52 protein-coding genes, 2 pseudogenes and 1 riboswitch are annotated in these 45,518 nt (G+C 71.7%); of the genes and pseudogenes, 19 read left to right on the forward strand and 35 right to left on the reverse strand.

The genetic code is table 11. The features are described 5' to 3' along the window. Window positions 1–98: 98 nt before the first annotated feature. Entirely contained in the window at window positions 99–692 is a 594-nt protein-coding gene (locus TR50_RS15625) for a TetR/AcrR family transcriptional regulator (RefSeq protein WP_042420989.1), read from the reverse strand. A gap of 97 nt (window positions 693–789) precedes the next feature. Here TR50_RS15625 and TR50_RS15630 point away from each other — a divergent pair, with 97 nt between their 5' ends. Together TR50_RS15630 and TR50_RS15635 are read left to right on the forward strand one after the other, a co-directional pair. Next, window positions 790–1,767, forward strand: a complete 978-nt coding sequence (locus tag TR50_RS15630; protein ID WP_042420991.1) for an aldo/keto reductase — start codon at window positions 790–792, stop codon at window positions 1,765–1,767. A 164-nt stretch (window positions 1,768–1,931) separates the two neighbouring features. Then, window positions 1,932–2,411 carry a hypothetical protein gene (locus tag TR50_RS15635; protein WP_042420993.1) on the forward strand — a complete coding sequence of 160 codons (480 nt, stop codon included), beginning with the start codon at window positions 1,932–1,934 and terminating at the stop codon, window positions 2,409–2,411. Between the two features lie 177 nt (window positions 2,412–2,588). On the opposite strand, the gene TR50_RS15640 is transcribed toward TR50_RS15635, so the two are convergent. Next, a complete protein-coding gene (locus TR50_RS15640; protein WP_042420995.1) occupies window positions 2,589–3,137 on the reverse strand; it encodes a DUF4262 domain-containing protein in 549 nt (182 codons plus the stop codon). Window positions 3,138–3,368: 231 nt separating this feature from the next. On the opposite strand from TR50_RS15640, the gene TR50_RS15645 reads away from it, so the two are divergent. Next, window positions 3,369–4,208 carry an MBL fold metallo-hydrolase gene (locus TR50_RS15645; protein WP_042421304.1) on the forward strand — a complete coding sequence of 280 codons (840 nt, stop codon included), beginning with the start codon at window positions 3,369–3,371 and terminating at the stop codon, window positions 4,206–4,208. Window positions 4,209–4,247: 39 nt separating this feature from the next. On the opposite strand, the gene TR50_RS15650 is transcribed toward TR50_RS15645, so the two are convergent. The 3 genes and pseudogenes from TR50_RS15650 to TR50_RS15660 all read right to left on the reverse strand — a co-directional run bounded on the left by TR50_RS15650 (window position 4,248) and on the right by TR50_RS15660 (window position 7,817). After that, complete coding sequence (locus TR50_RS15650) at window positions 4,248–5,099, reverse strand: LysR family transcriptional regulator (protein WP_042421001.1); 852 nt, start codon at window positions 5,097–5,099, stop codon at window positions 4,248–4,250. Between the two features lie 25 nt (window positions 5,100–5,124). Next, the gene (locus TR50_RS15655; protein ID WP_042421306.1) at window positions 5,125–6,402 is read right to left on the reverse strand and encodes an MFS transporter; all 1,278 of its coding nucleotides are present in this window, start codon (window positions 6,400–6,402) and stop codon (window positions 5,125–5,127) included. Beyond that, window positions 6,399–7,817, reverse strand: a pseudogene (locus TR50_RS15660) (FAD-dependent oxidoreductase). The gene TR50_RS15655 and the pseudogene TR50_RS15660 overlap by 4 nt, the downstream one beginning before the upstream one ends. 191 nt (window positions 7,818–8,008) lie before the next feature. On the opposite strand from TR50_RS15660, the gene TR50_RS15665 reads away from it, so the two are divergent. Together TR50_RS15665 and TR50_RS15670 are read left to right on the forward strand one after the other, a co-directional pair. After that, entirely contained in the window at window positions 8,009–8,374 is a 366-nt protein-coding gene (locus TR50_RS15665) for an ArsR/SmtB family transcription factor (RefSeq protein WP_042421004.1), read from the forward strand. A gap of 56 nt (window positions 8,375–8,430) precedes the next feature. Continuing rightward, entirely contained in the window at window positions 8,431–8,829 is a 399-nt protein-coding gene (locus TR50_RS15670; protein WP_042421006.1) for a TOBE domain-containing protein, read from the forward strand. Window positions 8,830–8,876: 47 nt separating this feature from the next. Here the strand turns inward: TR50_RS15670 and TR50_RS15675 are convergent, their stop codons facing one another. Both TR50_RS15675 and TR50_RS15680 read right to left on the reverse strand, forming a co-directional pair. After that, window positions 8,877–9,617 (reverse strand): aquaporin, encoded by a 741-nt coding sequence (locus tag TR50_RS15675; RefSeq protein WP_084700400.1) that lies wholly within the window; start codon window positions 9,615–9,617, stop codon window positions 8,877–8,879. Window positions 9,618–9,679: 62 nt separating this feature from the next. Beyond that, the gene (locus TR50_RS15680) at window positions 9,680–9,994 is read right to left on the reverse strand and encodes an ArsR/SmtB family transcription factor (protein ID WP_042421009.1); all 315 of its coding nucleotides are present in this window, start codon (window positions 9,992–9,994) and stop codon (window positions 9,680–9,682) included. A gap of 90 nt (window positions 9,995–10,084) precedes the next feature. On the opposite strand from TR50_RS15680, the gene TR50_RS15685 reads away from it, so the two are divergent. Next, window positions 10,085–10,510 (forward strand): arsenate reductase ArsC, encoded by a 426-nt coding sequence (locus TR50_RS15685; protein WP_042421309.1) that lies wholly within the window; start codon window positions 10,085–10,087, stop codon window positions 10,508–10,510. A 57-nt stretch (window positions 10,511–10,567) separates the two neighbouring features. Here TR50_RS15685 and rpmG read toward each other — a convergent pair whose 3' ends face one another. Both rpmG and TR50_RS15695 read right to left on the reverse strand, forming a co-directional pair. Then, window positions 10,568–10,762 carry a 50S ribosomal protein L33 gene (rpmG, locus tag TR50_RS15690; protein WP_042421313.1) on the reverse strand — a complete coding sequence of 65 codons (195 nt, stop codon included), beginning with the start codon at window positions 10,760–10,762 and terminating at the stop codon, window positions 10,568–10,570. Between the two features lie 253 nt (window positions 10,763–11,015). After that, window positions 11,016–12,152 carry a YVTN family beta-propeller repeat protein gene (locus tag TR50_RS15695; protein WP_236654435.1) on the reverse strand — a complete coding sequence of 379 codons (1,137 nt, stop codon included), beginning with the start codon at window positions 12,150–12,152 and terminating at the stop codon, window positions 11,016–11,018. 426 nt (window positions 12,153–12,578) lie between these two features. Here TR50_RS15695 and TR50_RS15700 point away from each other — a divergent pair, with 426 nt between their 5' ends. Together TR50_RS15700 and TR50_RS15705 are read left to right on the forward strand one after the other, a co-directional pair. Beyond that, window positions 12,579–13,127 (forward strand): adenosylcobinamide amidohydrolase, encoded by a 549-nt coding sequence (locus TR50_RS15700; protein ID WP_084700368.1) that lies wholly within the window; start codon window positions 12,579–12,581, stop codon window positions 13,125–13,127. A 36-nt stretch (window positions 13,128–13,163) separates the two neighbouring features. Next, window positions 13,164–13,808, forward strand: a pseudogene (locus TR50_RS15705) (adenosylcobinamide amidohydrolase); the annotation flags it as partial. 84 nt (window positions 13,809–13,892) lie between these two features. On the opposite strand, the gene TR50_RS48775 reads toward TR50_RS15705, so the two are convergent. The 6 genes from TR50_RS48775 to TR50_RS15735 form a co-directional block, all read right to left on the reverse strand. Then, window positions 13,893–14,285, reverse strand: a complete 393-nt coding sequence (locus TR50_RS48775; RefSeq protein ID WP_084700402.1) for an ArsR/SmtB family transcription factor — start codon at window positions 14,283–14,285, stop codon at window positions 13,893–13,895. A 148-nt stretch (window positions 14,286–14,433) separates the two neighbouring features. After that, window positions 14,434–15,579: a Nickel transporter NicT gene (gene nicT, locus TR50_RS15715; protein ID WP_042421013.1), complete on the reverse strand. Its 1,146-nt coding sequence runs from the start codon at window positions 15,577–15,579 to the stop codon at window positions 14,434–14,436. A gap of 65 nt (window positions 15,580–15,644) precedes the next feature. Further along, window positions 15,645–15,790, reverse strand: a riboswitch (adenosylcobalamin (AdoCbl) riboswitch). A gap of 103 nt (window positions 15,791–15,893) precedes the next feature. Then, window positions 15,894–16,667, reverse strand: coding sequence for a (2Fe-2S)-binding protein (locus TR50_RS15720; RefSeq protein WP_052441025.1), 774 nt, complete (start codon window positions 16,665–16,667; stop codon window positions 15,894–15,896). After that, window positions 16,664–17,527 carry a CbtA family protein gene (locus TR50_RS15725; RefSeq protein WP_042421015.1) on the reverse strand — a complete coding sequence of 288 codons (864 nt, stop codon included), beginning with the start codon at window positions 17,525–17,527 and terminating at the stop codon, window positions 16,664–16,666. The genes TR50_RS15720 and TR50_RS15725 overlap by 4 nt, the downstream gene beginning before the upstream one ends. Window positions 17,528–17,551: 24 nt before the next feature. Beyond that, window positions 17,552–17,776: a CbtB domain-containing protein gene (locus tag TR50_RS15730; protein WP_042421018.1), complete on the reverse strand. Its 225-nt coding sequence runs from the start codon at window positions 17,774–17,776 to the stop codon at window positions 17,552–17,554. Window positions 17,777–18,066: 290 nt separating this feature from the next. Then, window positions 18,067–19,170: an acyl-CoA thioesterase/bile acid-CoA:amino acid N-acyltransferase family protein gene (locus TR50_RS15735; protein WP_084700372.1), complete on the reverse strand. Its 1,104-nt coding sequence runs from the start codon at window positions 19,168–19,170 to the stop codon at window positions 18,067–18,069. Between the two features lie 267 nt (window positions 19,171–19,437). Between TR50_RS15735 and TR50_RS15740 the strand changes: the two genes are divergently transcribed. Then, the gene (locus TR50_RS15740; protein ID WP_042421021.1) at window positions 19,438–19,623 is read left to right on the forward strand and encodes a hypothetical protein; all 186 of its coding nucleotides are present in this window, start codon (window positions 19,438–19,440) and stop codon (window positions 19,621–19,623) included. 3 nt (window positions 19,624–19,626) lie between these two features. On the opposite strand, the gene TR50_RS15745 is transcribed toward TR50_RS15740, so the two are convergent. Continuing rightward, window positions 19,627–20,226: a TetR/AcrR family transcriptional regulator gene (locus TR50_RS15745; RefSeq protein ID WP_042421024.1), complete on the reverse strand. Its 600-nt coding sequence runs from the start codon at window positions 20,224–20,226 to the stop codon at window positions 19,627–19,629. An 89-nt stretch (window positions 20,227–20,315) separates the two neighbouring features. Here TR50_RS15745 and TR50_RS15750 point away from each other — a divergent pair, with 89 nt between their 5' ends. Further along, on the forward strand, window positions 20,316–21,560 hold the full coding sequence (locus tag TR50_RS15750) for an NADH:flavin oxidoreductase/NADH oxidase family protein (RefSeq protein ID WP_042421027.1): 1,245 nt from the start codon (window positions 20,316–20,318) through the stop codon (window positions 21,558–21,560). 97 nt (window positions 21,561–21,657) lie between these two features. Here TR50_RS15750 and nadE read toward each other — a convergent pair whose 3' ends face one another. The 4 genes from nadE to TR50_RS15770 all read right to left on the reverse strand — a co-directional run bounded on the left by nadE (window position 21,658) and on the right by TR50_RS15770 (window position 25,245). Continuing rightward, window positions 21,658–22,500, reverse strand: coding sequence for an NAD(+) synthase (gene nadE / locus TR50_RS15755; protein ID WP_042421030.1), 843 nt, complete (start codon window positions 22,498–22,500; stop codon window positions 21,658–21,660). A gap of 61 nt (window positions 22,501–22,561) precedes the next feature. Next, window positions 22,562–23,158 (reverse strand): molybdopterin-dependent oxidoreductase, encoded by a 597-nt coding sequence (locus tag TR50_RS15760; protein WP_042421032.1) that lies wholly within the window; start codon window positions 23,156–23,158, stop codon window positions 22,562–22,564. Between the two features lie 11 nt (window positions 23,159–23,169). Then, complete coding sequence (locus TR50_RS15765) at window positions 23,170–24,144, reverse strand: alpha/beta hydrolase (RefSeq protein WP_042421036.1); 975 nt, start codon at window positions 24,142–24,144, stop codon at window positions 23,170–23,172. 360 nt (window positions 24,145–24,504) lie between these two features. Continuing rightward, window positions 24,505–25,245, reverse strand: coding sequence for an SDR family NAD(P)-dependent oxidoreductase (locus TR50_RS15770; RefSeq protein ID WP_084700374.1), 741 nt, complete (start codon window positions 25,243–25,245; stop codon window positions 24,505–24,507). Between the two features lie 122 nt (window positions 25,246–25,367). On the opposite strand from TR50_RS15770, the gene TR50_RS15775 reads away from it, so the two are divergent. Further along, on the forward strand, window positions 25,368–26,012 hold the full coding sequence (locus TR50_RS15775) for a TetR/AcrR family transcriptional regulator (RefSeq protein ID WP_042421039.1): 645 nt from the start codon (window positions 25,368–25,370) through the stop codon (window positions 26,010–26,012). A 71-nt stretch (window positions 26,013–26,083) separates the two neighbouring features. Here the strand turns inward: TR50_RS15775 and TR50_RS15780 are convergent, their stop codons facing one another. Next, window positions 26,084–26,599, reverse strand: a complete 516-nt coding sequence (locus TR50_RS15780) for a CGNR zinc finger domain-containing protein (RefSeq protein ID WP_042421042.1) — start codon at window positions 26,597–26,599, stop codon at window positions 26,084–26,086. Window positions 26,600–26,871: 272 nt separating this feature from the next. Between TR50_RS15780 and TR50_RS15785 the strand changes: the two genes are divergently transcribed. The 3 genes from TR50_RS15785 (at window position 26,872) to TR50_RS15795 (ending at window position 29,459) form a co-directional block, all read left to right on the forward strand. Beyond that, window positions 26,872–27,738 carry an alpha/beta fold hydrolase gene (locus tag TR50_RS15785; protein ID WP_042421046.1) on the forward strand — a complete coding sequence of 289 codons (867 nt, stop codon included), beginning with the start codon at window positions 26,872–26,874 and terminating at the stop codon, window positions 27,736–27,738. A 141-nt stretch (window positions 27,739–27,879) separates the two neighbouring features. Next, complete coding sequence (locus TR50_RS15790) at window positions 27,880–28,575, forward strand: alpha/beta fold hydrolase (RefSeq protein WP_042421049.1); 696 nt, start codon at window positions 27,880–27,882, stop codon at window positions 28,573–28,575. Window positions 28,576–28,679: 104 nt separating this feature from the next. Then, window positions 28,680–29,459 carry an SDR family NAD(P)-dependent oxidoreductase gene (locus tag TR50_RS15795; RefSeq protein ID WP_042421332.1) on the forward strand — a complete coding sequence of 260 codons (780 nt, stop codon included), beginning with the start codon at window positions 28,680–28,682 and terminating at the stop codon, window positions 29,457–29,459. A gap of 70 nt (window positions 29,460–29,529) precedes the next feature. Here the strand turns inward: TR50_RS15795 and TR50_RS15800 are convergent, their stop codons facing one another. The 3 genes from TR50_RS15800 to TR50_RS15810 form a co-directional block, all read right to left on the reverse strand. Further along, window positions 29,530–30,543, reverse strand: a complete 1,014-nt coding sequence (locus TR50_RS15800; RefSeq protein WP_236654436.1) for a zinc-binding dehydrogenase — start codon at window positions 30,541–30,543, stop codon at window positions 29,530–29,532. A gap of 60 nt (window positions 30,544–30,603) precedes the next feature. Then, window positions 30,604–31,188 (reverse strand): TetR/AcrR family transcriptional regulator, encoded by a 585-nt coding sequence (locus TR50_RS15805; RefSeq protein WP_042421056.1) that lies wholly within the window; start codon window positions 31,186–31,188, stop codon window positions 30,604–30,606. Window positions 31,189–31,273: 85 nt separating this feature from the next. Further along, a complete protein-coding gene (locus TR50_RS15810; RefSeq protein WP_042421059.1) occupies window positions 31,274–32,530 on the reverse strand; it encodes a preprotein translocase subunit SecY in 1,257 nt (418 codons plus the stop codon). A gap of 151 nt (window positions 32,531–32,681) precedes the next feature. Between TR50_RS15810 and TR50_RS15815 the strand changes: the two genes are divergently transcribed. Next, window positions 32,682–33,059 carry a hypothetical protein gene (locus TR50_RS15815; RefSeq protein ID WP_042421061.1) on the forward strand — a complete coding sequence of 126 codons (378 nt, stop codon included), beginning with the start codon at window positions 32,682–32,684 and terminating at the stop codon, window positions 33,057–33,059. 287 nt (window positions 33,060–33,346) lie between these two features. On the opposite strand, the gene TR50_RS15825 is transcribed toward TR50_RS15815, so the two are convergent. Together TR50_RS15825 and TR50_RS48785 are read right to left on the reverse strand one after the other, a co-directional pair. Continuing rightward, window positions 33,347–34,096: a GntR family transcriptional regulator gene (locus TR50_RS15825; RefSeq protein WP_042421064.1), complete on the reverse strand. Its 750-nt coding sequence runs from the start codon at window positions 34,094–34,096 to the stop codon at window positions 33,347–33,349. Between the two features lie 53 nt (window positions 34,097–34,149). Continuing rightward, window positions 34,150–35,160, reverse strand: coding sequence for a helix-turn-helix domain-containing protein (locus TR50_RS48785; protein WP_042421065.1), 1,011 nt, complete (start codon window positions 35,158–35,160; stop codon window positions 34,150–34,152). A gap of 134 nt (window positions 35,161–35,294) precedes the next feature. Between TR50_RS48785 and TR50_RS15835 the strand changes: the two genes are divergently transcribed. Continuing rightward, window positions 35,295–36,128: an SDR family NAD(P)-dependent oxidoreductase gene (locus tag TR50_RS15835; RefSeq protein WP_042421068.1), complete on the forward strand. Its 834-nt coding sequence runs from the start codon at window positions 35,295–35,297 to the stop codon at window positions 36,126–36,128. A 127-nt stretch (window positions 36,129–36,255) separates the two neighbouring features. Here TR50_RS15835 and TR50_RS15840 read toward each other — a convergent pair whose 3' ends face one another. The 4 genes from TR50_RS15840 to TR50_RS15855 form a co-directional block, all read right to left on the reverse strand. After that, window positions 36,256–36,684, reverse strand: coding sequence for an organic hydroperoxide resistance protein (locus TR50_RS15840; protein WP_042421070.1), 429 nt, complete (start codon window positions 36,682–36,684; stop codon window positions 36,256–36,258). 274 nt (window positions 36,685–36,958) lie between these two features. Next, window positions 36,959–37,885, reverse strand: a complete 927-nt coding sequence (locus TR50_RS15845) for a helix-turn-helix domain-containing protein (protein ID WP_042421073.1) — start codon at window positions 37,883–37,885, stop codon at window positions 36,959–36,961. 165 nt (window positions 37,886–38,050) lie between these two features. Continuing rightward, on the reverse strand, window positions 38,051–38,323 hold the full coding sequence (locus tag TR50_RS15850; RefSeq protein ID WP_042421077.1) for a hypothetical protein: 273 nt from the start codon (window positions 38,321–38,323) through the stop codon (window positions 38,051–38,053). Window positions 38,324–38,370: 47 nt separating this feature from the next. Continuing rightward, the gene (locus TR50_RS15855) at window positions 38,371–39,294 is read right to left on the reverse strand and encodes an alpha/beta hydrolase (protein WP_042421080.1); all 924 of its coding nucleotides are present in this window, start codon (window positions 39,292–39,294) and stop codon (window positions 38,371–38,373) included. Window positions 39,295–39,337: 43 nt separating this feature from the next. Between TR50_RS15855 and TR50_RS15860 the strand changes: the two genes are divergently transcribed. Next, window positions 39,338–39,814, forward strand: coding sequence for a MarR family winged helix-turn-helix transcriptional regulator (locus TR50_RS15860; protein WP_042421083.1), 477 nt, complete (start codon window positions 39,338–39,340; stop codon window positions 39,812–39,814). Window positions 39,815–39,879: 65 nt separating this feature from the next. After that, complete coding sequence (locus tag TR50_RS15865) at window positions 39,880–40,110, forward strand: anti-sigma factor family protein (RefSeq protein ID WP_042421086.1); 231 nt, start codon at window positions 39,880–39,882, stop codon at window positions 40,108–40,110. Window positions 40,111–40,120: 10 nt separating this feature from the next. On the opposite strand, the gene TR50_RS15870 is transcribed toward TR50_RS15865, so the two are convergent. The 5 genes from TR50_RS15870 to TR50_RS15890 form a co-directional block, all read right to left on the reverse strand. After that, entirely contained in the window at window positions 40,121–40,357 is a 237-nt protein-coding gene (locus TR50_RS15870) for an anti-sigma factor family protein (RefSeq protein ID WP_042421089.1), read from the reverse strand. Then, window positions 40,354–41,073 (reverse strand): RNA polymerase sigma factor, encoded by a 720-nt coding sequence (locus TR50_RS15875; RefSeq protein ID WP_236654437.1) that lies wholly within the window; start codon window positions 41,071–41,073, stop codon window positions 40,354–40,356. Before TR50_RS15875 ends, TR50_RS15870 begins: the two co-directional genes overlap by 4 nt. Window positions 41,074–41,276: 203 nt before the next feature. Further along, on the reverse strand, window positions 41,277–42,386 hold the full coding sequence (locus tag TR50_RS15880) for a lactonase family protein (protein WP_042421092.1): 1,110 nt from the start codon (window positions 42,384–42,386) through the stop codon (window positions 41,277–41,279). A gap of 387 nt (window positions 42,387–42,773) precedes the next feature. Further along, the gene (locus TR50_RS15885; RefSeq protein WP_042421095.1) at window positions 42,774–43,742 is read right to left on the reverse strand and encodes an alpha/beta fold hydrolase; all 969 of its coding nucleotides are present in this window, start codon (window positions 43,740–43,742) and stop codon (window positions 42,774–42,776) included. 42 nt (window positions 43,743–43,784) lie between these two features. After that, a complete protein-coding gene (locus TR50_RS15890) occupies window positions 43,785–44,654 on the reverse strand; it encodes an SDR family oxidoreductase (protein WP_042421097.1) in 870 nt (289 codons plus the stop codon). Between the two features lie 214 nt (window positions 44,655–44,868). On the opposite strand from TR50_RS15890, the gene TR50_RS15895 reads away from it, so the two are divergent. After that, on the forward strand, window positions 44,869–45,518 hold a 650-nt coding region (locus TR50_RS15895; protein WP_042421338.1), incomplete at its 3' end, for a LysR family transcriptional regulator.

Raw genomic sequence — 45,518 nt, forward strand, 5'->3', positions numbered from 1 at the left:
TGTCTCACGACAGCACTTGTTCATGAGTTTGGGAGGCGCTCCCGCGGCGGTCGTTCGATTCTCGCCGGGTCGCCCGGACGGCAGCGGATCGATTGGAGTCAGGCGGTGTGTGCCGGGAAGAGGCGGCCGACGGCGGAGACAACCGCTGCTCGGCGCGCTGCGAGGAACCCGGCCTGCTCGTCGTGATCAGGCGGCAGCAGGTCGGACTGGGATGCCCAGGCCATAGCGATCTGGTTGACGAAGACGAGGATGTCAATCGGCTCCCACGCGGTGTCCAGCTGGCCCACCGCCTGGGCTCTGCGCAGTTGCTCGACCTTGCCAGCGACGGACTGCCGGACGGCGTCGTCGCCTCCGTCACCGTTGGCGTCCAGCTCCAGCTGGCCCCAGCGCAGGAGCCGGAAGTGCTCGGGGTGGTCCAGGAAGTAGTCGTGGATACGGCCGGCGTAGGCGGGCAGGTCTGCGGGGTCCAGCCGGGTCGCTTCCGCCACGGCTGCCAGCTCCTGGGCCGAGACGTGCCGGTACAACTCCTCCTTGGAGCCGAAGTAGGCGTAGAAGCGTTCCTTGCTGGTCCTGGCCGCCTTGGCGATGCGGTCAACCCGCGCTCCGGCGATCCCGTGCCGGGAGAACTCAGCCAGGGCCGCCGCGAGGATGCGCTCACGGGCCGAATCGGCGCTGCTCCTGGTAGGGGTCATACCTTCCACGCTACCCGACCAAACCGTTTGGTTTGGATCTGGGCAGTCAGCGGCGTAAGGTCAAACCGAACAGTTTGGTTTGACATCGGGAGATTCCATGCAGCAGCGGACACTGGGCGCCCAGGGCCTGACCGTCTCGGCCCTCGGCTACGGTGCGATGGGCCTGACCATGGCCTACGGACCCGGCGACGAGCAGGCCGGCATCGCCGCCCTTCAGCGCGCGTACGAGCTGGGCGTGACCTTCTTCGACACCGCCGAGCTCTACGGCTGGGGCACCGGCAACAACGAGGCCTTGGTCGGCAAGGCCGTCCAGGGCTTCCGCGACCAGGTGGTGCTGGCCACCAAGTTCGGCTTCGCCCGCACCGAGCAGGGCCTGGGCCTGGACAGCCGCCCGGAGAACATCCGCAAGGTCGCCGACAACAGCCTGCGCCACCTGGGCGTCGACCAGATCGACGTCTTCTACCAGCACCGCGTGGACCCCGCCGTCCCCATCGAGGACGTCGCCGGCACCGTCAAGGAGCTCATCGACGCCGGCAAGGTGAAGTACTTCGGCCTCAGCGAGGCTGGCCCGCAGACGATCCGCCGCGCCCACGCAGTGCAGCCGGTCTCCGTGCTGCAGACCGAGTACTCCCTGTTCGAGCGCGACGCCGAACAGCTCTTCCCGACTCTGGCCGAGCTTGGCATCGGCTTCGTCGCCTACTCCCCGCTGGGCCGCGGCCTCATCACCGGCACCGCCAAGCCCGCCGGCCAGTACGACGCCACCGACATGCGCAACAACGACCCCCGCTGGCAGCCCGGCAACTACGAGAAGAACCTCGACGCCGTCGACCGGCTCGCCGCCTTGGCCGCCACCAAGGGCGCCACCGTCGCCCAGCTCGCCCTGGCCTGGCTTCTCGCCCAGGGCGAGCACATCGTCCCCATCCCCGGCACCCGCAGCACCGCCCGCATCGAAGAGAACGCCGGAGCAGCCGAACTCGCCCTCACCCAGGACGACCTCACCGCGATCAGTGACATCCTGCCCACCGGCGGATACGGCGCCCGCTACGCCGAAGGCCACCTCCCCACCTGGAACTGACCAGGAGCCAGCGTCGATCCAGCACAAATGCTGCTCGTTCTCATGAACAAAGCCACTCCCGCGTCCTCGAAGGTGAGCCTCTGTGACCACAGCCCGAGGGCAACAGGGAAAGGCTCCAAGAACTCCCGCGTCGTGAACGACGGTGTCCTGGCAAGCTGGGGGGCATGACGCCTCCCGACGACCAAGAGCTGAGTGCGGCGGTTCGCGACGCCGACTCGCCGGACTGGGCCGTTCGCGCGGCGTCCGGGAGGCGGCTCGCTGCAGCGGACAGGATGGACGAGGTTGCGGCTGTGCTGCACCGGCTTCTCCTGGACGCCCAGGACACCGCGGTGACCCAGGAGACGGCCGAGGCGCTGCTCGCGCGCATGGACACCGCCGGGCTTCGCTGCGTGCTGTTGGCCAGGAGTTGGGCGAGCGAGACCTGGACTGCGGATGAGATCCAAGCGGCCCTGGACTGTGATCCTGACTGGCTGACAACCGAAGGCGCGGACCGCCTGATCGCGCAGTTGCGTGAGCTGACGGGGGACACAGACGCCGGAGTCCGCGACGAGGCCCAACGGATTCTGGCGCGGTTGCGGCCGCGCGAGGAATGGGCACGGGACGGGTCGTCGGCCCGGCCACCCACCAGCAGTGGGACACCTTGAGCTCCGCTGAGAAGGCAGCAGCCGTCAGTCACATCCTGAGCATCCTGCATCGCTGAGCGCAGACCGACCCGTGTTCACACGACATCAGAAGGGTTTGCTCTGCGCCAGCAGCGCCGAGGTGATCGAGCAACTCCTGCAGGCCGGCCCCGCCTGCGCGCGCAAGTGCCATGATCGGGGTCAGAGCTCGGCGGTCCAGACTCCGACCGGGTGTTCACTGGGCGGCAGCCACAGCTGAGGCTGCGAGTTTCGATGCGCGGGCTCACTGCGGTCCTCCCAGTGAAAGCGCCCGTTCGTGTCGGGCCAGGCCACCTGCAGAACCGGGAGGGGCGGACGGCGGTAGAACCCGATGGCCCGTCCGAAGAAGGTCCGGTACCAGCGAGGATCAGCCTGTCTGAGCGTCACCGGCAGGCCGCGTGCGACGCCGTCATGCTCCTGGCCGTCCGCCAGTGCCGCGCCGGCCGCGACCTTCTCGCCGAGGGTGTCGAGCATGCGGTGCATGAGGTGGACATCGAGTCCGAACATCGCAAGCTCAGGCGTGCCGTGCGTATGAGCCAGGCCGATCGTGTAGGCGAACCCCGGGCCGATCTCGTCCTCGTAAACCATCGTGACGTGCCATCCGTGCTCCTGCACATGGCCGATGATCGTCCGATCGACATGGTCGGCGTCGTCCCGGTCGCCGTAGTCGTGGCACAGGACGCAGCGGCACTGGAATGGATCACCGGTCATGCGTTTGAGGGTACGAGGTGAGCGCTGGAGCGGGGTCGGCGGGCCCGGCACTCGATTCGCCCAGGGGCCTGTCCGGCGGCTCCTGCCAGACAGGTATCCGCGCCGCAAAAGTCGCTCACACGAATGCGACATCGCCCGATGACTGCTGCTCACGGTCCCGATACCTCAAAGGTATCGGGATCACGGAACAGGTATTGGACGCCCGAGCGGGTCGGTCACACCATGGCTGTCATGTCACCTCTCCCCATGCCCGTCGCTTGGTCCGAGCCTCTCCCCGAGGCGGCGCCGCCACCTGGCATGGCTCTCTTCCAACTGCCGACGGGGACCTACGAAACAAGGGCAGCGTTCGCATTCAAGGGCGGTTCGTTCCGCGACAAGCGCCGTTTCGCGGCGACCGCGGTCCTGGTGCGACATCCGAGCGGCGACCTGCTGATCGATGCCGGATTCGGCTCCCAGGTCGGGGCGCATATCCAGTCGCTGCCGCGGTACGAGCGCGCCCCGTACGAGCTGATCCGCAGTGCGAGCGCACAGTTGAAGGCGAGCGGCTACGACCTCGGCCATCTGCGCGGCGTACTGGTGACGCACGCGCACTGGGACCACGTGAGCGGCCTCGCGGATCTCCAGGTGCCGATCCTGATGAACGCCGGAGAGCTGGAATACTCGGGCGGAAACCGCGGCGGCCGAGTGTTCCGCAGCGTCTCCGCAGAGCACAGGATCGACCGGTACCAGTTCAACGGACCTCCCTATCTCGGCTTTCCGGCGAGCTTCGACGTGTACGGCGACGGCTCGGTGGTCGTCGTCCCCGCCCCCGGGCACACGACCGGCTCCGTGGTCGTCTTCGTCACCCTGCCGACCGGTCAGCGGTACGCCTTCATCGGCGACCTCACGTGGCAGCTCGACGGCATCCGCCGGCGTGCTGAGCGGCCACTCGTGCTGCGGATGCTCGCCGACAGCGACCCCAGGATGCTCCGTGAGGATCTGCTGCGCGTGATAGCGCTCGCGGGCGCCATGCACATTGTCCCCGCCCACGACGTATCGGCGTACGACGGGATCCCGCTCCTCGGCGACTGACCAGCTCGTCATGACTTCGACGACCGGGATGAGCCCGGTTCAGGCGCGGTAGGCCGACGTCGCAGTCTGGACGAAGGACTGGATGAGCGGGCTCGTGTCGCCCCGCCGCCAGGCCGTGACCACGCGGCTGGGTGCCATGTCCGTCAGCGGCACGACCGTCAACTCCGCGGACGGCAGGTGTCCGAGCGGGGCGATGCCGACCGTGCCGTTCCACAGCACCGCCTGCACGCACTCCTGGACGGCGCGGACGACAGGACCCTCGCGGGGCTCCCCGCCGTTCCAGTACGCCTGCCAGATCGGATCGGTGCCCGCCGGGAACTGGAACCACCGTCGGCCGGACAGGTCCGCCAGCGTCAGATCGGCACGCTCGGCGAGGGGGTCGTCGCGACGCAGGAGCGCGCCGACCGGGTCGGCGCGCAGTTCGCGGACCGTCAGGCCGGTCTCGTTGAAGGGACCGCGGGTCAAGGCGATGTCGACCGAGCCGGCCGGCAGACCGCAGGTCGGGTCCGTCAGGTCGGCCTCCCGGAGGCGGACCTCCACGCCCGGGTACCGCCTGCGGTAGGCGGCGGCCAGCCGGGTCGCGCCCGGGTCGGCGCTGTCGCTCAGGATGCCGACGGTGATGGTCGCGGTACCGGCCGCCGTGGCCACACGCACACGGGCGCGCTCGACCTGGTCGATCACGTTCCGCGCCTCCTCCAGCAGCACCACCCCGGCCGGGGTGAGAGCCACGCCGGTCGCGGAGCGGTGCAGCAGGGTGGCGCCGACGTCGGCCTCCAACCCCTTGATCGCCCGGCTCAGCGGCGGCTGGCTCATGTGCAGACGGGCCGCGGCCCTGCCGAAGTGGAGTTCCTCGGCGACGGCCACGAAGTACCGCAGCGTGCGTAGCTCCATACTCAGCAACGATACCCAGGCGGTATCAGGGTGCGGGCGGGCGTGCGGCAGCCGTGCCATCCGGCGTGACGACCGGGGCTGCCCGCAGGCCCGGCCACCTCTCCGTGGCCGCTGCCAGTGCGGCGGCAAGGCCGGAGACGGCGACGAGTGCGGCGAACAAGGCGGGGTAGCCGCCGACGCCGGATGCGATCGCCGAGGTGGCCCAAGGGGCGAGGGCTGCCGCGACGGTGGCAGGGGCGGCGAGCAGGGCGCTGAGGTGTCCGTAGGCGGTGGTGCCCCAGCGGTCGGTGACGGCGGTGGCCTGGAGGAGGGTGAGGTTGCCGCGGACGGTTCCGGCAAGGACGGCGATGGCGACGAGCACCGGGATCGGGCCGGGGACGGCGGCGAGGAGAGCGGTGGTGGCCCCGCCTGCCGTGATGAGGATGACGGTCCGTCCGGTGACGCCGGTGCGTCGGGCGAGGGAGGCGTAGAGGGTGCGGCCGAGGGTCTGGCCCAGGCCGCCGAGGCCGAGCGCCCAGGCGGCGAGGGCGGGGCTGGCGCCGCGGTGGGTGAGCAGCGGGATGAGATTGAAGACGACCCCGTACATGGCGAAGGCGGACAGCGCCAACGCGCCCGCGAGCAGCACGAACTGTCGAGTTCGGCCGGGCGTGCTCCTGCGGCCGGTGAAGCGCTCGCTGACTCGGTGGGCGGCAGGCGGCCAGGGATACCGCTGTGCCAGACCGTGCAGCGGGATCGTGACGAGGGCGAGGACGGCGGCCAGGACCAGGTAGGTGTCGCGCCAGCCGAGTTGGGTGGCAAGGGCGGCAGTGATGGGCGCGAAGGCGGTGGAGGCGAGCCCTCCGGCGAGGGTGACGGTGGTCAACGCCCTTACCGGGGAGGGTTGGTGCCAGCCGGTGAGGGCGGCGAAGGCGGGCTGGTAGAACGTGGCCGCCATCGCGGTACCGGCAGCCGACCAAGCGACGAAGAAGACAGTCAGGTTGGGGGCCATTGCCACGCCGGTCAGGGCCAGACAACCGACGACGGAGCCGGTGGTCATGACCGTGCGCGGGCCGTGACGGTCGATGATGCGGCCGACGGGTATGCCTGCGAGGGCCGAGACGAGCAGGGCTGTGGTGAACGCGGCCGTCGTAGCGGGCGGGCTCCACCCTGTTGCGTGCGTGATGTGCGCGGTCAACACGGGGAAGGCGTAGTAGAGGATGCCCCATCCTGTGATCTGTGTGATGCAGAGGGCAGGCAGGGCGGTGCGGGGCCGCGACCGGTCGCTGGTTCCGGTCGCGGCCCCATCGGACTGCGGGGTGGTCACGAGCCGCAACAGCCGCCGGAGGGCTCCGCCTTGATGGGAGCGCCGACGCTGAGCTGGACGAGCTACGGGGTCGGGGTGCAGCATCCGTTGCCGCTCGCCTGGGCGGTGTCGGGGGTCTCGAACAGTCCGGAGCCGCCGCAGACGCCGGTCTCGGGCAGGGTGAGCTCGACGCGGTCGGCGGCGTCGAGGTCGCCGGCGAGGGCGGCGGCGACGGAGCGGACCTGCTCGTAGCCGGTCAGGGCCAGGAACGTGGGCGCGCGGCCGTAGGACTTCATGCCGACGAGGTAGACGCCCGGCTCGGGGTGGGAGAGTTCGCGGTGGCCGTGCGGGTAGACCGTGCCGCAGGAGTGCTGGTTGGGGTCGATCAGCGGAGCCAGTCCGACGGGGGCCTGGAGGCGCTCGTCGAGGCGCAGCCGCAGTTCGTCGAGGTGGGACAGGTCGGGGCGGAAGCCGGTGAGGACGATGACCTCGTCGACGGGGTCGAGGCGGCGACCGTCTTCGGCGACCAGGATCACGCGGCCTTCGCTGTCGCGCTCGATGGCCTCGGTGCGGAAGCCGGTGACGGCGTCGGCGTGGCCGTTGTCGACGGCGGCCTTGGCGGCGAGCCCGAGCGCGCCGCGGGCCGGGAGCTGGTCGGCGCTGCCGCCGCCGAAGGTGGAGCCGCTGATGCCGCGTCGCAGCACCCAGACGACGTGCGTGCCCGCGCCGTCGGAGGGCGTGGCGAGGTCCGCGAGGTCCGCGAGGTCCGCGAGGGAGGCGAGGGAGGCGAGCGCGGTGAACGCGGACGCGCCGGCGCCGACGACGGCGGTGCGCTTGCCCGCGTAGCGGGAGCGGACCTGGGGGTCGGTCAGGTCGGGGACGCGGTAGCTGATCCGGTCGGCGGCGGCGTGCTCGCCGAGTGCGGGCAGGCCGTTGGCGCCGGCCGGGCCGGGCTTGGTCCAGGTGCCCGAGGCGTCGACGACCGCGCGGGCGAGGATGCGTTCCTCGCGGCCGTCGGCGGTTTGGACCTGGACGGTGAAGGGCTGGGTGTCGCGGTCGGCGTCGACGATGCGGTCGCGTCCGGCGCGGGAGACGCCGGTGACCCGGGTGCCGTACCGGACGCGGTCGCCGAGGGCGTCGGCCAGGGGCTGGAGGTACCGCTCGGCCCAGTCGCCGCCGGACGGGTAGGCGGCCGGGTCGGGCTTGGTCCATCCGGTCGGGGCGAGGAGCTTGTCCGCGGCGGGGTCGGTCAGCTCGCTCCAGGTGGAGAAGAGCCGCACGTGCGCCCACTCCCGTACTGCGGCTCCCGCGTGCGGGCCGGCCTCCAGGACCAGGGGTTTGAGGCCGCGTTCGACGAGGTGGGCGGCGGCGGCGAGACCGGCCGGTCCCGCGCCGATGACGACGACGGGCAGATCGGGGGAGGTGCTGCGGCTCATCGAGGTGCTCTGGCTCATCGGACTGTTCCTGTCACGGGTGCGGGACGGGGGGTCGCGGGGTGGGTCAGCAGCAGGTCGAGCCCGCGGCCTGGGGTCGCTCGCGGCGCCCTCCTCGGCTTCTGAATCGACGTTTGTCGATGCAGCATGCAGCAAGGATTGCTCCGTGCCTCGATGGATGTCAATATTGACGCATGTCGAATCTGAGCGTCTCGGAGCTGCCGGTCCTCCAGTCGGAGTCGGCGGTGCCGTGCTGCCCGCCGCTGACCGAGCGCCCGCTGTCGGCCGAGGAGGCCGAGCGTACGGCGGTGATGTTCAAGGCGCTGGGCGATCCGGTGCGGCTGCGGCTGTTCTCGCTGATCGCCTCGCACGAGGGCGGTGAGGCGTGCGTGTGCGACATCTCGGATGTCGGCGTGTCCCAGCCGACGGTCTCGCACCACCTGAAGAAGCTGAAGGACGCCGGGCTGCTGACCTCCGAGCGGCGTGCCACGTGGGTCTACTACAAGGTCGCGCCCGAGGTCGTCGCCTCCATGTCCGCCCTGCTGGACCTGCGCCGCTGAGCGCGCCCCGGCGTCGATGCCCGACAGGAACAGCCTGTCGTCCTAGGCTCGAAGGCATGGAGTTCTACACGATCGGCCAGGCGGCTGAGCTGCTCGGGGTCAGTTCCGACACCGCGAGGCGGTGGGCGGATGCGGGACGGTTCGCCACCACGCGGGACGCCAAGGACCGGCGGATCGTGGAAGGGGCGGAACTCGCCGCGTTCTGCGTGGAGCTCGCGAGGGAAGACGTCGGCGAGGACGGCGAGCGGCGTTCCACCTCGGCCCGCAACGCGTTCCCCGGCATCGTGACCGCGATCAAGCTCGGCGACGTCGCGGCGCAGGTCGAGGTCCAGGCCGGCGGATTCCGGCTCGTGTCGTTGCTGACCCGTGAGGCCGTCGAGGACCTCGGGTTGGAGGTCGGCATGCGGGCCACCGCCCGGGTGAAGTCGACCAGCGTCGTCATCGACCGGACCTGACCCGAAGCGGGACGATCGCAGGCCGGGACGATCGTAGGCCGGGCGGTTCACTCCCGCCCGGCGGCCCCGCTGTTCCTGCGGTACCCGAAGACCAGTGCCACCAGGGCCAGGCCGACGACGCCGCCGACCAGTTCCATGCCGATGAAGCCGGGCAGGCTGGACGGCTTGATTCCCGCGAAGGTGTTCGTGAACGCGCGGCCGATCGCCACGGCCGGGTTGGCGAAGGAGGTGGAGGAGGTGAACCAGTACGCGGCGCCGATGTAGGAGGCGACCGCGACCGGCGCGTAGCGGAGCTGGTCCTTCCTGGCCAGGCCGAAGATCAGGAACACCAGTCCGGCGGTGGCGACGACCTCGCCGAGCAGCAGGTGCCCGGCGGAGCGGTCGTGCGTGGACCACTGGACCAAGGGCTTGCCGAACATCGCGTCGGCGAGCACCGCGCCCGCGATGGCCCCGGCGACCTGTGCGGGCACGTACGCGGCGATGTCCCGGACGGTCAGGCCGCCTTCGGTGCGGCGGCCGGTCCACCAGTCGGCCAGTGACACGACCGGGTTGAAGTGCGCGCCGGAGACCGGGCCGAGCAGCAGGATCAGGATGCCGAGACCGAAGACCGTGGCCAGGGAGTTGGCCAGCAGCTCCAGGCCCACGTCCGGGGTGAGCTCGGTGGCCTGGATGCCGGAGCCGACCACGACGGCGACCAGCAGCGCGGTGCCGACGAACTCGGCGGCGATCCGCTGCGACAGCGGCGGCCGATGCGCGACCGCGGGGCCGGGCGGCAGCGCCGGGTCCATGTGCGTGGGGTCCGGGGTGTCGGAGTCGTCCACTATCGCCCCGAGGGTGGCGTCGGTGCTGGTCACGGGCAGGCTCTCTTGGAGTTGGCCGCGTCGTTCACGCGGGCGAGGGAGGCGAGACGGGTGAGCTGCTCGGTCAGCTGGTCCAGCACCTCGGGCTTGAGCCGGTAGTAGGTGAACCGGCCGCAGGGCTCGGTCTCCACCACCCCGGCGTCGCGGAGCACCTTCAGGTGGTTGGAGAGGTTGGTCTGCTTCGCGCCGGTCTCCTCCACCAGGTGCGTCGTGCACAGCGTCTCCCGCGAGAGCAGGCTCACGATCTGCATGCGCAGCGGGTCGGCCAGCACCCGGATCAGATCAGTATCGACTGACGTCAGCATGGACTGATACTCTCACATCAGTTGGGGCTGATGCCAGCCCGGACGACCCTTCGCTGCACGGCCGGGCAACCCGCGCCAGAAAGACCGATGATGACCACGAGCCCCGTCGCGTCCGTCCTGTTCGTCTGCGTCCACAACGCCGGCCGCTCCCAGATGGCCGCCGGGTTCCTGCGCCACCTCGCCGGGGACCGCGTCGAGGTCCGCTCCGCCGGATCCGTCCCCGGCGACCAGGTCAACCCCGCCGCGGTCGCCGCCATGGCCGAGGTCGGCATCGACATCTCCGACCAGAGCCCCAAGGTGCTCACCATCGAGGCGGTCCAGGCGTCCGACTACTGCATCACCATGGGCTGCGGCGACGCCTGCCCGATCTTCCCCGGCAAGAAGTACCTCGACTGGCAGCTCGAGGACCCGGCCGGTCAGGGCCTCGACGCCGTCCGCCCGATCCGCGACGAGATCAGGAAGCTCATCGAAGGCCTCATCGCCGAGATCGACGCCAGGGCCGCGCGGGAGAGCTGACGTCTCGTCGCGGATCGGCTCGCAGCCCCGCAGGCCTCGACGGTCGGCGTGCGGCGGTCAGCGCTCCTCGCAGAACTCGGTGTGGCGGCCGAGCACGGGGTCGTGCTTGCGCAGGACCAGGCGATCGGGGTCGTTGCGTCGGTTCTTGCGGGTCACGGAGGTGTAGCCGGTTCCGGCCGTGGACCGGAGCTCGCTGCACCCGCCGCTTGGCCCGGATGCGGGGCCGGTGAAGCGGGTCGCGGCTGGACGCATGCTGATCAGCACCCCTTGCCGTCAACGGCGCCGACGCCTGCCGCGACGCCGTCGACTCCGCCCGCCGCACTGCCCTGGAGGCGGCCGCTGCGCCTGACCGAAGCATGTGCGGGCATTCCTCGGGCCGGAACGTGCCGCGGTGTCGGCGGCCGTCCGGCCCGTCGGCCGTCGCCGCTGTGCCCCGCGGCCCCGCGTGCCTGCGGCCCCGCGGCCCTTGTGGTGCGCTGTGGCGGCCGCGGGGCCGCGGGGTGGGTCAGGGGGCGCAGACGGCGTAGGGGGTGAGGTTGGTGTAGTTGGTGCTCTGGTTGTCGGCGAGGACCTGCCAGCTGTCGCCGACGGGCCGGTCGGTGACCTGGGTGGGTGGGACGGCGCCGCCGCTCTGCTGGTATCCGCCGCCGGTGATCACGTGGCCGGCGGGGCAGGTGGCGGTGGCCACGGCCGGGACCCTGGCGGTGGCCACCGAGATGGGGTTGCTGCTGGAGGCGACCGTGGTGGTGACGGTGGCGGTGGCGGTGTCGATCACCGACACGGTGTTCGAGCCGTAGTTGGTGACGTAGGCGCGGGTGCCGCCCGGGCTGAACGCCACCCCTTCGGGGGAGAAGCCGACGGGGATGGTGGCGGTGACGGTGTTGGTGGCGGTGTTGATCACCGACACGTTGCTCGAGCCGTTGTTGGTGACGTAGGCGGTGGTGCCGTCGGGGCTGACCGCCACCGCGTACGGGAGGGTGCCGACGGGGATGGTGGCGGTGACGGTGTTGGTGGCCGTGTTGATCACGGACACGGTGTTCGAGATGAGGTTGGCGGCGTAGGCGGTGGTGCCGTCCGGAGTGAACGCCACCCCTTTGGGGGAGGAGCCGACGGGGATGGTGGCGGTGACGGTGTTGGTGGCGGTGTCGATCACCGACACGTCGCTCGAGCCGCTGACGTAGGCGGTGGTGCCGCCCGGGTTGAACGCCACCCCTTGGGCGGAGCTGACGGGGATGGTGGTGGTGACGGTGTTGGTGGCGGTGTCGATCACCGACACGGTGTTCGAGCCGCTGTTGGTGACGTAGGCGATGGTGCCGTCCGGGCTGACCGCCACCGCGAACGGGCGGGTGCCGACGGGGATGGTGGTGGTAACGGCGTTGGTGACCGTGTTGATCACGGTCACGTCGTTCGAGACGAAGTTGGCGGTGTAGGCGGTGATGCCGTCCGGGGTGACCGCCACCCAGTTGGGGCGACTGCCGACGGGGACGGTGGTGGTGACGGTGTTGGTGGCCGCGTTGACCACCGACACAGTGTTCGAGACGTAGTTGGTGACGTACGCGAAGGTCCCGGACGTCGCGGCCCGGGCCGGCGTGGCCGCCGTCACCGGCAGCGCCAAGCCCACCAGCAGCACCAGCCCCGCCACCAGGGCGCGCGCCCGGACCGCCCGCCGCGAAGCCTGACACGTGTCTGAATCCAGCCCCGCCGGACCGGGCAGCCATCGTCTGCAACTGATCATCGTCGTACCTTTCGCTCGCATGAACCCGGAAGGACGGCGACGCAGGCTTTCCTGGGGGTCGGCACGGCCCTTGCGATCCGATCCGAAAGCGGCTCCGGTCGCACCTGCCGCACCGCCGCGCTGACAGGACCTCAAAGAGCCACACGTCACCGACCGTGCGTCAGCGTACGTGGCGCGGTATGAAATATGCCTATCTGACACCTTTTCGCGCGGGTGATCCGGATCGGCGCTCGGGTGAATCCCGTGGTCGCCGGGGGCAGGTCGGCCGCAGGCGCCCGGGGCGCTACGCACCGGCGGTGCCGCCGACCGCGGCAGCGGCGATGCGGCACGGGCATGGCACGGCCGCCCGCCCGGGATGCGCCCCGTCAGGGCGCATCCCGGGCCGCGCAGGTCGACGACCTGACCTGGGCGGAGGACCAGGGGGTGACGGCCGTCGTCACCACGGGGATAGGCGTCCCCACCTGGGCGGCCGCCCCGGATCCCGTCACGGCGGACGCCGGCTATCGGCCGGGCACCATCAACATCCTGGTCGCCGTGTCGGCGCCGGTCTGCGACTCGGGCCTGGTCAATCTGCTGGCGACCGCCACCGAGGCCAAGGTCCAGGCCCTGCTCGACGCCGACTGCTCCTGCTCGGGAACCCCGACCGACGCGATCTGCGTCGCGGTACGGGAGCCGGTTCCGGGGGAGCAGCCCGAGTTGTTCGGGGGGCCGCGCTCGAGGTGGAGTTCCCGGTTGGCCCGCGCCGTCCACCGTGCGGTGCTGCAGGGGGCTGAGGGTGACCGCACTCGAGGGGATCGGGCAGGCGCTGCATCAGGCCACGGGGAAGTGACGACCCGACCTCCCTGCGGCTCATGCCGTCCCGGCTGGAAGGATGGCAGCTGATCACGGCCGACCGGGCCACGGAGCGGGAGGACGTCAATGCCGGTGGTGGCACGGGCGGGCAGGCTTGAGGACGGTGCCTGCCGGCACATGCTCGTGTGGCGGGCCGGGCCCGGCTGGCGGATGATCAGCAGCGCGGTGCTCGGCGGTGGCATCGGCGCCCGGGAGTGGGTGCTGAACGCTCAGGTCCGCCCCGGCTACAGCAGGATGGACCCCGACCGGCACCTTGCCGAGCTCGCGCGAGCCCAAGGACTCGCCGGCCCGGGAGTCGGCCTGATGACCGCCGCCCAGGTCGACGATGTGACCTGGGCCGTGGACCAGGGCGTGACCGCCGTCGTCACCACGGGGATAGGCGTCCCCACCTGGGCGGCCGCCCCGGATCCCGGAGCAGCCGACGCCGGACATCGGCCGGGCACCATCAACATCCTGGTCGCCGTGCCGGCGCCGGTCAGCGACTCGGGCCTGGTCAACCTGCTGGCGACCGCCACCGAGGCCAAGGTCCAGGCGCTCCTCGACGCCGACTACTCCTGCTCGGGAACCCCGTCCGACGCGATCTGCGTGGCGGTACGGGAGTCCGCTCCGGGAGAGCGGCACGAGCTGTTCGGAGGGCCGCGCTCGACGTGGGGATCCCGGCTGGCCCGCGCCGTCCACCGAGCGGTGCTCCAGGGGGCCGAGCGTGACCGGGCCCGGCGGGAAACGGGGAAGCCCGTTGACCACGGCGGGCCGACGCCGTCGTGCGCCGTCGCCGACGTGCTGGGGAGCGGGCGCTCAGGTGGCGCTGCTGCGCAGCTCTCGGTCGACGCCCTGCGACTCGGGCCGCATCTGGTCGAGGACCGCGGCGAGTTCGGGATCCCGCAGCTCGTATCGGACGATCCGGCCGTCCTTCGTGCCGGCCACGGTGCCGCCCGCTCGTAGCAGTCGCAGGATCTGCGAGACCGCGGTGTCGGCGATGCCGGTCGCCGTCGCCAGGTCGGTGACCGCGATCGGACCGGCGCTGTGGATGGCCAGGAGCACGGCGAGCCGGTGCGGTTCTCCGAGGAGCGCGAAGCGCTCGGCCCAGAGGGGGAGCCGGTCGGGGTGGCCGATGCCTTCGATCGCGCGGCAGGCGCGGTGGTCGTCGATGGCTTTGCGGTGGGCCCGCTCGGTGGGGACGAGATGCATGGGGCCCATTGGACCCCTGTCGCCGGGTGAACTGCAATGCCTTGCAGGTGACAGCACGTGTCGTCCCAGCCCGGGAGCGGTTCTCGTCCTCGTCCTCGTTCTCGTCCGGGCCGGGAGCGTCACGCGGTCATCGGCTGCCGGTCGCCCGTCAACTGGACGGTTGGGGCTCCTCGGTGGCCGCCGCCGAAGCCGGGGTGCTCTCGGCGAGGCCGGTCTGCCAGCGGGATTCGATCTTCCCGAAGCGCCAGTAGAGCAGGGCCACGACCCAGGTGAGGGCGAAGAGCCCGGCGATGACGAAGCCGGCCTTGTTGATGTCGAAGTTGGCCATGAAGTCCCAGAAGCCGCCGGAGAGGTGGAGCTCGCTGGTGAGCACGCCGAGGACCTCGATGGTGCCGATGAGGAAGGCGGCGGCGATGGACAGGCCGGTGATGACGAGGTTGTAGTAGACCTTGCGCACCGGGCGGGCGAAGGCCCAGCCGTAGGCGAAGTTCATGAAGAAGCCGTCGAAGGTGTCGAAGAGGATCATGCCGCCGGAGAAGAGCAGCGGCAGCGCGAGGACAGCGTAGAACGGCAGCCCGGCGGTCGCGGCGTAGGCGGTGGCGGCCAGGAGCACGACCTCGGTGGCGGTGTCGAAGCCGATGCCGAAGATGAGGCCGACGAAGAAGAGCTGCCAGGTGTGGTTGATCGAGCGCATGAAGCGCCCGAAGAAACGCCACATCAGTCCACGGGCCTGGAGTTGGCGCTCCAGTTCCGCCTCGTCGAAGGTGCCGCGGCGCATGTCGCGGAAGACCTTGAAGATCCCGGCGAGCACGATCAGGTTGAGCGCGGCGATCAGGTAGAGGAACCCGGCGGAGGTGAGCGTGCCGAGCATGCCGCCGAGCGTCTCGTAGGTGGAGTTCGGGTCGACCACCGCGCCGAACACGGCCTTGGCGGCGACGGTGATGCCGACGCCGACGGCCGACACGACGGTGGAGTGGCCGAGGGCGAAGAAGAAGCCGCTGGCGAGGGGGCGTTGGCCGTCGGCCAGCAGCTTGCGGGTGGAGTTGTCGATCGCGGAGATGTGGTCCGCGTCGAAGGCGTGGCGCGCGCCCAGGGTCCACGCGGTGAACGCGACGCCGAGGCCGACGCCGAGCTTGTCGTAGTGGAAGTGGTGGGGCAGCACGGTGAAGACGTAGATGCCCCAGCCGAGGCCGTTCAGCAGCAGGATGACCAGGGACATCAGGCCGATTCTGGCCCATTCCGCCGGGTGTAGGGACTCGCGGATCGTTCGTATCTTGGCCGTGAGCGCGGACACTGCGCATCCTCCTCGGGACGCTCACAGGTGCGGGCGGCCTGGCCAGAGCAGTCCGAGGTGGCCTGGTCCGGACCGACCTTCCTGCGAGGCTGGTTTCCGTGAATGCGACGCCAGGCGACCGGACTCGCCCCCGTGTCGAGGGGCTTCACCGTTGCGGGACAGTGCCGGATTCTCACCGGACTTCGCTGACGCTGCACTGTCACCGCACCGTGCGGAGACGACGGCAGCCTAGGGGCGGTGGTGAACGGGTGCAAGGCTGCACACATGAAGAGGTGTGAGGGAACTCGTTCGAGGACGGCCGGCCGTCCGCTCGCTCAGGCGGTCGTCGACCTCGCGTGCAGGACGCAGTCCCCGCACAGCCCGCCGTCGCGCGCCGGTGCGGCGCGGTAGATCAGGCAGCAGCTCCGGCGGCGGAAGGAGCCGTCGTCGAGGTAGCGCCCACTGCCCTGGAGAGCGGGGCGCGCCATCAGGACCTCGACCAGCGCGCGGGCGTCGGCGGCGGATTCGGGCCGAGCGGCGGCGACCATGCGGGCCGCACCGGCAAGGGCCGAGGCGGTGTTGCCCCGGGCGATCACCTCGGAGACACCGAAGCGCGCGACGGCCTCGGCCAGAGTCAAGGCGATCCCGTCGACGAGCACCGCGCCGAGGGCCTGCGCGGAGTCCGGGTCCGCGGCGCCCGCGGGCGCGGTGGAGGCGGTGGGGTGCGGCAACGACAGCGGGAAGGCGCCGCCCAACTGCGGCTGCCAGAACGCCTCCTGCAAGGTCAGCGGCTCCACCTCGCGCTGGAGGAGGGCTCGGGCGAGGAGGGGCGAGGCCAGCCGGGCGACGAGGCCGAGGTGGACGACGGAGGCGGCGACCCGGATCTCGACCGCGTGCGGTTCGCTTCCGGAGCCTGCGGCGAGGAAGGTCCGGACGGCGGCCACGCGCTCGTCCAGGACCCGTGGACTGTCGACGATCTCCTGCATGGAACGCCAGGGGGCACCGGGGGACCGGGCCGGTGCGTGGTGCTCGGTGACGAAGAACGGGCCCAGCGCGGCCGCCTGTTCGGCGCCGTCCTGGGCCCGTGCCTCACGGGGCGTGCGGGTCACGCCGCGACCGGGTCCGGGGTTCCGGCCGGTGCGGTCGTGGCGGGCGCGGGCTGCAGGAGCCGCTGCGCCATGGGGGCGAAGACCAGGCCTATCGTGCCCCAGAGGATCACCTGGGCGAGCACGGAGTAGAAGCGGAAGGAGAACAGGACGTCCGCCGGGAAGCCCGGGTAGACGATCTGGCCCGCCTTGTCGGTCAACGGGAGCGGCGTCTCGGTGGCGTGGTCGCCGTAGAGGTGCACGTTGGCGGCCAGGTGGCCGAGCGCGGGCAGCAGGGCCATCACGATCACGACGGCCGCGACGTAGGCCGCGCCGCCCAGCAGGGTCGCGTTCCAGTTGCCGAACCGCGGCTTGAGCTTCTGCCCGAGCCAGACGGCGGCGATGAGGAAGACGATCGAGCAGAGCACCATGACCAGGTACAGGCTGCCGCGCTGCTGGATGGTCTCGGGGTGCCCGATGGCCGGCGGGTTGGCCGGGTACTTCAGGAACGGCACCAGGTAGAAGCCGAGCAGGCCGCCACCGGCGACGAGCAGCGACAGCGTGCGGGCCTGGAGCCGCCCGGTGCGGCCCAGGCACAGGGCGTAGGCGACGGCGAACATGGCGCCCATGGCCATGCCGAAGAAGATCATGCCGGTGCCGATGCCGACGGTGGACTGGATGGTGCGCGAGAAGATGTCAGGACCCGCCATGGGCGGGGTGACCCCGGTGGCCTTGTCCAGGGCGTCCGTGGCGGCGTCGCGGCCGCTCTCGTAGGCGATGGCCTGGTTGATCTGCGGTTCGGCGAAGATGCGGGCGAACGCGAAGGCGAGCAGCCCGGCGATGGCGCCGGCGAGAACGCCGCGCCCGATGATGCGCTTGATCATGGTGTGTCCCGGTTCCCCGTGGTCTCAGTGGCAGGGGAAGCCGAGGAAGTGCCGCGAGTCGTGGACGAACTCGTGGATGTGCATGTCGTTGCCGAACACGGAGAACGCGCCCTGGTCGACGCCGATGAAGTAGTAGACCGCGAGGGCGATGATGAAGGTGCTGATCAGCCAGACGGTGGCGCGGGAGCCGGAGATGACGGCGGGGATCGCCGGCGCGGCACTCTCGGCGGGTGCGGACAGACTGCTCACGTGGAGCCCTCCTTGGGGATCGTGCGTCCCTGGTCGTTGGAGCGGGCGTGAAGAGGCAGTGTCTGACTCACCCCGACCTGGACCGGGGCTCACAGTGGCGCGACCGTGCCGGACTCACACCGGCTTACTCGCTTCCTCACAGATAAGGGCAGGGTAAGGGGATTCTTGAGAAACCGTCAATGTGACGTGCTCGGCGCCGATTCGCGCCTGGTGGAGGCCGGTTGGTCCCTGGCCGGGCTGATCTGACGCACGATCTGATCGGCCGTGCTGTCGGCGCCCGCGTTCAGGTGTCAGTCCAGGGAGGCGAGGAGTTGCAGCAGCCGGCTCCAGCTTGCCTCCCGGGCGGTGTTGTTGCCGGATGGTGTTCCGCCGTCAGCCTCTGATGCGGGGCTCGGACGGAAGGGGAAGGTGCCGAGCCCGTGGCCTGCCATCGGGTAGATCAGTGCCTGATGGAAGTAGGGATCATGGTCGGCGTCGAGTCCGCGCATGAGGGTCTGGGCCTGCTGGGTGGAGTACCAGACGGTGTCCTGGTCGCCGGCGATGGCCAGGACGGGACCGCTGATGTGGTCCACGGGCAGGAGTCCCTGCGGGATGGGCTTGCCGGCGAGGGTCCAGGCGAATTTGTTGCGATTCGAATAACCGAGCGCGTGATCCACCCGGTCGTTCGGGGCGTAGAGGATGGCGCCGTGGAACAGGTCGGGATAGGTGTCGGCCAGGAGGACGGCGGCTTCGGTCCCGCGTGAGTAGCCGTCAACCAGAATGTGGTTCGCGTCCACGCCGGGTTGTTTCGCGAGCAGGCGACCGGCGGTGGCGAAGTACTCCAGCGGGATGTTCTCCAGGTTGGCGGGGAGGCCGGGCATGCCGAAGTAGCCCAGGGCGATGGTCGGATAGCCGTGCGAGGCCAGCAGTTCAGCGTCGATTGTGCCGAGGTTGCCCCCCTCCGAGCCGCCGAAGATCACGAGGCCGGGCCGTGGCTTCGGGCCGGGCGGCGGTAGGTAGAGGTGCCCCTCGACGTGGTCGGCGGCGAGCGTGAGGACCCGGTCCGTGACCCCGCGCGCTGCCTGGATACGCGTGAGCACCGTAGTCGCCACCGTCCGGCCGCCCAGCTGCGCGGACAAGGCCACCGAATACGACTCAGCATCGTCAGGCGCCCAGAAGTTGGCCCCGCGCACGGTCCGTGGACGCATCGACCAGACGATCCCCATATCGTCGACGCCCTGGTACGAGCCGGACACCGGCGCGCTTCGGCTCGGGTCGACGACACCGTCGGCGTTTGCACGGAACACGGCTGCCGCGTCCCAGGGCACCCCCTGTCGAGCCACCGCGTGAGCGGTCAACGTCACCTGCGCCCCAGGAGGCAAGCCGGTCACCTGGATGTGAGCGTCCTCGTCCATCAACACAGCCGGGTCCGCGACACGTATCCGCACCTGGCTTGCGGTCGGCGACGAACATGCGGTGACCGAACCACCGAGCAACCCGAGTGACAGGGTCGCAGCGCAGACCCACCGAAGTGCTCCCGACACGTCCGCCCCCGTCGATGCGCTCGGCCACCAAGCGAATCCCAGCCCCGAACTCCTGGGTCGAGAAGATCATGGCACGGCACGTCTCAAGGCGCGAGACCCCAGGGCGCCAGCAGCAGGTCGGCACGAAGACCTGGACGCTTGCGGTCCTGTGGCTGCACCTCGCTGTTCGCCTCCGCGCTCATCACCGGCGGCGTCGGCGTCAGCCGCGACGAGTACCCGGCATCCGTCCGCTCCTACGGCACCCCGCACATCGCACACCGCGTCGCCCCGGCGTCGGTCCTCGTCGTCGGCGCCTGCGGGATCAGCCTGCTCGCCAGTCGCTGAGGTCTACGCGCCGACCTGCGCGGACGGTGCGGTGGCGGCGAGCATCGCGGCGACCGCGCCGCGGACCTGGCCGGAGACCGCCTCGGGGGTGGAGGCGTCGAGCTTGCCGTCCAGGTGCAGGAAGGCCAGGCCGTGGACCAGCGCCCACACCGCGGTCGACAGCGCCTCCGGGTCGGCTGCGGGCAGGACGCCGCGGACGATGTCGCGGACGTACTGCGAGATGGCGGCGGTCGCGGCGACCCGGTCCTCGTTCGTCGGATCGCAGGGCTCGGCGAACATCACCCGGAACATCGCCGGATGGTCGAGCGCGAAGCGCACGTACGCGACCGCGACCGCGGCGAGCTCGTCGGGCGTCGTGGGGGAGGGGTGCGCGGCGGTCAGGTCCGCGGCCAGTTCGCGGTAGCCCTCGGCGGCCACCGCGGAGAGCAGGGCCTCGCGGTCCGGGTAGTGGCGGTAGGGGGCCGTCGCCGAGACGCCGGCCCGGCGCGCCACCGCCCGCAGCGACAGGCCCGCACTGCCGTCCTCCTCCAGCAACTCCCGTGCCGCGCGCAGGCAGGCGGCCCGCAGGTCGCCGTGGTGGTAGCTGTCGCTCGCCCGTGACATGGGTCACCCTCCATCATGTTTGCACCGCTTACATTAGTCGATTAATGTAAGCGCCGTACACATCTTAGTCGAGTGACGGGAGAACCCCCATGGCCAGCGAGTTGTTCTCGCCCCTGCACCTGAGCTCCGAGGCCGTGCTGCGCAACCGGATCGCCAAGGCGGCCATGGAGGAGAACATGGCCGGCGCCGGTCAGCTGCCCGACACGCAGCTGATCGGGCTCTACCGGCGCTGGGCCGCCGGCGGCGCCGGCCTGCTGATCACCGGCAACGTCATGGTCCACGCCGAGGCGCTCACCGGTCCGGCAGGCGTCGTCCTCGACGACGCCGCGCCGCTGGAGCCGTTCACCCAGTGGGCCAGGGCCGGCAAGTCCGGCGGCGGGTCCATCTGGATGCAGATCAACCACCCCGGCCGCCAGATCGGCTCGGACATGCCGGGCGTCGTGTGGGGACCGTCCGCGGTCGGCGTCGACCTCGGCCGGCACAGCGGCCGCTTCGGCAGGCCGACGGCCATGACCCCCGAACAGATCGACGCCACCGTGGGCCGGTTCGCCACCACGGCCCGCCGCGCCGAGGAGGCGGGCTTCGACGGCGTGGAGATCCACGCCGCCCACGGCTACCTGCTCTCGCAGTTCCTCTCCCCGTTGGTCAACAAGCGCACCGACCGGTGGGGCGGCTCGTTGGAGAACCGCGCCCGGATGCTGCTGGACGTGGTCCGGGCCGTCCGCGGCGTCGTCTCCCCGTCCTTCGCGGTCGCGGTGAAGCTCAACTCCGCCGACTTCCAGCGCGGCGGATTCGACGCCGACGACGCGCGCCAGGTGATCGAGTGGCTCGCGCCGCTCGGCGTCGACCTGGTCGAGCTGTCCGGCGGCAGCTACGAGAGCCCCGCCATGACCGGCCGCCCCACGGACTCGCGCACCGCGGCCCGCGAAGCGTACTTCCTGGAGCTCGCCAAGGACCTGGTGACCACCAGCCCCCTGCCCTTGATGCTCACCGGCGGCATCACCCGCCGCGAGACCGCGCAGGCGGTCCTGGACAGCGGTGTGGCGGTCGTCGGGATGGGCACCGCGCTGTCCGTCACGCCCGACCTGCCCGACCGCTGGCGCGCCGCCCGCGAGGCGGACCGCCGGCTGCGACCGGTCACCTGGAAGGACAAGGCCCTCGCCTCCGCCGCGAGCATGGCGATGGTGCGCCACCAGTTGCGCCGCATCGCCCGCGGGGCCGACCCCAGGCCCGGCACCCACCCGGTCGTCGCGCTGATGTCCGAGCGCCGCCACCAGCGCCGCGCCCTGCGCGAGTACAGCAGCTGGCTGCCCACCTCGAAGGGCGGCCGGTGACGGACCGGGCGGCGTGGCCGCTCCGCAGGCCGGCGTTCTGGTTCTCCTCGCCGTGGCAGGGAGGTGGACCGGGACGCCCCGCCGCCCGATCGCGGGATCAGTCCCGCCACCATCCGTCGAGCGGGGTGACCGGGACGGCGCGCTTGTGCCGCGTCGCGAGGTAGACCGACTCCAGCTTCGCGGCCACCTCCGGGGCGACGTCGGCGCCTTCCAGGTAGTCGTCGATCTGGGTGTACGTCAGGCCGAGTGCCACCTCGTCGGGCAGCGCGGGCCGGTCGTCCTCGAGGTCGGCGGTCGGGACCTTCTCCCAGACGCTCGGAGGGGCGCCCAGCTCCTGGAGCAGCGCCGCGCCCTGGCGCTTGGTCAGTCCGGTCAGCGGCGTCATGTCGACACCGCCGTCGCCGAACTTGGTGAAGAAGCCGGTCACGGCCTCGGCCGCGTGGTCCGTGCCCACGACGAGCAGGTTCAGCTGCCCCGCGATCGCGTACTGGATCACCATGCGCTCGCGGGCCTTGATGTTCCCGCGCACGAAGTCCCGCAGCGTGGGCTCTGCGCCCAGCAGCTCCCGCAGACCCAGCGCCGCTTCGGCGCTCACCGCGTCCGCGCTCGGCTTGACGTTCACCGTGACCGACCGGTCAGGCCGGATGAACCCCAGCGCGATCTGCGCGTCGTGCTCGTCGGCCTGCACTCCGTAGGGCAGCCGAACCGCGACGAAGGTGGACTCGTGCCCCTCGGCACGCAACTCCTCGGCGGCCAGTTGGCACAGCCTGCCGGCCAACGAGCTGTCCTGGCCGCCGCTGATCCCCAGCACATAGCCCTTGGCCGGGGTCGACCGCAGGTAGTCCTTGAGGAAGTCGACCCGCCGCCGGATTTCGACCTTGGGCTCGATCGTCGCCTGGACGCCGAGCTCGGCGAGGATCTGCTCTCGTACGTACGTCATCCGCGTACGGTACCTTCTGGCGGCCCGGCCTGCGGATCCTCAGGGGGAAGCGCCCCGGTCGTCAGTCCTTCCACTCGCGCTGCTCGCGCCAGGGGTCGCCGTGGTTGTGGTAGCCGGCCGACTCCCAAAAGCCCGGCTCGTCCACGTCGCTGAGCGTCAGCCCGTTGATCCACTTGGCCGACTTCCACAGGTACAGGTGGGGCACGAGCAGGCGGGCCGGCCCGCCGTGCTCGGGTGACAGCGCGAAGCCGTCGAAGGTGTGGACGATCCAGGCCCGACCGTCCAGGACGTCTTCGAGGGGCAGGTTGGTGCTGTACCCGCCGTAGCTGTGGGCGATCACGAAGTCGGCGGCCGTGCCGACCCGGTCGATGACGTCCTCGACGGCGACGCCGCGCCAGTGCGTGTCGAACTTGGACCAGCGGGTGACGCAGTGCAGGTCGGCGGTGATGTCGTGCTGCGGCAGGGCCATCAGTCGGGGCCAGGTCAACACGCTGCGTTCGCCGGTCTCGGTGGTCACGGTCAGCCGCCAGTCCGCGGTGTCGATCTGCGGAGTGGGTCCGGCCGACAGGACGGGGAAGTCCTCGGTCGGGTACTGGCCGGGAGGCAGGCGGCCGAGGTCGAATCCTCTGCGGCCGCGGAAGCCGGGGGTCACACTCACGCCGGGCTCCTTCAGCCGCCGTGCAGCGCCGTCCGCAGGGCGTCGACGGCGATGTGGCGGGCGATGTTCGCGGCGCGGGTGTCGCGCAGGCTGTCCAGCAGGAGGAAGTCGTGGACCATGCCGGCCACCCGGACCGAGGTGACGTCGACGCCCGCCTCGCGCAGCCGGTTGGCGTACTGCTCGCCCTCGTCGCGCAGCACGTCGGCCTCGTCGGTGATGACCAGCGTGGTGGGCAGCCCGCGCAGCAGCTCCAGCGGTGCCCGGAGCGGGGAGGCGTGCGGCTCGGCGCGTCCGGCCGGGTCCGGGAGGTAGGCGTCCCAGAACCACTTCATGCCGTCGCGGGTGAGGTAGTAGCCCTCGGCGAACTGGAGGTAGGAGGGGGTGTCGAAGTCGGCGTTGGTCACCGGGTAGAGCAGGACCTGGGCCTTGAGGTCGATCCCGCCGCGCTCCTTGTTCATCAGCGCGAACACCGTGGACATGCAGCCGCCGACCGAATCGCCGGCGACCGCGACGCGGGAGGTGTCCAGGCCGTGCTCCGCGCCGTGCTCCAGAACCCACCGGCCGACGGCGTAGTTCTGCTCGACCTGGGTGGGGTACTTCGCCTCCGGCGCGCGGTCGTAGACGGGGAACACGCCCGAGGCGCCCGCGCCGACGGTGAGTTCGCGGAAGAGACGGTCGTGGGTCCGGTCGTCGCCGAAGACCCAGCCCGCGCCGTGGATGTAGAAGACGACCGGCAGCGGCCCGGTCGACCCCCGGGGGCGGATGATGCGGGTGCGGACCTTGCCCCACTCGCCGGCGTCGACCTCGACCCACTCCTCGTCGACGTCCGGGCGGGGCACGCTGGGGTCGACCTGCAGGCTGAGCAGGATGTCCCGGCCCTTCTCGGGCGGGACCTCGTAGATGCGGGGGTGCGGGTCGGTGGCTTCCGCCAGCGCTTTCGCGGCGGGTTCGAGGTAGGGGGTGATGGGGGGAGGCAGCTCGGTCATGTGGACTCCATCGCGGGCACAGGCGTGCCCGGTTGCACGGCGTTGCCGCCGCGGCCGGCGGTCCCCCGGGACGAGAATCCTCACGTCCCATCGTTCGTTCCCTGGCTGGAAGGCGCAACCGCCCGGGGGACGGGCGACCGCCGCCCACGGTCGTGGATCGGCTCCAACTGCTCGGAGGAGGCGGGGTTCTGCCCCGTGCAGACGTTGCGGTCGACCACGGTGGGCGGGCGCAGCGGAACGGCCAGGGGCCGCCCTCGGTCCTCGCCGGGTCCGCTGCGGCGGGGCGGTCGCACGGGTCGATCCGGTGCGCCGTCGCCCCGGCGGCAGCAGTGCGGGTGGTGCGGGTGGTGCGGGTGGGTCTCAGACGGCGGCGCGGCCGCCGTCGACCGGCAGGACCACGCCCTGGACGAACGAGGCCTCGTCGCCGGCGAGATAGGCGACGGCGGCGGCGATCTCGGACGGGTCGGCGACGCGTGCGGCCGGGGCCTGGGAGGCGAGTTGGTCCAGGCCGTCGCCCATGGACGCGGTGCCTTCGGTGCGGACCGGGCCGGGGGCGACGGCGTTCACGCGCACGCCCTGCGGGCCGAACTCCGCCGCCCACGACTTCGTCAGCAGGTTCACGGCCGCCTTGGTCGAGCCGTAGAGCGCCATGCCGGGCATGCCGAAGCCCGCGACCATGGTGGAGACGCTCACCACCGCGCCGCCTCCGCGTTCGGCCATGGCGGGGGCCAGAGCGGCCGTCAGGAAGTAGGGGGCCTTGACGTTGACCGCGAACATGGCGTCGAAGTCGGCCTCGGTGGTGGCGGTGGTGGGGCCGAACGCGCCCAGGCCGGCGTTGTTGACCAGGACGTCCACGTGGCCTCCGGTCTCGGTGGCGCGGCGGGCCAGCTCCCTGGCGGAGTCGGCGTCGCGCAGGTCGGCGGGCAGGAAGTCGGCCTTGCCGCCCTCGGCGCGGATCGCGGCCACGGTCTCCGCGCCGCGCTCCGCGTTGCGTCCGGAGACCAGGACGTGGGCGCCGCGGGCGGCGAGGGTCTGGGCGATGGCCCGGCCGATGCCGCTGGTCGAGCCGGTCACCAGGGCGACCTTGCCGGAGAACTCCATGGCGAACCTCCAAAAGGAAAGACCTTCGAGGCTCCGGCCGGAGCCCCGGACTGGCTTGCGCGATCCACTATTCGCCCGAAAAAATGGAATGTCCAATCCAAAAAAATGACTACAATGGAGCCATGACGACGCGCACCGCCACGAAGCCGAGAAAGCTGACCCCCAAGGGCGAGCAGACCCGGCTGCGGATCGTCGCGGCCGCGGCCCAGCTGATGCTCGACCGCGGCGTCGCCGGCACCACCATGGAGGACGTCAAGGCCGCGTCCGGCGCCAGCAGTTCGCAGCTCTACCACTACTTCGCGGACAAGCAGGCCCTGATCATGGACGTGATCGCCTACCAGGACGAGCGCGTCGTCGGCGACCAGGAGCCGATGCTCGCCCGCCTCGACACCGTCGACGGGCTACGCGCCTGGTGCGACTTCATCGTCCAGCACCAGCGCGACCTCGAATGCCGCGGCGGCTGTCCGATCGGCTCGCTCGGCAGCGAACTCGCCGAGGTCGACCCCGCCGCCCGTGCCGCGGTCTCGGGATCCTTCCTGCGCTGGGAGTCAGGCATCCGCGGCGGCCTGCGCGCCATGCACGAGCGCGGCGAGTTGACCGCCGATCCGGAGGATCTGGCCCTGACCGTCCTGGCCGCGCTTCAGGGCGGCCTGCTCCTCGCCCAGATCCACCGCGACGTCCGCCCCCTGCGGGTCACCCTCGACGCCATGATCGACCACGTCCAGGCCCACACGACGGCGGCCGTGCCGTCGTCCGGCCGACCTTGACCCGCGCCTGACCGGACCCGGACCCGGACCCGGCTTCGGCGCCCGGCCGGAGGTGGTCGCCCTACCGAGGGCTACACGGCGCCCGCGTCGTGGGACCGCTCGTAGTGGCGGCGCACCTTCATCCGGTTGCCGCACACGGCCATCGAGCACCAGCGGGCCTTGTTGGGCTTGCTGCGGTCCAGGAGGAAGCGCCGGCACTCGGGGTTGGCGCAGGGCCGCAGCCTCCCCGGCATCGTCTCCTGCACCGAACTCCAGGTGACCAGCGCGCGCACGGCCAGCTCCCGTCCGCGGGGAACGTCCATCTCCCAGGCGATCCCCTCGGGGGACACCTTCGGGTGGGATGTGACGCCGTCCAGCAGCGGCGACAGGGCGGTCACAGGCGCAGTGCCCCGCACCACGGCCTGAAGGGCGTCCCGGGCCTGCACCAGGTGCCGCCTTTCCGCGGCCGTACCGGTGCCGCCGTGGGCTCGCTGCCACACCTTGGCCGCCTGGGGTTCGGCCAGCAGATCCGTCGGGCGTCCGCTGCCGTCCAGCGGTGTCGTGTTCAGCAGCTCCAGCAGAGTGTCCTGCCGCTCGCGCTCGCTCATCGCCCTCCTCGCCCCTCCTCGCCACGGGCGGCCGGCCGGCCGACCCGACAGCTCGCGTCGCACCTTCGAGGCTAACCATGAAACCCGACATTGATGGTTAGCACAGGGCGGCGTGCCTGCGCAAGGCGCTGTGTCAGGAGGGTGTCCGGACCGAGGTCCCGGCGTCGCGCGCGGCCTTCTGTCTAACCATTAAAACGTGGTTGACAGGTTAGGAAGCCGGTGCTTGACTCAGCCTTGTCCACGAAGAACGCGAGGCGAAGGAGCCGAGTGACATGGGCATCGCTGCCACCTACCGATCGGTCGACGTCGACGGACTGAAGGTCTTCTACCGGGAGGCCGGGCCGCGGGACGCTCCCGCGGTCCTGCTGCTGCACGGGTTCCCGAGCGCCGGCCACATGTTCCGCGACCTGATCCCGCTGCTGGCGGACCGCTACCGGGTCGTCGCCCCGGACCTGACCGGCTTCGGCCAGTCCGACATGCCCGGGCGCGACGAGTTCGACTACACCTTCGACAACCTCGCCCGGGTGATCGACCGCTTCACCGAAGCCATCGAGCTGCGCCGGTTCGCCGTCTACGTCTTCGACTACGGCGCCCCCACCGGCTTCCGGCTCGCGGCGGCGCACCCCGAGCGGATCGCCGCGATCATCTCCCAGAACGGCAACGCCTACGAGGAAGGGCTCAGCGACGGCTGGACGCCCATCCGGGCCTACTGGCAGGACCGCTCCGAGGCCAACCGCGAGGCCCTGCGGGCCTTCCTGGCTCCGGAGACCACGGTCTGGCAGTACACCCACGGCACGCCCGACCCCGCGTCGGTGTCCCCGGACGGCTACAGCCTCGACAACTACTACCTGGCGCGGCCCGGTGCCGACGAGATCCAGCTGGACCTGTTCGGTGACTACGCGTCGAACGTCGAGCTGTACCCGACCTTCCAGAGGTACTTCCGCACCCACACGCCCCCGCTCCTGGCGATCTGGGGACGCAACGACCCCTTCTTCCTCCCCGAAGGCGCCGAGGCGTTCACGCGCGACAACCCCGACGCCGAGGTCCGACTCCTCGACACCGGCCACTTCGCGTTGGAGACCCACGCGACCGAGATCGCCGAGGCGATCCGCACCTTCCTCGCGAAGGTCGAGTTCTAGGGCCTGCCTAGCCCCGCACCGCCACCGGACCGCCAGGGACACGTCCCGCGGGGTCGCCCGGGTCCGACACCCCTTCACGGTCCACTCACGGCCCGCGCGAACGCGCGTGCCACCAGCTCTGACACCCGAGGAGTCCCACGCATGTCCGCGGACATCACGGTCGTACTCGCCCACGGCGCATGGGCGGACGGCTCCAGCTGGAACAAGGTCATCACCCGACTCCAGGCCCAGGGCGTCCGCGCTGTCGCCGCGCCGCTGCCGCTGACCTCCCTTCAGGACGACGTGGCAGCACTGGAGGACACCCTCCAGCACGTGGGCGGCCCGGTCGTCCTCGCCGGCCACGCCTACGCGGGCGGCGTGATCGGATCGACCACGGCGGACAGCGTCCGCGCCCTGGTCTACGTCGCGGCGCTCGCACCGGCCGAGGGCGAGACCGTCGGCGAGGTCTTCACGCGCGTCGCCCCGCACCCCGACGCGCCGGCTCTCACGCCCAACGAACACGGACTCGTCTGGCTGCCCGACGAGGCGTTCCCCAAGGCGTTCGCGCACCTGGCCACCGCCGAGGAGCAGGCTCTGCTGGGCGCCGTCCAGCGGCCGATCTCCGCTGCCGCGATCAGCACCCCGGTGGGTCGACCGCTGTGGAAGGACCTCCCCACCTGGTACCTGCTCGCCGAGCAGGACCGGATGATCCCGGCCGAGAACCAGCGCTTCATGGCCGAGCGCATGGGCGCCACCGTGCGGGCGCACGACGTGGACCACGCGCCGCTGGTGACCGCGCCGGACATCGTCGCCGAGCTCCTCCTCGAAGTCGTGCAGCAGACAAGGAAGACCCTGTAGTCGAAGACCCGTCGTCGATCCTCACCTACAGTGCCTCCAGGGGTGCTTCCGGTCGGACGCGAAGGTCTGGATCGGCGGGGGCGCATGGGAGGGGAGTGGCGATCGTGGGGGAGTTGGACGGCAGGACCGCACTGGTCACGGGCGGCTCGCGCGGGATCGGGCGCGCGGTCGCCCTGCGACTCGCAGCCGACGGGGCGCTGGTCGCGGTCCACTACGGCGGCGACGAGGCGGCCGCCGCGGAGGCCGTGGGGCTGATCGGCAAAGCCGGCGGGCGGGCGTTCGCGGTGCAGGCCAGGTTCGGCGAGAGCGGCGCGGTGGACCGGTTGTTCGAGGGGCTGACCGCAGGGCTGGCGGACCACGGCGCCGACGGCCTGGACATCCTGGTCAACAATGCGGGAATCCACTCGGTCGGCTCGATCGGGCAGCTCGGCGAGCAGGAGTTCGAGAGGCTGCTCGCGGTCAACGTGAGCGCGCCGGTCTTCGTGGTCCAGCGGGCGCTGCCGCTGCTGCGGGACGGCGGACGGATCGTCAACGTGGGCTCGGCGGCCACCCGGATCGCGAACCCCCTCCAGATCGGCTACACCGTCACCAAGGCGGCGCTGGCCGCGCTCAGCCCCTCGCTCGCCAACGAACTGGGCCGACGGGGCATCACCGTGAACACCGTCGAACCCGGCGTGGTGCTGACCGACATGACCGCCGGGTGGACCGGCGCCCCCGAGGCCGTGGCCGGACTCGAGTCGATCACGGCGCTCGGACGGATCGGCGAGCCGGAGGACGTCGCGGATGTCGTGGGCTTCCTGGCGGGCCCGCAGGGCCGCTGGGTGACCGGCCAGACCATCGACGTCTCGGGCGGCACCTACCTCGGCCCGATCGCCGGCGGGTGACGGCACCGCGGGGCCCGCGGTGCCGTTCACGGCGGGTCCTGCTCCCGGTGCGGCTCTCCTCCTCGGGCGGTCAGTCGACGGTGACGGTCATCTTGCCGAGGGCGGAGCCCGCTTCCATGATGCGGTGGGCCTCGACGATCTGGTCGAAGCGGAACACCCTGACCGGGCGGGCCCGGAAGGCTCCTGATGCGACCTTGGCGTAGATCGCGTCCAGGGGGACGTCAGCGAACGGGAATTCGGGGGTGCCGAGGACGAAGGCGCTGCCGAAGAAGCTGAGTTGCACGCCGGTGGGGAGATCGGCGACGGGGTCGAAGTCGGGTACCGGGTCGAAGCCGCCGAGGAAGCCCAGTTGGCAGACCCGGCCGCGCGGGCGGACCGTGGCCAGGGAGTCGCGGAGCACGCTGTTGCCGACGAGATCGAAGAGCGCGTCGACCGGTGTGGCGGCACGGCCGACCTGCGCGGCCAGCCGGCCGTCGTCGATGAGGACGTCCTCCGCGCCGATGTCCTTCAGGAGCGGCGCGTGCGCGGGGTTCCGGGTGGTGGCCAGGACCCGCGCGCCGTGGTCCACGGCGAGGTTCACCGCCGCCTGGCCGAGGGACGAGGTCGCGCCGCGAACCAGGACCCGCTCGCCCGGACGCAGGCTCAGGTTGCCGAACAGGCCGTACCAGGCTGTCGCGTAGACCTCGGGAACGGCCGCCAGCTCGGCCCAGTCCAGGGGCAGGGACGGGGCCACCACGGACACGTTGGCCGCCGGCACCGTGACCAGCTCGGCGTAGCTGCCGTTGCGCGTGCGGCCCATGCCGCCCAGGATCGCTACGACGCGGGTGCCGGGGGCGAGGCGACCGGAGGGGTCCGCCTCGACCAGGCCGGCGCACTCGATGCCGGGGACGGCTGCGACCTCGCCCCAGGCTCCGGCGCGCATGTACGCCTCGGCATGGTTGAGGCCGAAGGCCTTGACCCGGATCAGGACCTCGCCCGGCGCGGGCACCGGGTCGGGCAGATCGGTGACGGTCAGCACCTCGGGGGCGCCGTAGGCGGAGATGACGACGGCCTTCATGGGCGGCATCCATTCTTGAGTGGTCATTCAACTATTGGTCCGAAAGAAGGGCCACCGCAGGATGCGGTGGCCCCGAGGAGTCGAGCCTCAGGCGAGCACGGCGAACGCGTTGTCGACGATGGCGCGCAGCATGGTCGCGTCGGGGTTCGCCTTGCCGACGACCATCAGCCCCTGGCAGGTCGCGACCAGCACCTTCGCGCCGCCGGCCGGGTCGACCGACGCACGCACCTCGCCCCGGTCGCGAGCATGGCCGAGGGCGGTGGTCATGCACCGTTCGAGGCGGGCGAGATGGCCGCGCACGACGGCGGCGGCCTCGTCGTCCTCGGCGGCGTTCTCGATGGCGGTGTTCACCAGCAGGCATCCCTGCCGGCCCTCCGGGCTCAGCAGATCGCTCACCAGGCCGTCGAAGTATCCGCGCAGCTCGGCGAGGCCGGCGTCGGGCGACTCGAGTTCGCCCAGCTTCTGCGGAACGACGAGCTTGGAGTATCGCTCCAGGGACTTCAGGAACAGCGTGTGCTTGCCGCCGGGGAACGCGCTGTACAGGCTGCCGGGCTTCACGCCGGTGGCCTTGACGAGATCCTCCACCGACGTGGCCCGGTACCCCTGCCACCAGAACCGCAGCATGGCCTGGTCCACGACCGTGTCGGGTTCGAACTCGCGGGGTCTGGGCATGCCACGAAAATACATGAGTGACCATTCAAGAACAAGTGGGGACTTCGCCGAACTCCCGGAAGGCGCCCGTCCGGTCTCGAGCTGTTCAGCGCAGGTAAGCCACGGCGGCGCGCCGGAGGCGGACGGCCTCCATGTTCCCCAGGAGTTCTGCGGCGAGCGCGGCCGCGATGAAGATCGCCTCGCCGCCGAACGGAAAGGCCGACTCGCCGCCGAGAAGCCGGGAGATCCCCACGACCGCCAGGGCCAGTGCGGCGACCGCGACGGCGCGGGGCCAGGTCAACCGGTGCTGGACGTAGCCCAGGTACTCCGCTGTCGGCCGTCCCGGCCGGATGCCGGGCACGAAGCCGCCGACCTGTTTCAACTCGTCGGCTATCGAGTCCGGTTGGAACTCCAAGGCTGCATAGAAGGCGGTGAGGAAGAGAATCAGAACAGTCAGCAGGACGAGGTACCCCGTCGACCCCTCGGCCAGCAGGCGGTCCCGCAGCGCGCCGGTCCAGCCGCTGTGCGGCAGCAGTTGCGCGACCAGGGCGAGCCAGTAGAGAAGCGACGCGGAGAAGGTGACCGGAGCGTCCAAGTCGCCGAGTTCCACCGGAATGTGGGCGGGGCCGCCCCCGGACGGCCGAGTGCCGATCATGCGCTTGGCGTACTGCACGGGGACGGCGCGCTCGGCGCGTTCCACGAAGGTCTGCCCCATGAACGTCAACGGCCCCAGGAACAGCAGGGCGACGAAGGGGAGCAGTCCCCGGTGCTCGCGGACTGCCCAGAACTCTCCCGGCAGCACCGCCAGCACTTGGACGAGCACCAGGACGGCGTAGCCGTTGCCGAGCCCGCGCCGGCTCACCCACTCAGCCAACCCCATCGTCGCCACCGCCCCACCCGCGAGGCACAAGACGTCCACCGCGACCGCGCCCGTGCCGGTTGCCCGCAGCAACCCGTGGTCCCGGCCCACCGTGACGACGGCCCAGGCCATGAGCAGCGCCACGGGCACGGTCGCCACCCTTGCCATCCGCGCGACCGCGGCCGCTCCCACCGAGCCCTCCCGGGCCAGCGCACCCAACCGCGGGACCGTGATCACGGCCAGGTCCAGCAACAGCCGGGCGGTCACGACCGGGAAGATACTCAGCCCGAACACCGACAAGCCAGGCAGGGCGTCGCCCATCAGAACCTTCACGGCACCGGAGAAGGCCTGATGGTTCTGGGCCGCGTGGACGTCGACGCCCGGCAGCGGCACGTACTGGCCGAGCCGGAACAGCACGACCGCGGCCAGAGTGAACCCGGCACGGCGCCGGACCTCGGCGAGCCGAACGATCTGAGACCACCACGACAGCACGTCGCCCCCCAAGCCACGCGTCCACGTACCGACCGACCTCATCCTGGCAGAGGCGCGTTGCTGTCTGTACGGATTGATGGCTGCCTGTCAAACTGCCTCCGCGCGCTTGCACCAAGCACTTTGGTACACCCTCACTCTGCAGGTACGGACACCAGGAGAGCCCATGCGCCGCACCGTACGATCCTCCGCCGCCGTCCTCTCCCTCGGTACGGCTGTGGCCGCCGCCGTGGTGATGGCGGCCCCGGCAGCACAGGCAGTGCCGCGCCCGGCCGCCACGCCCTTCATCTCCTGCTTCTCGGACGCCATCAATCAGACCCGGGGAGAGGTCGAGTGCAACACGGCTTCCTCCTTCGGAGTCGGTGCCGACACATGGGCCTGGACCGTCAACTACGTCACGTCCACCTCCAGCACGAGCGACTACCTGAGCTTCGTCTGCGGCAGGGGGGACACCTACGAGATCGGCATGATCATCACTGACAGCCTCGGAGACACGGAGTCGGGCTGGACCTCGGTCACCTGCCGTACCGGTGTGCCCAACTGATCATCGGTTGACCGGCGTCGGCTGTCGCCGCCGGGCGCCCGCGCCGGAGGTGCTGACCCTCCCACCCTTCGGCGCACCCCCGGTCCTTGAGCAGGTAGCTGACCGCGCCCGCTCCGTCGGCGAGCAACTCCCCTGCGTAGAGCGGTTCGACGTACTGCGACAGTACGAGGACCGCGAGCCCTGGGAAGCGTTCGCGGGGCTCCACGGCGGCGCGCAGGCCCTCGTCGGCGAAGGTGGGCGGCAGGCAGGCATCCGTAGGCCTGGAAGATCGGACCGCAGGACCGGGCTCAGTGGCGGCGGTGGGGGACGCGGTAGACGATGCGCCAGTGCTGGGCCGGAACGAGGTCCTCGACGACCCTGACGGGACGGGCGCCGGTGTCGTAGACGACGCGCTGGATCAAGGTGGCCAGACTGCCCGCCACCGCGCCGAGTTCGCGAGCCTGGCCGGAGTCGAGGAGAACCGGACGAGGAGACTCGGTCACGTGGGAGGTGACCAGGGGGCGGCTCGCCACCTGAAGGTCCGCCGCCGCCTGCGAGTCGGCCGCGCCGTCCCGCGGCGCGACCGACCCGAGGGCGGGCAAGGGCGTCCAGGTCACCGAGCAGGCCAGACGCCGGCCGTCGTGGGCGTACCAGCGCTCGGAGCGCCAGCACGGCGCGCCCGGCGCTGTCTCCAGCGCGGCCGCGACCTCCACCGGGGCCGGAGTCCGCGCGGCGGCACCCTGCTCCCACGCGGCCGGGTCGGGCCGGTGGGCGGGGGAGACACCGAGCGCGGGTCGGGTGCGCTCGTGAGGCCAGGGGCGCACCATGGGCATGACCTGCGGAACGCCCAGCACCAGGAAGGCGCCGCCGCTCTCGGCCTTCTGGAGGACCCCCTCGTCCGCGAGCAGCGCAAGCGCGCGTCGGACGACGCCCTCACCGGCCTGGTAGTGCCCGGCCAGGCGCGCCTGGGAGGGCAGGGCCTGGTCGGCGGCCCACAGGCCCGACGCGACGTCCAGACGCAGCTGGTGCGCGACGCGCTGGTAACCGGCCTGCGCCATCGCTCCTCCGAGTACGGTGGGGCTGAAGTGAAAGACTGCTGGCCAGCAGTCTTTCACAGACCCGCGGCCTGCCCCTGCCAGGGGCGCCGGGGTCCTTGCGCGGCGGCGGTGCGGACGTAGTCGGTGGGCGTCTGTCCGTAGTGGCGCTTGAAAGCGCGCGTGAAGTGGCTGCTGTCTGCGAAGTGCCAGTGGGCGGCGAGCTCCGAGACGCTCAGGCGCTCGTGCGCGGTGGAGAGGGCGAGTCGGGCCTCCTCGAGTCGTCGGCGCCGGATGTAGGCGCTGACCGACTCCTCGGTTGCCGCGAAGGCCCGGTGCAGGGTGCGGACCGAGACGTTCAGTCGGTGCGCCAGTGTGGTGGCTGACAACTCCGGATCGGCCAGCATCTCGTCGGCGACGTCCTTGGCCGCCTGGGCGAGCGCGGGCGCGAGGCGCGGTTCCACGTCGTCGAAACGGCCGAGGGCCACGGCCTTGGCCAGTTCGATCAGTGTGCTGTGGGCGGCCCGCAGGCCGGCGGGGCCCAGGCCGCCGCTGGTCGTGTGGACCATGTCGGCGTGGGCGGCCAGCAGCCTCACCTCGGCTGCGTCGGCGGGGCCGGTGAGGCTCCGGTTGCCGAGCAGCGGTGCGAGCACGCCGGAGGGCAGGACCAGCACCTTGGCCGTGGTGCCCGGTGCCGTCTCGAAGTGCACGGGCCGTCCCACGTGCCGCAGCAGGACCTGGCCGGCCGCCACGGTGTGCCCTCCCTCGCGGGCCGAGCCGGCCAGCGTCCACCCGCCGCGCCGCACGACGTACAGGCGCACCTGGTCCTCGGCCCCGCCCAACGGGCCCTCGGTCCGCAGCGCGGACGGCATGCTCATCTCGGTGAGCGCCACGTCGCCGATCCGGGCGGCGCGGGCCTTGACCCGGAAGTCACCGACCGTGTCGGCGCTGAAGTTCGGCATCGGGAAGCCGTCCCCGACCTGCGTCCGCCACTTGTCCAGGAACGCGTCGAACGCCTCCGGTGCAGCGCCTGGACGGCTGGAATCAAGACGGAAGGATCCGTTGGCGACCGAGCCCGCTGTGTTCATCCACCGCACCGCCCCATGGCGCTGATATTCCGTCACGATGGCGCTTCCGTCCAAGCCCACGCCGTCTGATCTTCCTAGCCTGTGGCGGTGACGGCAATCCCGTCTCCCCCGGACGATCACGTGAGGACAGCGAGATGACCCAGAAGACAGCCGTCGTGACCGGCACGTCCAGCGGAATCGGTCTGCACACCGCCGTGGGCCTCGCCCGGAAGGGGATCCACGTCGTCGCCACGATGCGGGACACCACCCGGGCCGCGGCCTTGCTGGCCGAAGCCGACCTGCACGGAGTCGACCTGACGGTGCGGACCCTGGACGTGAGCGACCGTGACGGTGCCCGTGCCTGTCTGGACGCCGTCGCCGCCGAGTTCGGCCCCGTCGACATCCTGGTCAACAACGCCGGACTGAGCATCGCCGGGACGCTGGAACAGCTCGGCGAAGACGCCCTGCAGCGGGCGCTGGACGTCAACCTCCTGGGCGCCGCCGCGCTCACCCGTCACGTCCTGCCGTCGATGCGGGCGCGCGGGTCCGGCCGCATCGTCAGCGTCACCAGCAACGGCGCGGCGGTCGGCGAGCCCTTCCTCGACGCCTACTGCGCGTCCAAGTTCGCCCTGGAGGGGCTGATGCAGTCCCTGGCGCCGGTCGCGGCCCGCTACGGGATCGCGGTCAGCGTGGTCCAACCGGCCTTCGTCGCCACCAACATCGGTGAGAACACCGACACCGCCGCACTCGCCTCACCCGGCGACCCCTACCAGGACCTGGCGGAGTGCTTCCTGCGCTCCGTCCACGCGGAACTCGCCCGCGCGCAGCCGGCCACGGAAGCGGCCGCGGTCGTCGTCGAGGCGGCCACCACCGGCGAGCCCCGCTTCCGCTGGCAGACCTCACAGGCGGCAGTGGACTCCGTCGGTCTCTCCCTGGCCGACCTGGACGGCGACCGCGCCGTCGCCGCCATGTCCGCCTGGCTGGACTGAAACCCAGGGCGGCGGCTCCCTCCCTCGGTAGCGGCCTGAGCGTGGGTGCGCCGTCGTCGCGGTTCGGCGCGCGCGGGGGCGGCCGGTCGTCTCCCTGCCGGCCGCCCCCGCCTGGTGCTGCCCCCGCTCAGACGGTCGCCTTGAGCGAGACCTCGATGTTGCCGCGGGTGGAGTTCGAGTACGGGCAGACCCGGTGGGTGGCCTGCACGAGCTGGTCGGCCACCGCCTGGTCCAGGCCGGGCAGGTGCGCGGTGAGTGCGACGGCCAGCGTGAACCGGCCGTCCTCGACGGCCAGCAGGGCGACCTCGGCGGTGACCGTCGAGCCGGTGACCGGGGTCTTCTGCTCGGCCGCGATCATGCGCAGGCCGTTGTGGAAGCAGGCCGCGTACCCGGCGGCGAACAGCTGCTCCGGGTTGGTCTTCCCGCCGCCGGGGCCGCCCATCTCCTTCGGGACCGTCAGGTCCGCGTCCAGGACGCCGTCCAGGGTGCGGACGTGGCCGTTGCGGCCGTCGCCGGTCGAGGTCGCCTCGGTGGTGTAGAGCGTGGTGGTGGACATGGTGTCGTACTCCTTCGTTGCGTGTGCATGGTGCTGTTTCCTGCGGGTGGATGCCGGTGGGTCGGTCGGTGCCGACCCACGTCTGGGGAAGCCGCTGGGCGCGACCTGTGAGCGGGCGGGCGCGGCGGCTTCGGGCACGCCTCATCACGGCGCGACGCGGCGCGGCGCGGGGGCCGCGGGGCGCGGGGGGCGCGCGGGGCGTCGGCCCCGGGAAGCGGGAAGCGGGAAGCGGGAAGCGGGAGGCGGGAGGCGCGGTAGGGCCGGGCTGGGTCGGCTAGACGCCCCGGTCGGCGGGATCGGTGGGAATCGCCGACATCGGGTGACCGAGGGTGCCGGGCGAGGTGGCGTGGGACAGGAGTCGCAGGGCCGCCTGCGCGTCCGAGCCGGGCGCCGCGGTGACCACGACGAGCCGGACACCCGCCGCTCGTGGGACCGGGAGCGAGTGCTGGAGCACGTCCATCGCCCCGACCAGGGGATGGCACATCCGGTACTCGGCCAGGTCCCAGGCCCGGACCCGATGCTCGCCCCACAGCGCGGCGAACTGCGGGCTGCCCATGGACAGTTCGCCGATCAGTGAGGCCAGTCCCGGATCGTCGGGGTCCTCGCCGACCGCCGCCCGCAGCTTGCCGACGACGTCCCTGGCCTTCCTCGGCCAGTCCGTGCCGTACAGCTCGCGCGTGTGGGCGTCGAGGAAGACCAGCTTCGCCGTGTTCGGGCGCTCGCCCGCCCGCTTCGGGCTGTCGGGGTCCAGGTGGCCGGCGAACAGCGCGTGCCCGCTCGGGTTCCAGGCCAGGACGTCCGACCGACGGCCGAGCAGGATCGCCGGCGCGTCCCCGAAGGCGTCCATCAACTGCCGCATCGCCGCCGTGACCTGCTCGGCGGGTCGGCGCCGACGTCGCGTTCGCTGCCGTCCGTCACTGGACAGACCGTGCAGATGCCGCCGCTCGGCCTCGTCCAGCCCCAGCGCGCCGGCCAGGGCGTCCAGCACCTGCGGTGAGGCGTTGAGCGAGACGCCGCGCTCCAGCCGGGTGTAGTAGGCGACGCTGACCCCGGCCAGTTGGGCCACCTCCTCGCGGCGCAGCCCGGGGACCCGACGCTGGTCGCCGTAGTCCGGCAGGCCCAGAGCGGCCGGTGTCAGCTGGGCGCGTCGACTGGCGAGGAATTCGCCCAGTGGTGACGTGCCGTAGGTTCTGGCGGTCATGTCGTTCAGTATCAAGCGGCCCCAGCGGACGTGCCTGCCCCTGCCAGGGTCAGGCTGCTGCCCGTCGGACCGGTTCCGGGCGCGGTTGCACCACCGGATCAGACGTCCGGGCCGACCCACCGCCGGGGCCCGGGCTCCGATTCCTCCGCCGAGGCAGGCATGGGGTCACGATCGGGGAGCGGTTGACAGCGTTTCGGTTCCTCCGGTCATCAGGGCGAGGGTGCTGTGAGGGGCGTTGTCGTCGATCATGCGTGCGTACATGTCGTCGTCCGCCTCGACGGCTTCGGCACGGGCGAACATGGCCTGCTCGTGCCGCGCGAGCGCGGTCTCCGCATCTTCGGGGTGGGCGGCGGTGACGAGGGCGGCGAGTTCCGGCGCCCAGCTGGGCGCTGTCGCCCCGGTCGGTCTCGCCGGAGCGGCGGAAGCGGACGACCACACGCACCTCGTCGTCCGTCCGGACGTGGCCGGCGGGGCTGGAGCCGCCCCTACTCCGCGGATGCGTGCGCCGTGCACCCGGCGTTCAGACGCTGGCCCAGGAAGAGCGCCGCCCGGTCGAGGGCCTCGTCCGCCTCGTCCAGAACGCCGGCGAACGCCTGGAACACGTGCGGCACGTCGGCCGTGACGTCCAGGACGACGTCCACCCCGGCCGCCCTCGCGCGCGCGGCAAGGCGCGTGGAGTCGTCCAGCAGGACCTCGTTCGTGCCCACCTGGAGCAGCAGCGGGGGGAAGCCGGTCAGGTCGGCGAGGACGGCCGGGCTGAGCAGCGGCTGGTGCGGGTCGGCTCCGGCGAGGTACATGGCCCCGGTGTGTTCGAGGGCCTGACGGGTGAAGACCGGGTCGACGCCGTGCTTGGCGTCCATGCTCTCGCCCGTGCGGGTGGCGTCCAGGCCAGGGGAGAACGCCACGATGGCGGCGGGCAGCGGCAGGCCCGCGTCCCGCGCGGCCAGGCAGGTGGTGACGGTGAGTCCGCCGCCGGCCGAGTCGCCGGCGAACGCGATGGCCGAAGGGTCCGTTCCGTTGTCGAGGAGGTCGCGGTAGGCGCTCAGGGCGTCCTCGATCGCAGCCGGGAAGGGGTGTTCGGGGGCGAGCCGGTACTCCAGCGAGTACGCCCCGAGGCCCGTCCTGGCCACCAGCTGTCCCGTCAGCGACAAGGCCGTCTCAGGGGAGCCGAACACGAAGCCGCCGCCGTGGAAGTACAGGATCGTCCCCGCGCGCGGCCCGGCTTCCGGCTCCACGCGCAGGGCCGGTCGGCCGCCGAGCGTCGTGTGCGTGGTGCGGAGGCCGCCGGGCACGATCATCTGAGCCATCAGCGCCTTGAATCCGGCGCGGAGCGCCTCCACCGACCGGGGGCCCTCCGGTCGCGGCTGTCGCATCATCGCGTCGACCCGGGCCCGTTGTTCCGTGCTCATGGCTGTGCTCCCGTCCTCAGTAGATTCCATTACACTATATGCCGTGGCATATAAATCAAGCGGCGGACAGATCGACGTCCCCGGCTTCTTCGCCGATCTGGTCCGATGCGAGACGCGTCTGTACAACGCGCTCAACGACCTGCTGCGTGAGCGGCACGGGATCGTCACCTCACAGTTCGAGTTGCTGCGCTACCTGCGCGACCACCCCGGATCCCGGGTCGCGGACCTCGCCGCCGAGTTCGCGGTCGGCGTCGGCGCGACCAGCAAGGGCGTCGACCGCCTGGAGAAGCAGGGGCGGGTCGTCCGGCAGCCGAACCCGTCCGATCGCCGCTCCTCGCTGCTCGCCCTGACCGACGACGGTTCGCGGCTCATCGAAGCGGCGGAGGAGACCTTCACCCGGGGGCTTGCCGAGCTGGTCGGAGGCGCACTCGACGACGCCTCGGCGGCGGCTGCCGTCCACACCCTCGCAAAGCTGCGCTCCGAGCTGGAACGCCGTCAGATCGGGATGCCCACAGGCTGAGGGGCGTCGACGCCGGAGGCGATACCCTCGTGGCACGGGCCTGCGGCATGAAGGGATGGGATCGCGTGGACTGCGACGAGTTCGTCGAGCTGGTCACGGACTTCCTCGACGGCGCCCTGCCCGAGGCCGACGAAGCCCGTTTCGTCGAGCACCTCGCCGCCTGCGAGGGATGCGAGGCGTATCTGGAACAGTTCCGGCAGACCATCGACACCCTCGGCGTGCTCCCGGCGGACAGTCTCTCGGAACAGGCGAAGGACCAGCTGCTGACCGCCTTCCGTGGATTTCGGCGCGGGTAGCGGCGCCGCCTCAGCGAGACGAGTCGCGGAACGCGGCCAGCAAGGCGTCCCGGCACGCCGGAGCCGACACCGGCGACGGCTCCGACGCCGCCGGCGCGAGGAGTCGGACGGTCTGCTGATGCTGATCCAGCAAGGTCCGGCAGGCCGGGCAGCCGTCCAGATGGACGACCAGGAGCGTCTCGGACCTCTCGTCCAACGCGCCGTCGAGGTAGGCGGTGACGAGTTCGGCGAGTTCGGAGCAGGTCATGGCGCGCCCCGGCGCTGTGCGGCGGTACTGGCGGCGGCGGTACTGGCGGCGGCGGTGCTGGTGGCGGTGGTGGCGGTGGCGGTGGCGAAGTAGGTTTCGAGCCTGGCGCGCACCGCGGCGCGGGCCCGGTGCAGGATGACGCGCTGGTTGCCGGGGGAGATGTCGAGCAGCTCGCAGACCTCGTCGGAACTGTGCCCATCGATGTCTCGCAGCGTCACCACGATGCGGTGGCGGTCGGGGAGCGCGCCCAGGGCTTCGGCGAGGACGGCGCGGACCTCGCTCTTCAGGGCGGCGTCCTCCGGCAGCATCCAGGGCTGCGGCTGCTGCCCGGGGTTCCAGTGGCCGGGGTGGGGATCGTCGGAGGGCCGGAACCGCGACGGGTCGACGGTGGGTCCCTCGTCCTCGGGGAGCAGGCTGCTGAACGGCAGGGTGCGACTCTCCTTCGCCCCGCGGGTCCTGGCGGTGTTGACCAGGATGCGGAACACCCAGGTCTTGAGCGAGGCCCGCCCCTCGAACCGGGCGAGTCCCCGGACGACGGCGAGCCAGGTTTCCTGCACCACCTCCTCCGCCGTCGCGTTCGTGGACACGAACGAGCGGGCCAGGCGCAGCATCGACGGTGACCAGAGGTCCAGGACGAGCCCGAAGGCCGCCTCGTCCCCGCCGCGAAGACGCTCGACCAGCTCGTCGTCGGGCGGCAGGGGGACATCGCGTGCCACGAAGGCTCCTCGAGGTCGGGTACAGGGGTGCTCACCGCACGATACCCATCCCGTCCGGGCCCCGGTGCTCGCGGAAGACACTGGTAAGAAGTCAAACACCGTCCAGGGCTGCCCGGTTCGCAACACCGGAACGGTGGCAGGTGTGCCGCGGGCCCCCGCCCCGCCTACGCGGGGGAGCCCGCGGCACACCTGGGCAGGGCCGGCTAGCGCGTGACGGCCGCCATGCCGGCGGAGCTGGCAGGAAGCCCGGTGACGGTGACGGTCGGCTCTCCCGGCGTCCCGTCCGCGGTCAGCGGCACACCGTCGATGCGGCCGTCCTTGTTGTCCAGGATCCACAGCGCACCGCCCGAGACGGTGGCGTCGCCCACGTGGCCGCCCGGGGTGGCGGCGGTCGCGTCGAGCAGCCGCAGCGAGCCGTCGGCGCCGACGGCGAAGGTCGAGACCGTGCCCGATCCGGCGTTCTCGACGTAGGCGGTGCGGCCGTCGGCGCCGACGGCGACCCAGCACGCGGCCGTCTGCCCGTCGGGGACGGCGGCCGCCGTGTTCCGCAGCGTTCCGTGCGAGCGGTACCGGTACGCGCTGGCCGAGCTGGCGCCCGCACCGGCGCCGACGTTCGAGACCACGGCCGTGCCGCCCCGCCCGAACGCGAACCCGAACGGGGTCTGGCCGACCGAGGGAACCGACGACGCGGGACCGGGCGCCCCGGCCGAGTCGAGCGGCAGCACGTCGATGGTGCTGGAGCCCTTCTCCGTGACCAGCAGCGCGTCCCCGTCCGGCACGACCGCGACCTGCGCCGCCCCGGCCGCCCCGGCGGACAGGGACTGCCGGCCGAACTCGACCAGCCGTCCGCCGAGACGCCGGTAGGCGGTCACCGTGCTCTGGCCCAGGACGTAGACCCGGTCGCCGCGGGACGCGACGCTGACCGGCCCGGCGCCGGTGGGCGTGGTTCCCTCCAGGTGGAGCGAGCCGTGACGGTCTATCGAGAACCGCGAGACGGTGTCGGAACCGGCGTTGACGGCGTACAGGGTCCGACCGTGGTCGGCGACCGTGACCGCGCCCTGCGATCCGAGGCCGCCGCCGTTGCCGGCGCCGCCGGTCGCGAAGCGGCCGACGGACGACCCGTCGGCACGGTAGGCGAGGATCGCGTTGCCCGTGGCGGCGTTGGTCTCGGTGTAGACCGTGGTGGTGCGCGGGGCGTGAGCGTGCGCGACCGCGCCCGCGCCCGTGGCCGCCCGGGCGGGCGCGGCGACGGTGATCGCGCCGACGGCGCAGGCGGCCACGACGGCGCAGGACAACGCGTTCTTGGCGTTCAAGGGGAAGCCTCCGATGACTTCGTGGATCGATGACGATGTCTCAGTGCGTGGTGGAGGCAGATCCGTTACAGCGGATCCCGTCCGGAGGAGGGAGTGGGACGCCGTGGCGGCTACGGAGGTATCCCGCTTCGCGGGGGACGGGCGCGGTCGATGCTTGGACCTGGCAGCCGGAGTGACCTGTTCGAGGTGGGCCAGGACCCCGGGGGTGGACGCTGATGCCGGCAGAGCAGCCCGCCGGGACCCGCATGAGCGACTCGTCCAGGTCGTAGGTGGCCGCGTTCGCGGATTGAACTCCCGCACCCAGGTCGCCGCCGGACCAGGGTCCGGCCCGGCGCGCGACCTCCGGGCGGGGGCCGGCGGCCGCGTCCACGCCGACGCGTGCTCCTGTCAGTCGAGCGTCGAGGCCCAGCCGCGCAGGGTTTCGACGTACAACTGCGGGTCGTGCGCGTGCATGGCGTGGGCCGCATCGGGGAAGGACCGGTAGTCGCACCGCTGCCCGGCCTCGGTGATGATCCGCTGCACCTGGCGGGCCTGGAGGTCGGAGACGGCTCCCAGGAGGGTTCCGGTCTCCTCGTCGACGGCGCGGTAGTGGTGGGCGAGCAGGACAGGAGCCCTGACCGCGGCGAGCATGCGGGCGTGGTCGTTGGAGGCCGTGGCGGAACCGGTCCAGAAGGCGCGGGCCCACTCGGGGTCGTACTCCTTCATGCTCTGCGGTGGTTCGTCGCCGCCGAAGTAGCCGCCCGAGCGGCCGGACATCTCCGCCAGACCTCGAAGCAGCGCGGGGGGCAGTTCGCGCGGCAGCGCCCGCAGGAATCCCTGCCAGTCGCCGACCGACCACTGGTTCCCCAGGTACTTGCTGATGAGCTGGTGCATGGGGCCGACGACCTGGCTGGTGCCCTGGCCGTAGGCCGGTCGGATCTCCGCGGAGAACAGCGGCGCGTCCTCGAGGTAGGCGCCGCGGATCATGCCGGGCGGCGCGTACGCGGACAGCCACGCGGCGACCAGGCCGCCGGAGGAGTTGCCGGCGACGACGACCGGGTGCCTGACGCGTCCGGTGATGAACCGGACCAGGTCGTTGCCCATGTTGTCGACGGTGTAGCGCCCCGGGGTCCAGGTGGAGCGCCCCTGCCCGCGCAGGTCCACGGCGAAGACCTCGAAGTCGTCGGCCAGCAGCGCCATGGCCGCCTCGTAGGTCCACCAGGAGGTGCCCTGGGGCGGTATGAGCACCAGGGCCGGGTTGTCCGCGGAGCCGGTCGTGGCGTGGTTGACGGCCACCTCGCCGGTGTCGAACCTCGCCTCCGGGTACGCGTGCGGGACGTACGTGGTGTCGGGACTGTCGGGTCCGTAGTGCGGCATCGGTCTTTCCCCTCTGATGGTGGTGCCGGGTTGGGCGGATCCTCAGCCGAAGTAGCGGCCCTGCTCCAGGTCCTGAAGGAGCCCGGGGTGGACCGGCTGCCAGTCCAGCAGTTCGCGGGTCAGCGCGTTCGAGGCCGGCATGTCGTTGCCGAGGATGCGGGCCAGGAAGCCGAAGTGGGCGGCGGCGTCCTCGGCCGCAACGGCCTTGACCGGGACGTCCAGGTGGTCTCCGACGGCCTCGGCGATCGCCCGCAGCGGCACGCCCTCCTCGCCGACGCCGTGCAGGACCGATCCCGCGGGGGCCTGCTCCAGGGCGAGGCGGAACAGACGTGCGGCGTCGAGCCGGTGGACCGAGGGCCAGCGGTTGGCCCCGTCGCCGAGGTAGCCGGAGAAGCCCTTCTCGCGGGCGGTGCCGATCAGCATCTGGACCATGCCGCAGGTGTCCTCGTCGTGGACGGTCGGGGCGAGCCGGACGACGGACGAGCGCACGCCGCGATCCGCCAGGGCGAGTGCGGCCCGGGCGCCCGCGATCCGGGGGCTGCCCGAGGCGGGCGGGGTGTCCCGCTCGGTGCCCACCGGGCCGCCGGAGGCGATGACCAGGGGCCGGTCGGTGCCGGCGAGGGCCTCGCCGAACGTCTCGACCGCGGCCAACTCGGCGTCCGCCGCTGCCTGGTGCTGCGTAAGGTCGTGGCCGAAGGCGAGGTGGACGACCCCGTCGGACTCGGCCGCGGCGTCCCGCAGCACGTCGAGGTCCTCGATCGTGCCGCGGACGACCTCGGCTCCGGCGGCGGTCAGGGTGGCCGCCGAGGCGTCGGAGCGGGCGAGCCCGAGGACCTGATGCTCCGCGCCGACGAGCTCCGCGACGACGGCGGAGCCGATGAAACCGGTCGCACCGGTGATGAAAACGCGCATGGAAAAGCACTCCTTGTACAGACGGGTGAGGACCGGTCCGAGGGGCTTGCTGCCGCGCCCCGGCCGGTGCGTCCAGCCTGCGCCCCACCGACAGCGCGGGTCCAATGAATGTTTCGCAGTAGGCGATACGCCGCGCGTATCGAGCCTGCTCAGGGTGGTCACGACCGCGGTCGCAGGCGGGTGGGGTCGGCTGCCTGGAGGCTACGCTGAGGATGTGCCTGATTCGTCGCAGTCCCCGGCCGCAGCCTTCGACCTGCGCTTGGTGTGGTGTTTCACGGCGGTGGCCGAGTACGGGCATTTCGGCCGGGCCGCCGAGGCGCTGCACACCACCCAGCCGTCCCTGAGCCGCCAGATCCGCCGCCTCGAACAGCAGCTCGGCGTCAGCCTCTTCGAGCGCACCTCGCAGGGAAACCACCTCACCGACGCCGGGGAGGTCTTCCTGCCGCTGGCCACAGAGCTGCTGCGCGACGCCGACCGCGCCGCGGCCGCTGCGCGGGCCGCCGCCCGGCCCGGCCGGATCACCATCGGCCACACGCCCGGCATCATCGTCACCCCCGCTGTGCGCGAACTGCGTCACGCGCACCCCGACGCCGAGGTGCACATCAGGCAACTGACGCCGGACGAGCCACGTCCGGTCCTGCTGGACCACCGCGTGGACGCCGTGGTCGCCCGCCTGCCGTTTCCCACCGACGGGCTCGACGTGACGGACCTCTACGACGAGCCCCGGGTGCTGGTGGTGCCGCTGGACCACCGCCTGGCCGGCCGGACGTCGGTCACCCTGGCCGACATCGCCGACGAGCCCCTGCCCAAGGTGCGCGGAGCCGACCCGCTGGCCAGCGCCTTCTGGCGGATCGACCCCCGCCC

The organism is Streptacidiphilus anmyonensis (assembly GCF_000787855.1).
Classification (GTDB): domain Bacteria; phylum Actinomycetota; class Actinomycetes; order Streptomycetales; family Streptomycetaceae; genus Streptacidiphilus; species Streptacidiphilus anmyonensis.

Bases quoted from the DNA above. Each gene is read 5' to 3' on its own strand.
- TR50_RS15625 (WP_042420989.1), bottom strand. From the start codon at position 692: ATGACCCCTACCAGGAGCAGCGCCGATTCGGCCCGTGAGCGCATCCTC.
- TR50_RS15630 (WP_042420991.1), top strand. From the start codon at position 790: ATGCAGCAGCGGACACTGGGCGCCCAGGGCCTGACCGTCTCGGCCCTC.
- TR50_RS15635 (WP_042420993.1), top strand. From the start codon at position 1,932: ATGACGCCTCCCGACGACCAAGAGCTGAGTGCGGCGGTTCGCGACGCC.
- TR50_RS15640 (WP_042420995.1), bottom strand. From the start codon at position 3,137: ATGACCGGTGATCCATTCCAGTGCCGCTGCGTCCTGTGCCACGACTAC.
- TR50_RS15645 (WP_042421304.1), top strand. From the start codon at position 3,369: ATGTCACCTCTCCCCATGCCCGTCGCTTGGTCCGAGCCTCTCCCCGAG.
- TR50_RS15650 (WP_042421001.1), bottom strand. From the start codon at position 5,099: ATGGAGCTACGCACGCTGCGGTACTTCGTGGCCGTCGCCGAGGAACTC.
- TR50_RS15665 (WP_042421004.1), top strand. From the start codon at position 8,009: ATGTCGAATCTGAGCGTCTCGGAGCTGCCGGTCCTCCAGTCGGAGTCG.
- TR50_RS15670 (WP_042421006.1), top strand. From the start codon at position 8,431: ATGGAGTTCTACACGATCGGCCAGGCGGCTGAGCTGCTCGGGGTCAGT.
- TR50_RS15675 (WP_084700400.1), bottom strand. From the start codon at position 9,617: ATGGACCCGGCGCTGCCGCCCGGCCCCGCGGTCGCGCATCGGCCGCCG.
- TR50_RS15680 (WP_042421009.1), bottom strand. From the start codon at position 9,994: ATGCTGACGTCAGTCGATACTGATCTGATCCGGGTGCTGGCCGACCCG.
- TR50_RS15685 (WP_042421309.1), top strand. From the start codon at position 10,085: ATGACCACGAGCCCCGTCGCGTCCGTCCTGTTCGTCTGCGTCCACAAC.
- rpmG (WP_042421313.1), bottom strand. From the start codon at position 10,762: ATGCGTCCAGCCGCGACCCGCTTCACCGGCCCCGCATCCGGGCCAAGC.
- TR50_RS15700 (WP_084700368.1), top strand. From the start codon at position 12,579: ATGGCACGGCCGCCCGCCCGGGATGCGCCCCGTCAGGGCGCATCCCGG.
- TR50_RS48775 (WP_084700402.1), bottom strand. From the start codon at position 14,285: ATGCATCTCGTCCCCACCGAGCGGGCCCACCGCAAAGCCATCGACGAC.
- TR50_RS15725 (WP_042421015.1), bottom strand. From the start codon at position 17,527: ATGATCAAGCGCATCATCGGGCGCGGCGTTCTCGCCGGCGCCATCGCC.
- TR50_RS15735 (WP_084700372.1), bottom strand. From the start codon at position 19,170: ATGGACGAGGACGCTCACATCCAGGTGACCGGCTTGCCTCCTGGGGCG.
- TR50_RS15745 (WP_042421024.1), bottom strand. From the start codon at position 20,226: ATGTCACGGGCGAGCGACAGCTACCACCACGGCGACCTGCGGGCCGCC.
- TR50_RS15750 (WP_042421027.1), top strand. From the start codon at position 20,316: ATGGCCAGCGAGTTGTTCTCGCCCCTGCACCTGAGCTCCGAGGCCGTG.
- nadE (WP_042421030.1), bottom strand. From the start codon at position 22,500: ATGACGTACGTACGAGAGCAGATCCTCGCCGAGCTCGGCGTCCAGGCG.
- TR50_RS15765 (WP_042421036.1), bottom strand. From the start codon at position 24,144: ATGACCGAGCTGCCTCCCCCCATCACCCCCTACCTCGAACCCGCCGCG.
- TR50_RS15770 (WP_084700374.1), bottom strand. From the start codon at position 25,245: ATGGAGTTCTCCGGCAAGGTCGCCCTGGTGACCGGCTCGACCAGCGGC.
- TR50_RS15775 (WP_042421039.1), top strand. From the start codon at position 25,368: ATGACGACGCGCACCGCCACGAAGCCGAGAAAGCTGACCCCCAAGGGC.
- TR50_RS15780 (WP_042421042.1), bottom strand. From the start codon at position 26,599: ATGAGCGAGCGCGAGCGGCAGGACACTCTGCTGGAGCTGCTGAACACG.
- TR50_RS15785 (WP_042421046.1), top strand. From the start codon at position 26,872: ATGGGCATCGCTGCCACCTACCGATCGGTCGACGTCGACGGACTGAAG.
- TR50_RS15790 (WP_042421049.1), top strand. From the start codon at position 27,880: ATGTCCGCGGACATCACGGTCGTACTCGCCCACGGCGCATGGGCGGAC.
- TR50_RS15800 (WP_236654436.1), bottom strand. From the start codon at position 30,543: ATGACCACTCAAGAATGGATGCCGCCCATGAAGGCCGTCGTCATCTCC.
- TR50_RS15805 (WP_042421056.1), bottom strand. From the start codon at position 31,188: ATGCCCAGACCCCGCGAGTTCGAACCCGACACGGTCGTGGACCAGGCC.
- TR50_RS15815 (WP_042421061.1), top strand. From the start codon at position 32,682: ATGCGCCGCACCGTACGATCCTCCGCCGCCGTCCTCTCCCTCGGTACG.
- TR50_RS15825 (WP_042421064.1), bottom strand. From the start codon at position 34,096: ATGGCGCAGGCCGGTTACCAGCGCGTCGCGCACCAGCTGCGTCTGGAC.
- TR50_RS48785 (WP_042421065.1), bottom strand. From the start codon at position 35,160: ATGAACACAGCGGGCTCGGTCGCCAACGGATCCTTCCGTCTTGATTCC.
- TR50_RS15835 (WP_042421068.1), top strand. From the start codon at position 35,295: ATGACCCAGAAGACAGCCGTCGTGACCGGCACGTCCAGCGGAATCGGT.
- TR50_RS15840 (WP_042421070.1), bottom strand. From the start codon at position 36,684: ATGTCCACCACCACGCTCTACACCACCGAGGCGACCTCGACCGGCGAC.
- TR50_RS15845 (WP_042421073.1), bottom strand. From the start codon at position 37,885: ATGACCGCCAGAACCTACGGCACGTCACCACTGGGCGAATTCCTCGCC.
- TR50_RS15855 (WP_042421080.1), bottom strand. From the start codon at position 39,294: ATGAGCACGGAACAACGGGCCCGGGTCGACGCGATGATGCGACAGCCG.
- TR50_RS15870 (WP_042421089.1), bottom strand. From the start codon at position 40,357: ATGACCTGCTCCGAACTCGCCGAACTCGTCACCGCCTACCTCGACGGC.
- TR50_RS15885 (WP_042421095.1), bottom strand. From the start codon at position 43,742: ATGCCGCACTACGGACCCGACAGTCCCGACACCACGTACGTCCCGCAC.
- TR50_RS15890 (WP_042421097.1), bottom strand. From the start codon at position 44,654: ATGCGCGTTTTCATCACCGGTGCGACCGGTTTCATCGGCTCCGCCGTC.